Source organism: Bradyrhizobium lablabi (genome assembly GCF_001440475.1).
GTDB lineage: Bacteria > Pseudomonadota > Alphaproteobacteria > Rhizobiales > Xanthobacteraceae > Bradyrhizobium > Bradyrhizobium lablabi.
Genome location: NZ_LLYB01000041.1, coordinates 1 through 57,671, shown reverse-complemented (window position 1 = coordinate 57,671; position 57,671 = coordinate 1). Strand labels below are relative to the sequence as shown.

The 57,671-nt window shown below is 63.3% G+C and carries 44 protein-coding genes (1 of these 44 running past the window's edge); 23 read left to right on the top strand and 21 right to left on the bottom strand.

Annotation, left to right across the window (positions count from 1 at the left end; translation table 11 throughout):
• On the top strand, positions 1-285 hold the 3' portion of the coding sequence (locus CQ14_RS04495; RefSeq protein WP_057856731.1) for an FAD-dependent monooxygenase. Its footprint begins 846 nt before the window's first position; the window shows 285 of its 1,131 coding nt (coding positions 847-1,131); its start codon lies beyond the left edge, outside the window; the stop codon is at positions 283-285.
• An 8-nt stretch (positions 286-293) separates the two neighbouring features.
• Here the strand turns inward: CQ14_RS04495 and CQ14_RS04490 are convergent, their stop codons facing one another.
• Entirely contained in the window at positions 294-974 is a 681-nt protein-coding gene (locus CQ14_RS04490) for a hypothetical protein (RefSeq protein ID WP_057856730.1), read from the bottom strand.
• 112 nt (positions 975-1,086) lie between these two features.
• Complete coding sequence (locus CQ14_RS04485) at positions 1,087-1,314, bottom strand: hypothetical protein (protein WP_057856729.1); 228 nt, start codon at positions 1,312-1,314, stop codon at positions 1,087-1,089.
• 203 nt (positions 1,315-1,517) lie between these two features.
• Here CQ14_RS04485 and CQ14_RS04480 point away from each other — a divergent pair, with 203 nt between their 5' ends.
• On the top strand, positions 1,518-1,793 hold the full coding sequence (locus CQ14_RS04480; protein WP_245320187.1) for a hypothetical protein: 276 nt from the start codon (positions 1,518-1,520) through the stop codon (positions 1,791-1,793).
• Positions 1,794-1,827: 34 nt separating this feature from the next.
• Here CQ14_RS04480 and mobA read toward each other — a convergent pair whose 3' ends face one another.
• Positions 1,828-2,502, bottom strand: a complete 675-nt coding sequence (mobA, locus tag CQ14_RS04475; protein WP_057856736.1) for a molybdenum cofactor guanylyltransferase MobA — start codon at positions 2,500-2,502, stop codon at positions 1,828-1,830.
• A complete protein-coding gene (locus tag CQ14_RS04470; RefSeq protein WP_057856727.1) occupies positions 2,447-3,337 on the bottom strand; it encodes a formate dehydrogenase accessory sulfurtransferase FdhD in 891 nt (296 codons plus the stop codon). Before CQ14_RS04470 ends, mobA begins: the two co-directional genes overlap by 56 nt.
• 213 nt (positions 3,338-3,550) lie before the next feature.
• Here CQ14_RS04470 and mobB point away from each other — a divergent pair, with 213 nt between their 5' ends.
• The 9 genes from mobB to fdhF all read left to right on the top strand — a co-directional run bounded on the left by mobB (position 3,551) and on the right by fdhF (position 16,038).
• A complete protein-coding gene (gene mobB, locus CQ14_RS04465) occupies positions 3,551-4,078 on the top strand; it encodes a molybdopterin-guanine dinucleotide biosynthesis protein B (RefSeq protein ID WP_057856726.1) in 528 nt (175 codons plus the stop codon).
• Positions 4,079-4,086: 8 nt separating this feature from the next.
• Positions 4,087-5,343: a molybdopterin molybdotransferase MoeA gene (locus CQ14_RS04460; RefSeq protein WP_057856725.1), complete on the top strand. Its 1,257-nt coding sequence runs from the start codon at positions 4,087-4,089 to the stop codon at positions 5,341-5,343.
• Positions 5,344-5,384: 41 nt separating this feature from the next.
• On the top strand, positions 5,385-5,636 hold the full coding sequence (locus CQ14_RS04455) for a sulfurtransferase TusA family protein (RefSeq protein WP_057856724.1): 252 nt from the start codon (positions 5,385-5,387) through the stop codon (positions 5,634-5,636).
• Between the two features lie 94 nt (positions 5,637-5,730).
• Positions 5,731-7,167, top strand: a complete 1,437-nt coding sequence (locus tag CQ14_RS04450) for a sigma-54-dependent transcriptional regulator (protein WP_057856723.1) — start codon at positions 5,731-5,733, stop codon at positions 7,165-7,167.
• Complete coding sequence (locus tag CQ14_RS04445; RefSeq protein ID WP_057856722.1) at positions 7,160-9,184, top strand: sensor histidine kinase; 2,025 nt, start codon at positions 7,160-7,162, stop codon at positions 9,182-9,184. The genes CQ14_RS04450 and CQ14_RS04445 overlap by 8 nt, the downstream gene beginning before the upstream one ends.
• Positions 9,185-9,448: 264 nt before the next feature.
• Positions 9,449-9,604 carry a hypothetical protein gene (locus CQ14_RS43240; RefSeq protein WP_156434678.1) on the top strand — a complete coding sequence of 52 codons (156 nt, stop codon included), beginning with the start codon at positions 9,449-9,451 and terminating at the stop codon, positions 9,602-9,604.
• Positions 9,588-11,243 (top strand): OFA family MFS transporter, encoded by a 1,656-nt coding sequence (locus tag CQ14_RS04440; protein ID WP_057856721.1) that lies wholly within the window; start codon positions 9,588-9,590, stop codon positions 11,241-11,243. The genes CQ14_RS43240 and CQ14_RS04440 overlap by 17 nt, the downstream gene beginning before the upstream one ends.
• 314 nt (positions 11,244-11,557) lie before the next feature.
• A complete protein-coding gene (locus tag CQ14_RS04435) occupies positions 11,558-13,276 on the top strand; it encodes an NADH-ubiquinone oxidoreductase-F iron-sulfur binding region domain-containing protein (protein WP_057856720.1) in 1,719 nt (572 codons plus the stop codon).
• Positions 13,273-16,038, top strand: a complete 2,766-nt coding sequence (fdhF, locus tag CQ14_RS04430; RefSeq protein ID WP_057856719.1) for a formate dehydrogenase subunit alpha — start codon at positions 13,273-13,275, stop codon at positions 16,036-16,038. Before CQ14_RS04435 ends, fdhF begins: the two co-directional genes overlap by 4 nt.
• Positions 16,039-16,226: 188 nt before the next feature.
• Here the strand turns inward: fdhF and CQ14_RS04425 are convergent, their stop codons facing one another.
• The 6 genes from CQ14_RS04425 to CQ14_RS04395 form a co-directional block, all read right to left on the bottom strand.
• Positions 16,227-17,399, bottom strand: a complete 1,173-nt coding sequence (locus tag CQ14_RS04425) for a LysM peptidoglycan-binding domain-containing protein (RefSeq protein ID WP_245320186.1) — start codon at positions 17,397-17,399, stop codon at positions 16,227-16,229.
• A gap of 107 nt (positions 17,400-17,506) precedes the next feature.
• The gene (locus CQ14_RS04420; RefSeq protein WP_057856718.1) at positions 17,507-18,523 is read right to left on the bottom strand and encodes a magnesium and cobalt transport protein CorA; all 1,017 of its coding nucleotides are present in this window, start codon (positions 18,521-18,523) and stop codon (positions 17,507-17,509) included.
• 589 nt (positions 18,524-19,112) lie between these two features.
• The gene (dapA, locus tag CQ14_RS04410) at positions 19,113-20,084 is read right to left on the bottom strand and encodes a 4-hydroxy-tetrahydrodipicolinate synthase (protein WP_057856716.1); all 972 of its coding nucleotides are present in this window, start codon (positions 20,082-20,084) and stop codon (positions 19,113-19,115) included.
• A gap of 6 nt (positions 20,085-20,090) precedes the next feature.
• Positions 20,091-20,372, bottom strand: coding sequence for a hypothetical protein (locus tag CQ14_RS04405; RefSeq protein ID WP_057856715.1), 282 nt, complete (start codon positions 20,370-20,372; stop codon positions 20,091-20,093).
• A 125-nt stretch (positions 20,373-20,497) separates the two neighbouring features.
• Positions 20,498-20,767, bottom strand: coding sequence for a hypothetical protein (locus tag CQ14_RS04400; RefSeq protein WP_057856714.1), 270 nt, complete (start codon positions 20,765-20,767; stop codon positions 20,498-20,500).
• Between the two features lie 12 nt (positions 20,768-20,779).
• Complete coding sequence (locus tag CQ14_RS04395; protein ID WP_057856713.1) at positions 20,780-21,247, bottom strand: hypothetical protein; 468 nt, start codon at positions 21,245-21,247, stop codon at positions 20,780-20,782.
• 380 nt (positions 21,248-21,627) lie between these two features.
• Here CQ14_RS04395 and CQ14_RS04390 point away from each other — a divergent pair, with 380 nt between their 5' ends.
• The 7 genes from CQ14_RS04390 to CQ14_RS04360 all read left to right on the top strand — a co-directional run bounded on the left by CQ14_RS04390 (position 21,628) and on the right by CQ14_RS04360 (position 31,489).
• Entirely contained in the window at positions 21,628-21,717 is a 90-nt protein-coding gene (locus CQ14_RS04390) for a K(+)-transporting ATPase subunit F (RefSeq protein ID WP_016846764.1), read from the top strand.
• 116 nt (positions 21,718-21,833) lie between these two features.
• Entirely contained in the window at positions 21,834-23,537 is a 1,704-nt protein-coding gene (gene kdpA / locus CQ14_RS04385) for a potassium-transporting ATPase subunit KdpA (RefSeq protein WP_057856712.1), read from the top strand.
• Between the two features lie 18 nt (positions 23,538-23,555).
• The gene (gene kdpB / locus CQ14_RS04380) at positions 23,556-25,670 is read left to right on the top strand and encodes a potassium-transporting ATPase subunit KdpB (protein ID WP_057856711.1); all 2,115 of its coding nucleotides are present in this window, start codon (positions 23,556-23,558) and stop codon (positions 25,668-25,670) included.
• A gap of 110 nt (positions 25,671-25,780) precedes the next feature.
• The gene (locus CQ14_RS04375; RefSeq protein ID WP_057856710.1) at positions 25,781-26,383 is read left to right on the top strand and encodes a K(+)-transporting ATPase subunit C; all 603 of its coding nucleotides are present in this window, start codon (positions 25,781-25,783) and stop codon (positions 26,381-26,383) included.
• A 41-nt stretch (positions 26,384-26,424) separates the two neighbouring features.
• The gene (locus CQ14_RS04370) at positions 26,425-29,142 is read left to right on the top strand and encodes a sensor histidine kinase (RefSeq protein WP_057856709.1); all 2,718 of its coding nucleotides are present in this window, start codon (positions 26,425-26,427) and stop codon (positions 29,140-29,142) included.
• On the top strand, positions 29,139-29,828 hold the full coding sequence (locus CQ14_RS04365; protein WP_057856708.1) for a response regulator transcription factor: 690 nt from the start codon (positions 29,139-29,141) through the stop codon (positions 29,826-29,828). The genes CQ14_RS04370 and CQ14_RS04365 overlap by 4 nt, the downstream gene beginning before the upstream one ends.
• Positions 29,829-29,929: 101 nt before the next feature.
• Positions 29,930-31,489: a serine hydrolase domain-containing protein gene (locus CQ14_RS04360; protein WP_057856707.1), complete on the top strand. Its 1,560-nt coding sequence runs from the start codon at positions 29,930-29,932 to the stop codon at positions 31,487-31,489.
• A gap of 107 nt (positions 31,490-31,596) precedes the next feature.
• Here the strand turns inward: CQ14_RS04360 and CQ14_RS04355 are convergent, their stop codons facing one another.
• Positions 31,597-32,214 (bottom strand): glutathione S-transferase family protein, encoded by a 618-nt coding sequence (locus CQ14_RS04355; protein WP_057856706.1) that lies wholly within the window; start codon positions 32,212-32,214, stop codon positions 31,597-31,599.
• Between the two features lie 196 nt (positions 32,215-32,410).
• Here CQ14_RS04355 and CQ14_RS04350 point away from each other — a divergent pair, with 196 nt between their 5' ends.
• Positions 32,411-33,016, top strand: a complete 606-nt coding sequence (locus CQ14_RS04350; protein ID WP_057856705.1) for a pyridoxamine 5'-phosphate oxidase family protein — start codon at positions 32,411-32,413, stop codon at positions 33,014-33,016.
• A gap of 40 nt (positions 33,017-33,056) precedes the next feature.
• On the opposite strand, the gene CQ14_RS04345 is transcribed toward CQ14_RS04350, so the two are convergent.
• The 4 genes from CQ14_RS04345 to ku all read right to left on the bottom strand — a co-directional run bounded on the left by CQ14_RS04345 (position 33,057) and on the right by ku (position 37,850).
• Positions 33,057-33,671 carry a GDYXXLXY domain-containing protein gene (locus CQ14_RS04345; protein ID WP_057856704.1) on the bottom strand — a complete coding sequence of 205 codons (615 nt, stop codon included), beginning with the start codon at positions 33,669-33,671 and terminating at the stop codon, positions 33,057-33,059.
• A gap of 330 nt (positions 33,672-34,001) precedes the next feature.
• On the bottom strand, positions 34,002-34,943 hold a 942-nt coding region (locus CQ14_RS04340; protein ID WP_245320184.1), incomplete at its 3' end, for a DUF2157 domain-containing protein.
• A 173-nt stretch (positions 34,944-35,116) separates the two neighbouring features.
• Positions 35,117-36,724, bottom strand: coding sequence for an AMP-binding protein (locus CQ14_RS04335; RefSeq protein WP_057856703.1), 1,608 nt, complete (start codon positions 36,722-36,724; stop codon positions 35,117-35,119).
• A gap of 241 nt (positions 36,725-36,965) precedes the next feature.
• On the bottom strand, positions 36,966-37,850 hold the full coding sequence (ku, locus tag CQ14_RS04330; protein WP_057856702.1) for a non-homologous end joining protein Ku: 885 nt from the start codon (positions 37,848-37,850) through the stop codon (positions 36,966-36,968).
• A 97-nt stretch (positions 37,851-37,947) separates the two neighbouring features.
• On the opposite strand from ku, the gene ligD reads away from it, so the two are divergent.
• Positions 37,948-40,590, top strand: a complete 2,643-nt coding sequence (gene ligD, locus CQ14_RS04325) for a DNA ligase D (RefSeq protein ID WP_057856701.1) — start codon at positions 37,948-37,950, stop codon at positions 40,588-40,590.
• Positions 40,591-40,722: 132 nt separating this feature from the next.
• On the opposite strand, the gene CQ14_RS41870 is transcribed toward ligD, so the two are convergent.
• A complete protein-coding gene (locus CQ14_RS41870) occupies positions 40,723-40,887 on the bottom strand; it encodes a DUF3309 family protein (RefSeq protein WP_082649702.1) in 165 nt (54 codons plus the stop codon).
• Between the two features lie 163 nt (positions 40,888-41,050).
• Between CQ14_RS41870 and CQ14_RS04320 the strand changes: the two genes are divergently transcribed.
• Positions 41,051-41,362: a polyhydroxyalkanoic acid system family protein gene (locus tag CQ14_RS04320; protein ID WP_057856700.1), complete on the top strand. Its 312-nt coding sequence runs from the start codon at positions 41,051-41,053 to the stop codon at positions 41,360-41,362.
• A gap of 4 nt (positions 41,363-41,366) precedes the next feature.
• Here CQ14_RS04320 and treY read toward each other — a convergent pair whose 3' ends face one another.
• Genes treY through treS form a run of 5 tightly spaced genes read right to left on the bottom strand, consistent with a single transcriptional unit; the run spans position 41,367 to position 53,416 of the window.
• A complete protein-coding gene (treY, locus tag CQ14_RS04315) occupies positions 41,367-44,156 on the bottom strand; it encodes a malto-oligosyltrehalose synthase (RefSeq protein ID WP_057856699.1) in 2,790 nt (929 codons plus the stop codon).
• 4 nt (positions 44,157-44,160) lie between these two features.
• Positions 44,161-45,918 carry a malto-oligosyltrehalose trehalohydrolase gene (treZ, locus tag CQ14_RS04310; protein ID WP_057856698.1) on the bottom strand — a complete coding sequence of 586 codons (1,758 nt, stop codon included), beginning with the start codon at positions 45,916-45,918 and terminating at the stop codon, positions 44,161-44,163.
• Positions 45,915-47,990: a glycogen debranching protein GlgX gene (gene glgX / locus CQ14_RS04305; protein ID WP_057856697.1), complete on the bottom strand. Its 2,076-nt coding sequence runs from the start codon at positions 47,988-47,990 to the stop codon at positions 45,915-45,917. The genes treZ and glgX overlap by 4 nt, the downstream gene beginning before the upstream one ends.
• A 3-nt stretch (positions 47,991-47,993) precedes the next feature.
• Entirely contained in the window at positions 47,994-50,141 is a 2,148-nt protein-coding gene (gene glgB, locus CQ14_RS04300) for a 1,4-alpha-glucan branching protein GlgB (protein WP_057856696.1), read from the bottom strand.
• Positions 50,138-53,416, bottom strand: coding sequence for a maltose alpha-D-glucosyltransferase (treS, locus tag CQ14_RS04295; protein ID WP_057856734.1), 3,279 nt, complete (start codon positions 53,414-53,416; stop codon positions 50,138-50,140). The genes glgB and treS overlap by 4 nt, the downstream gene beginning before the upstream one ends.
• 315 nt (positions 53,417-53,731) lie before the next feature.
• On the opposite strand from treS, the gene malQ reads away from it, so the two are divergent.
• Both malQ and CQ14_RS04285 read left to right on the top strand, forming a co-directional pair.
• A complete protein-coding gene (malQ, locus tag CQ14_RS04290; protein ID WP_057856695.1) occupies positions 53,732-55,678 on the top strand; it encodes a 4-alpha-glucanotransferase in 1,947 nt (648 codons plus the stop codon).
• A gap of 78 nt (positions 55,679-55,756) precedes the next feature.
• Positions 55,757-57,556 (top strand): glycoside hydrolase family 15 protein, encoded by a 1,800-nt coding sequence (locus tag CQ14_RS04285; protein ID WP_057856694.1) that lies wholly within the window; start codon positions 55,757-55,759, stop codon positions 57,554-57,556.
• Positions 57,557-57,671: the final 115 nt, after the last annotated feature.

Here is a 57,671-nt window from a genome sequence, read left to right as displayed (position 1 = left end):
ACGGATCGCAACGTCACGCTGCTCGGCGATGCCTGCCATCCGATGACGCCCTACATGGCACAGGGCGCGGCGATGGCGATCGAGGACGCCGCCGTTCTCTCGCGGTGTCTCGATGGTGTCGATCGTAACGGTGTCGCGAATGCGTTTCGCCGCTTCGAGGCGACCCGCAAGGCGCGGACGGAACGTATCCAGGCGACCTCGCGCGCCAATACCTGGCTGAGCGGCAAGACCGATACCGACTGGGTGTATGGCTATGACGCCTGGACGGTGCCGCTGGCGGCGTAAGTTTCTCTTTAGGCCTGAACGCGCAGCAGCTCGCTGATGATCCGTGGCTTCATCCAGCCGACATTGTCGACAATCTCCCGGCGCAAGGCGTCCTGTTCTGCCTCGTATTGCTCGCGCGTGATGCCGCGGCCGCCCGTCGCGGTAACTCCGAATGCTTCCAGCGCGGCATCATGGCGACGTCTCCATTCGATCACGCGCTTGGTCATGACTTCCGTAACCGCCGGCACCGTGCCGGGATGGCCTGCCAATTCACAGGCCATCTTGGTGCGGACATCCGCGGCCAGCATGAGTACGTTCCAGTCGTCGTACCCGATGAGGTTCATCTGGGCATAGAGAAACGCACCATGCTCGCCGTCCCAGATGGTATGGTCGATGACCAGAAAGGGCACGGCACGGCAATAGCCGTAGCGCGCGGTCATGTCGCGGTTGAAGGCCTCGGTGCGTTCATCCAGCCGTTTCTTGGCCGCGGCGAAGAGAGCGATATAGTCATCTGCCGTCGGCAGGATGTTGCGCGCATCATCAGAGGCAAAGCCGACTTCGCGCAGAAAATTTCCGATCTTCGGATCGTCCCAGAGCTCTTTGGGGAAAACGCGGGTCACACCATCCGCGTCCGGTGTGGGGCGCATCGTCTCCTTGAATTCGGCAAAGCTTTGCTGGTTCGTGCCGAAAGTTGTCCTGCGTCCGAACATTGCCACGGCCTCGCGTTAAATCGCCGTGGCTACTTTATCGGCAAGTACATTAAATCGTATTTAATCGGAATCTGAAATCACGACCGATTTCGTCAATACATGAAGCCCGGCGCTACCTGCGAGGCAGGCAAAGGAAGTGGTTACGCCGTTCGGCCTCGGCGAGTGCGCGCTGTGCCGCCGGCGTCAGGATTTTTACCGTCGCCGGCATCTCGATCATCTTGTCGCCACCCGTCCAGATTCTGGCAAGCTCACGCAGCCGTGAAGCAAAGAGCACGATATCCAGGACGAAATCGATCGCCCTGACGAAAAAGGCCAGAAGACCCCATACGATCTCGCGCATCGGCAACTCTCGAGCCTGCGGAACATGGACGGTAGTCGCAACCGTCCGTGATCGGGTTCAGTCCGGCAAGGTGCCGTTCCCGCCGGCCGTGACGCGCCGCACGTCGTACTGAGTGAACCGCACGGGTACCGGCCGCGACCAAGCGGGTCGAAAGGAGCGCGACACGGCGTCAGGCGATGCGGTCGATCGCGCGGATTGATTCCATGACGCTGTTCGACCGCCTGAGTTTCCGCAAGATCGCGGCCTTCGTCGCTGCTGCCGGCACAGCGTTCTGGATCTATACGTTCCAAGCGCTCTACCCGCCCCCTGGCAGCGACGGCGGTTTTCATCTGATAGCTGTCCTTCTACTTGGCGCGATCTTCGGAATATTCTTCCTGCCGGCGTGGTTCCTCGTCGCCATCGATCGGTTGCCTAGATTAGCCACGGCGTGGGGCTTGTGCGGCCTGATCGCATTCGCGGTGATCTGGTTGGCGCCCTGACGGAATTTTTCCCGGTTATTCCAGCCCGCGAAGTTCAGGCCTTCGGGGCTGCGTCCAGCGCCGCCAGCCGGTCGGCTTCCGCGATATCATCCACCGTGTTTGCATTGAAGAAGGGATCGAGTGGCTCGGTCGGCCAGGATACGGTGGCGAGCTTGTAGCGCGCGGTCCAGCGATCGATCTTCCTGATGTCCTCGACGACAAGCGCATGGCGCAGCTCGTCGCGCAAGGCGACGCTCCATAATCCGATGACTGGATGCGACTGCCCGCCGGAAGCGGCGACCGCGAGCTGAGCATTTTCATCAATCAGCGCCTGATGCAGGCGCGAGGCCAGATCGCGCGGCAGGAACGGACAGTCCGCCGCCGCGCTCAGCACCAGCGCCACCTCAGGCCGGTTCGCCGCCATCCAGTCAAGAGCAGCCAGGATGCCGGCGAGCGGGCCGGGGAAATCGGCGACGCCGTCGGCGATCACCGGTAGCCCGAACGCAGCAAAGCGAGCGGGATCGCCGTTGGCATTGAGGATCAACCCGTCGCATTGCGGCGCAAGCCGCGTGATGACGCGATCGAGGATGGTGCGGCCGGCGATGGTGCGCATCGGCTTGTCGCCGCCGCCCATCCGCCGTGCTAGCCCGCCTGCTAAAAGTACGCCGGGAATTCTAGTCGTCACGCTCCTCGCCCTTACGCTTGTGTCGCGCGGATTCCTCCACGACATAGTCGAGGTTCTGGTCGAACACGATCCGCTCCTGTCCCGACAATGCGATGAAGCGCTTTCCGCGCGTGCGGCCGACCAATGTCAGCCCGACCTGCCGAGCCAGCTCGACACCCCACGCCGTGAAGCCGGAGCGCGAGACCAGAATGGGAATGCCCATCCGCACCGTCTTGATCACCATCTCGGAGGTCAGGCGGCCGGTGGTGTAAAGAATCTTGTCGGCGGGATCGACGCCGTGGCGATAGATCCAGCCGGCGATCTTGTCGACGGCGTTGTGGCGGCCGACATCCTCGGTGTAGCAGACCGGGGTGCCTTCCTTGCACAGCACGCAGCCATGGATCGCGCCGGCCTCCAGATAGAGCGAGGGCATGGTGTTGATCGTACGCGTCATCTCGTAGAGCCAGGAGGTGCGCAGTTCGGCCTTCGGTAGTGCGACGCTTTCCACCGCTTCGAGGAGATCGCCGAATGCGGTGCCCTGCGCGCAGCCTGACGTCTGCGTGCGCTTTTTCAGCTTGGCCTCGAAATTGGTGTGATGCTCGGTGCGCACGACGACCACCTGGAGGTCGTCGTGATATTCGACCTCGGTGACGACGTCGTCGTATTTCAGCATATTCTGGTTCAGGAGGTAGCCGAGCGCGAGATACTCCGGATAATCGCCGATCGTCATCATGGTGACGATCTCCTGCGCGTTCAAATACAGCGTCAGCGGCCGCTCCACCGGCACCCGAATTTCGACCGCAGCCCCCGTCTGGTCGGTCCCGGCAACACGCTCCGTCAGCCGCGGATCCTCGGGATTCGGCACGATCAAGGGGGCAGGGGCTTTTTCCATCTTCATCATAGGACGTAGGTTAGCATGACTTTGCCTCTGGGCTGATATAAGGACCGGAGTTAACAAGTCACGGTCTACCCGTCATGGCCGGGCTTGTCCCGGCCATCCACGTCCTTCTTTCGGCGATAGCGTCAGGACGTGGATGCCAGGGACTTGCAGGGTGAAAACGCGCTTCGCGCTTTTGCCCGGGCTTGACGGGTACTGTTGTCGCCGGAGAACGTTATGAAAGTGATAGGCCTCGCGGGATGGAGCGGCGCCGGCAAGACCACCTTGCTGACGCGGGCGATTCCGCAATTTTCAAAACAGGGGCTGCGCGTCTCCGTCATCAAGCACGCCCATCATGCCTTCGATGTCGACGTGCCGGGCAAGGATTCCTGGCGCCACCGTGAGGCCGGCGCGGCCGAAGTTTTGGTGTCGTCCGGCCGGCGCTGGGCGCTGATGCATGAGCTGCGCGGCGCGCATGAGCCGCGATTGCCGGAACTATTGGCGAAGATGTCGGCGGTCGATCTCGTCGTCGTCGAAGGCTTCAAGCGCGAGCCGCATCGCAAGATCGAGGTCCATCGCGCCGCGAATGAGAAGCCGCTGCTGTTCCCCGACGATCCCGGCATTGTCGGCATCGCGACCGATACGGCGGTTGAAACCAAGCTGCCCACTGCCCATCTCGACGATATCGAGGCCGTGGCGGCGATGATGTTGCGGTCCGCGATATCGCTCGAAGACGTGCTGGCCAAATGCGAAGCTGAGGGCTGATCAGGCACATGGCGCAATTGTCCGACGATTGCTTTGCCTTCGGCGGCCCGATGATGTCGGTCGATGACGCCGTGGGCCTCATTGCCACGCGCGTGACGCCGGTGGTGGATGTCGAGACGGTCGCGCTCGCCCGCGCCGACGGCCGCATTCTTGCGCATGAAATTCTGGCGCCGCTGCCGCTGCCGCCTTTCACCAACTCTGCCGTCGATGGTTATGCGGTTTCGAGCCGCGATTTGCCGCAGCAGGAAGAGCAGGTATTTCCGGTCACCGGCCGCGTTCAGGCCGGAGGCGCTGCATCCGCGCCGCTCAAGCCGGGGCATGCGACGCGCATCTTCACAGGCGCGCCGATGCCCGAAGGCGCTGACACCGTGTTCATGCAGGAGGACGTGCGCGTCGACGGCGACAAGGTCGTTCTCCCTGCGGGCCTCAAGGCCGGCGCCAATGTGCGTCCCGCGGGCGAGGACATCGCCAGGGGCATTGCGGCGCTGCAGGCCGGCCAGCGGCTGCGGCCACAGGATATCGCGCTTGCGGCGGCGTTCGGCCTGACCGAACTCGAGGTTGTCAGGCGCCTGCGCATCGCCGTGTTCTCCACCGGCAACGAGATCGCTTCGCCCGGCGAAGCGCGCGCCGCGTCGCAATTGTTCGATTCCAACCGCTTCATGCTGATGGCGATGTTGTCGCGGCTCGGCTGCGAGGTCAGCGATCTCGGCATCATCAGGGATGATCGCGACTCGCTGGCGCGCGCGCTGCAGGAGGTCGCCGGCAGCCATGATCTGATCCTCACCACTGGCGGCGTTTCGACCGGCGAGGAGGATCACGTCAAGGCAAGCGTCGAAAGCGTCGGCCGGCTGGTGCTGTGGCGGATGGCGATCAAGCCGGGACGGCCCGTCGCGATGGGCATCATCAACGGCACCCCCTTCATCGGATTGCCCGGCAATCCGGTGGCGAGTTTTGTCACCTTCGTTCACGTGGTGCGGCCGACCATTCTGGCGCTGTCGGGTGCGCGGCCGGAGGCGCTGCTGCCGATGCCGGTTCGCGCCGCCTTCAGCTACAAGAAGAAGATTTCGCGTCGTGAATATGTCCGCGTCAGCTTGCGCAAGGCCTCCGATGGCGTGCTTGAAGCGGAAAAGTTTCCGCGCGAGGGTGCGGGCCTGTTGTCGTCGCTGGCGGACACCGATGGCCTGGTCGAACTCGGCGAAGACGTCACGCAGGTCACGCCCGGCCAGACGGTCGGGTTCCTGTCCTATGCAAGCCTGATCAACTGAGGTCCGTTGACGATGCGGTTCCCCTTCGCCATGGTCGGCGCATGACGACGACAAAACTCGATCTCGCCGGCCTGAAATGCCCGCTGCCGGCATTGAAGACGCGCAGGGCGCTGAAGACGCTGCCGCCCGGCGACCGGCTGGAAGTGCTTTGCACCGACCCGCTGTCGGTGATCGATATCCCGAACCTCATTCGCGAGACCGGCGACAAGGTCGAAATCACCGAGCGCAGCCAGGGCCGCATCGTTTTTCTGATAGAAAAAGCAAATGGGCCGATAGAAAAGCCGAATGTCTGAGCCGTTGAGGGGGCCCGCGCCCCTCATGCCAATTGGGCGAGGTCATTAGAACGTACGATTGCCGGGTGCGTCAATCGGACCTACAAATCCGGGCATGAACCTCCCGACATCGAAGGCGAGCGCCGCGATATCCCCTGCGGCGGCCAGTGAAACTGCGGCCAAGTCAGGCAAATCGGCCGGCGGTCCCGAGTTCAGTGCGCTGGCGCAGGCCTCGATCTTGATCGTGGATGACGAGCCCGGGATGCGCAATTTTCTGGTGCGCACGCTGGGTCCGCGCTGCAAGCACGTGGAAGAGGCCGCCGACACTGACGAAGCTTCGCGCAAGCTCGACAAGAGCCGGTTCGACGTCGTCATTCTCGACAACATCATGCCGGGCAAGAACGGCGTCGACTGGCTGGCGGAGCAGCGGGCCGTCGGCTTCTTCGCCGACGCCATCCTGATCACCGCCTATGCCGATCTCGATACCGCGATCCAGGCGCTCCGCGCCGGCGCGGTCGATTTCGTGCTGAAGCCGTTCCGCTCGAACCAGATCTTGAATGCCGTAGCGCGCTGTCTCGACCGGGTCCGGCTGCAGCGCGAGAACTATGTCTTGAGGTATGCATTGCGCGCTTCATCCGACCGCACCTTCCTGCGTGACAACCTGATCGGGGAGTCGCCGGCGGCGCGCAGCGTGCGGGAAACCATCGCCCGCGTCGCCCGCCTGCCGACATCGATCCTGCTCACCGGCGAATCCGGCACCGGCAAGGAAGTCGCCGCGCGCTCGATACATTCGCTGTCCGACCGCGCCGACAAGCCGTTCGTGCCGGTGAACTGCGCCGCGATTCCCCCCGAAATGATCGAGGGCGAGCTGTTCGGCCACATCAAGGGCGCCTTCACCGGCGCCGACAGCGGCCGCGAAGGCCTGTTTCTCTATGCCCATGGTGGCACGCTGTTCCTCGATGAGATCGGCGAATTGCCGCTGCCGATGCAGAGCAAGCTGCTCCGCGTGCTGGAGGACCGCCGCGTCCGGCCCGTCGGCTCCGAGCGTGAAGTGCCGGTCGATCTGCGCTTCATCTTTGCGACCAATGCCGATCTGCAGAAGGAAGTAGAGAAGGGGCGCTTCCGCGCCGATCTCTATTACCGCCTCAACGTCATGCAGATTCATCTGCCACTGTTGAAAGATCGCGACGACGACGTGCAGGAGCTCGCGGCGATCTTCATGAGCAAGCTATCGGCGCAACTCGGCATGCCGCCGGTTCCGATCGATAGCTCGGTGCGCGCCGCACTGGCGAGTTACGACTGGCCGGGCAATGTGCGGGAGCTGCGCAATCTGATCGAGCGCACCTTGATCCTCGGCGCGTTCCCGGACGATTTCGCCGGAGCGCCGCGCAATGACGGGCAGGCCGCCAGCGCCGACAGTCTCGCGGATCTGGAGCGCCGGCACATTATTTCGGTGCTGAAGGAAACCGGTGGTAGCCGCGAGGAAGCCGCGCGGCGGCTCGGGATTTCGCGCAAGACCATCGATCGCAAACTTGCGTTATGGAATGGCTGACCCGGCAGGCAGCTTCGATGCGCCGGTGCGCGGGCAATCCGTCCGCTTCCGGCTGCTTGCCATCGCACTGCTGCCGATGCTGGTCATCCTGCCGCTTCTGCTCGGCGTTGCCATCTATCGCTGGAACGCGCGCTTCGACGCCACGCTGATTTCGAAGGTGAACGGCGATCTCACCATCGCTCACCAATATCTGGCCCGCATTCTGGAAAAAACCGGTGTTCAGATCCGCGGACTCAGCCTCTCGTTCCGCTTCCGCGAGGTGGAAGAGCGTGAAACCCTCGCCGCCGTGGTGGATCTGCTCGAACAGTCCCGCAAGGAGATCGGCCTCGACTTTCTCTATTTGGTCGACGCGGCGGGAAAGGTCGTCGCCTCGTCTGCTCCACTCAAGGGCGTGCCAAGGGCCGACTGGCCGATCATCACTGCGGCATTGTCGGGCGAGGCCACGTCGACGGGTATCGACATCTTCACCAACGACGAACTTGCGGCGATCTCGCCGGCGCTCGCCGAGCGCGCGCGTCTCGATCTGGTGCCGACGCCGAACGCGGTGCCGACCGATCGCAGTACGGAAACGAGCGGCATGGTGGTGCATGCTGCTGCCCGCGCAACGGCGCCCGGAGGAGGACCGGCCGCGCTGGTCGGCGGGATTGTGCTGAACCAGAATCTCGAATTCATCGATACGATCAACGACCTCGTCTATCGCGAGGCGAGCCTGCCCGAGGGCAGCCAGGGCACGGCGACGCTGTTTCTCGACGACGTGCGAATATCGACCAATGTCCGATTGTTCGAGGGACGGCGCGCGCTGGGGACACGGGTGTCGGCTGCAGTCCGCTCCGCGGTGCTGGGGGAAGGGCGTACCTGGCTGGACAGCGCCTTCGTCGTCAACGACTGGTACATTTCGGCCTACGAGCCGCTGGTCGACACCTACGGCAAGCGCGTCGGCATGCTCTATGTCGGCTTCCTGCAGAAGCCGTTCAACGACGCGAAGTTCGAGACGCTGCTGATCATCGCACTCGCTTTCATCGTGATCACGGCGGCAACGGTGCCGATCTTCCTGCGCTGGGCGCAGTCGATCTTCATGCCGCTGGAACGGGTCACCGCGACCATCGGCGAGGTGGAGAGCGGCAATCTCTCCGCGCGCACCAAGCTGCCGGCGTCAGGCGACGAGATCGGCCGAGTGGCGGTTCACCTGGATACGCTGCTCGACCAGATCCAGGAGCGCGATCGCCAGTTGCGGGAGTGGAATGAGGAGCTGAATACGCGGGTGCGTGAGCGAACCCGCGATCTCGAACTCGCCAATACGAAGCTCGAGGCGACCACCAAGCAGCTCATCATGTCCGAAAAACTCGCCGCCATCGGCGAGATCACCGCGGGCGTGGCGCACGAGATCAATAACCCCATCGCGGTGATGCAAGGCAATCTCGACGTCATCCGCAGCGTGATCGGCGCCGATGTCGACAAGGCCAAGGTCGAGTTCCGGCTGCTGGATGAGCAGATCCACCGCATCAGCCAGATCGTCATGAAACTTCTGCAATTCGCCCGGCCGGAGGAATATGCCGGCTATGTCGAGCGCCATGCGCCGGGGAGCGTGGTGCTGGATTGCCTGCCGCTGGTCCAGCATCTCCTGAACAAGACCGAAATCAATGTTGTGCGGGAAGATCGGGCGAGCCGCCTGGTCCTGATGAACCGCACCGAGCTGCAGCAGGTCGTGATCAACCTGATCGTCAACGCCATCCACGCCATGCCGGATGGCGGCACGCTGACGCTCCGCTCTTTCGACGCCGATCGCGATGGGAACCCGGGCATTGCGATCGAAGTGGCCGACACCGGCATCGGCATGAGTGCGGATATCATGGAGAAGGTGTTCGATCCCTTCTTCACGTCGAAACGCCGCGAGGGCACCGGCCTTGGTCTCTCCATCAGTCAGACACTGATCAAGCGCCAGCGTGGCCAGATTACGGTGGAGAGCGAGGTCGGCCGCGGGAGCACATTCCGCGCCTGGCTTCCGGAGGCCGACTGATCCTGACTGTTCGGACATTTTGTCCGGCCAGTCCGGACATTTTGTCTTGAGCGGAAGAGCGGTCACCCGCAAGTCATTGATTTCCGGCATCGTGCGATTTGGCACATGGATTGCTCACCCCTTTTCAACAAATTGAAAGGGAGGGCGACGACGAGCGGTGCGCATCGAATGAGCTGTTGCCCCGCAATCATGCCGGCAAAATCTCACCTCAATTGGCCGGCATTGCTGCGAGCATAATCAAAACATCAGGGTGGAAGTTCCCGGATGCGCGAGTGGGTTTCGCGCGTTCCGAAAATCGCATGGAACAGCAGGGTGGGGCTGTTCCACTGCATGGCTGAAGATGACGAATCGAAGACGGTAAAACAAAGCCTCGCTCAAGCGCGGGCTGCAGGGGAAAATAGCGATGACAACAATCAGTAGCGCCGGGAGCATCCCCGGTGCAGGAACGGGATTCCTTGACAAGGAACGAACGATCGCGACAGCCGGCTTCAATCGCTGGCTGGTGCCGCCGGCCGCGCTCTGCATTCATCTCTGCATAGGCATGGCCTATGGGTTCAGCGTGTTCTGGCTGCCGCTGTCGCGCGCGATCGGGCTGAGCGCGCCGAAGGCGTGCGCCGACATGACGCTGGTGCAGGAACTCTTCACCACCACCTGCGACTGGAAGGTCGCCAGCATGGGCTGGATGTACACGCTGTTCTTCGTGCTGCTCGGCATTGCCGCGGCGGTGTGGGGCGGCTGGCTCGAGCGCGTCGGGCCCCGCAAGGCCGGCTTCGTCTCGGCGATGTGCTGGTGCGGCGGGCTCTTCCTTGGTGCGATCGGCGTCTATACGCATCAGCTCTGGTTATTGTGGCTCGGCTCGGGCGTGATCGGCGGTGTCGGTCTCGGCCTCGGCTACATCTCGCCGGTGTCGACGCTGGTGAAATGGTTCCCCGACCGGCGCGGCATGGCGACCGGCATGGCGATCATGGGCTTCGGCGGCGGCGCCATGATCGGCGCGCCGCTGGCCAATCTGCTGATGAACTATTTCAAGACCCCGACCTCGGTCGGCGTCTGGGAAACCTTCGTCGCGATGGGCGTGATCTACTTCGTGTTCATGATGATCGGCGCGTTCCGCTATCGCATTCCGCCGGCAGGCTGGCGGCCCGAAGGCTGGACCCCGCCGGCAAAGGCCAATGCGATGATCTCGCAGAGCCACGTTCATCTGAAGGACGCGCACAAGACGCCGCAGTTCTGGCTGATCTGGTGGGTGCTCTGTCTCAACGTGTCGGCGGGCATCGGTGTGATCGGCATGGCCTCGCCGATGCTGCAGGAAATCTTCGCCGGCAAGCTGATCGGATTGCCTGACGTCGGCTTCAACCAACTCGACGCAACGCAGAAGGCGACGATTGCGGGCATCGCAGCCGGCTTCGCCGGACTGCTCTCGCTGTTCAACATCGGCGGCCGTTTCTTCTGGGCCTCGCTGTCGGACAAGATCGGCCGCAAGAACACCTATTACACGTTCTTCATCCTCGGCATCGCGCTCTACGCGCTGGCGCCGACATTCGCGGCGATGGGCTCAAAGCTGCTGTTCGTGCTCGGCTTCGGCATCATCCTGTCGATGTATGGCGGCGGCTTCGCGACCGTGCCGGCCTATCTCGCCGACATGTTCGGCACCCAGTTCGTCGGCGCCATCCATGGCCGGCTGCTGACGGCGTGGTCGACGGCGGGCATCATCGGCCCCGTGGTCGTGAACTACATCCGCGAATTCCAGTTGGCCGCCGGCGTGCCGCGCGACCAGCTCTACAACACCACGATGTACATCCTGTGCGCCATGCTGATCGCGGGCCTGATCTGCAACTACCTGATCAAGCCGGTCGATGCGAAGTGGCACATGAGCGATGCCGAGGTCGCCAAGCTGCAGGCGGCGACGGCGAATGCCGGGGCTTCGGGGCCGTCAGGCTCCTATGGCATCGGCTTCGGCGGGCTCGACGCCAAGGCTGCGCTGTTCTGGGCCTTCGTCGGCATTCCCCTGGCCTGGGGCGTGTGGAAGACGCTGGAAAGCGCCGTCAAGATCCTCTGATCTTTCATGGCGTCGCGGGACGGGCCTCCCGCGACGCCATTTCCATACTTGCAGCGGCGAATTCAGATCGATCGACGAGGGAACCCGGATCGATGCGCCTTCGCAATCGCAGCATAGGATGGCTTTATTGATCTCCGGACCGATTCGCGTTCTCATCCGCGCGTCGGGATAGGCAGATCCTATGTGGATCCGCCTCGAACTCGGTTAGTTCGGAAGCTCGCGACCAACCCGTCCTAAATATCTGATAAATCTCTTGGCATCTGGCATGCCACGGATTAGAGTTATTCCAGACTCTCAGGCAACGAGACCTTTCGATGGATCACGACGTACATGACGTGCAGAAAGTCCGCGCGTTCGACCACCCCGGCGCGGGACGGAAGCGGGCCAAGGCGACCCCGAAGGGCCGTCAGGTCGATCCGACCGCAGCGCACGAAATCGAACTCCTGCTCGGCGACCGGCCGCGGCGGCGCGATCTTCTGATCGAGCATCTGCACCTGATCCAGGACAAGTATCACCAGATCTCGGCCGCGCATCTCGCAGCCCTGGCCGACGAGATGAAGTTGTCCTTTGCGGAAGTGTTCGAGACCGCGACCTTCTACGCGCATTTCGACGTGGTGAAGGAGGGCGAGCCGGATATTGCGCCGCTGACCATTCGGGTCTGCGATTCCCTGACTTGCGCCATGATGGGTGCTGAGCAGCTGCTGCAGGAATTGCAGCGTGGCGCCGGGCCGGAGGTGCGCGTGGTGCGGGCGCCCTGTGTCGGACTGTGCGATGTGGCGCCGGTGGCCGAGGTCGGCCATCACTACGTTTTCAAGGCGACCGCGCCCGAAGTGCTGGCGACCGCGGCGCGCGGCGAGGTTCATCCCGAAATTCCGCCCTACGTCGACTACGACAGCTATGTGAAGGACGGCGGCTACAAGCTGTTGGGCGATCTGCGCGCCGGCCGCGTCAGCAAGGAGGATATCCTCAAGGCGCTCGACGATTCCAGCCTGCGCGGCCTCGGCGGCGCCGGCTTCCCGACCGGGCGCAAATGGCGTGCGGTGCTCGGCGAGCCCGGGCCGCGGCTGATGGCGGTGAACGGCGACGAGGGTGAACCCGGTACCTTCAAGGATCGCTTCTATCTGCTTCGTGACGTGCATCGATTCATCGAGGGCACGCTGATCGGCGCGCACATCGTCGATGCGACGGATGTCTATATCTATCTGCGCGACGAATATCCGGCGGCGCTCAAGGTGCTTCCCCTCGAACTCGCCAAGCTGCCGCCCGGCGGCCCGACGATCCACGTCCGTCGTGGCGCCGGCGCCTATATCTGCGGCGAGGAATCCTCGCTGCTGGAAAGCATCGAAGGCAAGCGCGGCCTGCCGCGGCACAAGCCGCCATACCCGTTCCAGGTCGGGCTGTTCGGCCTGCCGACGCTGATCAACAATATCGAGACGTTGTTCTGGGTGCGTGACATCGTCGAGAAGGGGCCGTCGTGGTGGAATTCGTACGGCCGCAACGGCCGCCACGGGCTTCGCAGCTATTCGGTTTCCGGCCGCGTCAAGAATCCGGGCGTGAAGCTTGCGCCTGCGGGCCTGACGGTGCGTGAACTGATCGACGAATTCTGCGGCGGCATGGCCGATGGCCACACGTTCCATGCCTATCTGCCGGGCGGCGCGTCAGGCGGCATCCTGCCGGCCTCGATGGACAATATCCCGCTCGATTTCGGCACGCTGGAAAAATACGGCTGCTTCATCGGTTCCGCCGCCGTGATCATCATGTCCGAGCAGGACAGCGTGAAGGATGCGGCGCTGAACCTGATGAAATTCTTCGAGGATGAAAGCTGCGGCCAGTGCACGCCGTGCCGGGTCGGCACCCAGAAGGCGGCGCAGTTGATGCAGCGTCCGGTCTGGGACCGCGAATTGCTCGACCAGTTGAGCCAGGCGATGCGCGATGCCTCGATCTGCGGGTTAGGGCAGGCGGCCTCGAATCCGCTGACCTCAGTGATTAAATATTTTCCGGAAGAATTCGTGCCGAGAGAGGCCGCGGAATGACGAAGATTCAATTCGAACTCGACGGCAAGCAAGTCGAGGCCAACGCGGGCGAGACCATCTGGCAAGTGGCAAAACGCCACCAGAAGGAGATCCCGCATCTCTGCTATTCGCCGGAGCCCGACTACCGGCCCGACGGCAACTGTCGCGCCTGCATGGTCGAGATCGAGGGCGAGCGCGTGCTGGCCGCCTCCTGCAAGCGCACGCCGAGCGTCGGCATGAAGGTGAAGACCGAGAGCGCGCGTGCGGTCGCGGCGCAGAAGATGGTGATGGAGCTTTTGGTCGCCGACCAGCCGGCGCGCGAGACCTCGCACGATCCCGATTCGAAATTCTGGCATTGGGCCGAAAAGGTCGAGGTCACCGAGAGCCGGTTCCCGGCGGCCGAGCGGTGGCAGAGCGACACCAGCCATCCCGCGATGAGCGTCAATCTCGACGCCTGCATCCAGTGCGGCCTGTGCGTGCGCGCCTGCCGCGAGGTGCAGGTCAATGACGTCATCGGCATGGCCTATCGCAATGCCGGCGCCAAGATCGTGTTCGACTTCGACGATCCCATGGGTGAATCGACCTGCGTGGCCTGCGGCGAATGCGTGCAGGCGTGCCCGACCGGCGCGCTGATGCCGTCGGTGATGCTGGATGAGAAGCAGACCCGCGTCACCTATGCGGACAAGAAGGTGGATTCGCTCTGCCCGTTCTGTGGCGTCGGCTGCCAGGTCACCTATCAGGTCAAGGACGAGAAGGTCATCTATGCCGAAGGCCGCGACGGCCCGGCCAACCACAACCGCCTCTGCGTCAAGGGCCGCTTCGGCTTCGACTACATCCACCATCCGCATCGCCTGACCAAGCCGCTGGTGCGGCTGCCGAACGCAAAGAAGGACGCCAACGACCAGGTCGATCCGGCCAATCCGTTCACGCATTTCCGCGAAGCGTCGTGGGAAGAGGCGCTGGATATCGCGGCCAAGGGCCTCGTGAAAATTCGCGACGAGAAGGGCGTGAAGGCGCTCGCCGGCTTCGGCTCCGCCAAAGGCTCGAACGAAGAGGCGTACCTGTTCCAGAAGCTGGTGCGCACCGGCTTCGGCTCGAACAATGTCGACCACTGCACGCGGCTGTGCCACGCCTCATCGGTGGCCGCGCTGTTCGAAGGTTTGAGTTCGGGCGCGGTGTCGGCGCCGTTCGCAGCCGCAATGGACGCCGAGGTCATCATCGTGATCGGTGCCAACCCGACGGTGAACCATCCGGTCGCCGCGACCTACATCAAGAACGCGGCGAAGAACGGCGCGAAACTCTTCGTGCTGGACCCGCGCAGGCAGGCGCTGTCGCGTCACGCGACGAAGCATTTACAGTTCAAGCCGGGCTCCGACGTCGCCATGCTCAATGCGATGATCAACACGATCATCACCGAAGGCCTGACCGACGACCAGTACATTGCGGGTTACACCGAGGGATTCCAGGACCTCGAGGATAAGATCAAGGAGTTCACGCCGGAGAAGATGGCGCCGATCTGCGGCATCGATGCCGAGACCCTGCGCGAGGTCGCCAGAACCTACGCCCGCGCAAAGTCCTCAATCATCTTCTGGGGCATGGGCATCAGCCAGCATGTCCACGGCACCGATAACGCGCGCTGCCTGATTGCGCTTGCCCTGATCACCGGCCAGGTCGGCCGTCCCGGCACCGGGTTGCATCCGCTTCGAGGTCAGAACAACGTGCAGGGCGCCTCCGACGCCGGCCTGATCCCGATGTTCCTGCCCGACTACCAGCCCGTCGGCCGCGACGACATGCGCGGCAACTTCGAGAAGCTCTGGGAACAGGACCTCGATCCCGTCCGCGGCCTCACCGTGGTCGAGATCATGAATGCGATCCACGCCGGCGAGATCAAGGGCATGTACATCGAGGGCGAGAACCCCGCGATGTCCGACCCCGATCTCCAGCATGCGCGCCATGCGCTCGCCATGCTCGATCATCTCGTGGTGCAAGATCTCTTTGTCACCGAGACCGCGTTCCACGCCGACGTCATCCTGCCGGCCTCCGCGTTCGCGGAAAAGGACGGTTCGTTCACCAACACCGATCGCCGCGTGCAGCTCGCGCGCCAGGTGATCAAGCCGCCGGGTGACGCGCGGCAGGATCTCTGGATCATCCAGGAGATCGGCAAGCGCATGGGGCTGCCGTGGAATTATTCGGGTCCCGGCGACGTCTACACCGAGATGGCGCAGCTGATGCCCTCGCTCAAGAACATCAGTTGGGAACGGTTGGTGCGCGAAGGAGCCGTCACCTATCCGGCGGATGATCCGGGCAAGCCCGGCAATGAGATCATCTTCACAACCGGCTTCCCGACCGCGAGCGGCCGCGGCAAGATCGTGCCCGCCAAAGTGATCCCGCCGGATGAGCTGCCCGACGCCGAATATCCGATGGTGCTGTCGACGGGGCGCGTGCTCGAGCACTGGCACACTGGCTCGATGACGCGGCGTGCGCAGGTGCTCGACCAGATCGAGCCCGAGGCGGTGGCGTTCATGTCGCCGAAGGACATGCGCAAGCTCAGCGTCTGGCCCGGCGATTTCATCCGCCTGGAGACCCGCCGCGGCGCCGTCGAGGTCAAGGTGCGCTCCGACCGCGACGTGCCGGAAAACATGGTGTTCATGCCGTTCTGCTACGCGGAGGCGGCGGCGAACCTGCTGACCAATCCCGCGCTCGATCCGTTCGGCAAGATCCCCGAGTTCAAGTTCTGCGCCGTGCGCGCGGAAAAGGTGGCGCTGCAGTCGGCAGCGGAGTAGGCGGTCCTTCGGAACGCTNGCGACAAAATTGCAAAGCAATTTTGCGCTGAAGCGACGAAGCAATCCATCTCTCCTCATGCGTGGAGGGATGGATTGCTTCGCTTCGCTCGCAATGACGGGAACTCGCAATGACAGGAAGTTGCGCAGTCTGGATACCCGAAGCGCTATTCGGGACCCATGACTGCGTTTTACTTCGCCGGAAGAACAAAGATCTGTCCGGGATAAATCAGGTTGGGATTGCGGATCTGTTCCCGGTTCGCCTTGTAAATCACGGAATAGCGCGTGCCCGCGCCGTATGAGAGCTGGCTGAGACGCCAGAGGCTGTCGCCGCGGGAAACCGTGGTGGTCGTGATCTTCGGCACGACCACGGTCGAGGACGGCGAGCCGCCGTCTGGCAAGACGACACCGCCCGCGGCCGCAAGCTGCGGCTGTTGCGGGGCGCCCGAGTCCGCGCGCTTGGACTGCCCCGACACGGATGCGGTCACCGCGGTGTCGGGTACGTTGAACGGCACCTCGGCGCGTGCCCGCACCGAGCCGGAGCTCGACGCTTCGTCCAGCCTGACACGGTAGTTGCCCGGCGCGACCCCTTCATTGATCGTGACCGCAAAACGCCCATCCGCGCCGGCCGTCACCGAGGTAACGAAGCTGTCGTTGAGATAAAGCCGCAAGCCCGAACCGGGGCGCGCCTGGCCGCTCACATGGAACTTGCCGCCCGGCTCGATCTCGACGGCCTCCACAACCACGGTACCGTCCGCCGGCTTTGACCCGGCCGGCTGCGACAGCACGACCGTGGGCTTGTCCGGCGTCACCAGGGCCACCATCGGCCGCTCGGTCGATTTCGGCTCCAGCGCCGTTGTTACGCGCTGCTTGGATATCATCAGTTTGCCGTCCGCCTGTCTGGCGCGCAGCGTCAGGTCGTAAGTGCCGGACGGAAGCCGCGGCGGGATCATGACGAATTGCCCGGATTGGTCCGCGACCGCGCGATCATGCACTTCGCCGTTGCGCAGCAACTCCACCGTCACGCCTGGCGCCGCCCGACCCGCGATAACAGCTTCGCCCGATGGCTCGATGCGGGCAACGTCGAAGGTCGGCACGCCGTCGCTGTTCTCCGGCGATGGTGGCGCTCCGATCAGCGCGTCCACGACGGCGTTGGCTTCCGCCTTCGCCGTTGCCAGCGGGGTTGGACTCGGCCCTCGCCCGTCCGATGCGGGCCCTGAGATTGCCGGCGCATTTGCTGCGGCGGTGGTATCAGCCGGCGCCTCGCGGCGGAGATAGAAGACGGTGGCGGCAGCTGCCACGCCACAGGCCGCAACAAGGGCAATGATGGGGATGATGGTTCGGGGCGCCGATATGGCAGTCATGGTGATCGTCCGTCTGCCGGATCGTTGGCTCATCGGTATTCTATACCGTCTTGAGCAAGGTGGGTACCCGTTTGCGCCCGGGAAAATACGGCATTCGGCCCGTCAGCCTACAACCAGCCGGCGCGGCGGAAGCGCCAGAACAATCCTGCGCATACGAGCAGTATGGTGCCAATCACGCCGAAATAGCCGTATTCCCACTCCAGCTCCGGCATATGTTTGAAGTTCATGCCGTAGATGCCGGCGATCGCGGTGGGGACCGCGATGATGGCGAGCCATGACGCCAGCTTCTTGGACACCGCGGTTTCCTGCGCCTGGCCGACCAGCAGGCTCGCCTCGAAGGCAAACGCCAGCACCTCGCGAAGCGAATCGATTCGCTCCTGCACGGTGCGGACATGATCGGTGACGTCGCGGAACAGCGGCCGCATCGCCGGCCGCACCATCGGCAGATTGTCGTGCTCGAGCCGGCGGCAGACCTCCACCAGCGGGCCGACCGCATTGCGCAGGCGCAGCAGGTCGCGACGCAGCATATACAGCCGCTCGATCTGCGCCCGCGTCATCGCGCTGGCGAGGACCTGTTCCTCCATCGCTTCGACTTCTTCCTGGATGGTCTCGATCACAGGCGAGTAATTGTCGACGATGAAATCGAGGATGGCATAGAGAATGTAGTCCTCGCCGCGGGCAAGCGCGCGCGGGCAACTCTCGCAGCGCTCGCGAACCGCCTTGTAGGACGTCGAGGCGCCGTGGCGCACCGAGACGATATATCCCTCGCCGACGAACAAATGCGTCTCGCCGAATGCGATGCTGTTGCCGTCGAGCTGCGCGGTCCGCGCCACGATGAACAGCGCGTCGCCATACTGCTCGATCTTCGGCCGCTGATGCGCATGGTCGGCATCCTCGATCGCCAGGTCATGCAACTCGAACTGCCGCTGCACCCGGCTGAGCACCGCCATATCAGGCTCGCGCAGGCCGATCCAGACCACATGGTCGGGCTTGCTGCGCCAGCTCGAGGCTTCGTCGATGGCGATATCGGCGACGCGCCGTCCTTCGACATAGACGCCGGCCGCGACCACGCCGTCGGAGGTGACCGGCTCGGTCTTCGCAACGCCTGACGATGCGACGTTCATGGCTTCCACCCCAAATGATTGTTGCCGAGCCGTGCTTCGCGGCGGCGTTTTCGAAAACAGGCTAGCACCACGGAATCCGTCGTCAATGCGATCGGATCGACGATGTTCCCGCAAATCCTTTCGATCATGCGCCGATCTTTATGCCGTACCTATGTGAAAGGATCGCCGCGCCTCTCGAAATCATATGCGTATCTCCGCATGTTCGATCAGGCGCACACCTCGCGCCACATCGGGAGTATGGACATGACTCTTTTCCATTCGCATCACGACCGGTGGCATGGTGCGGCTAGCGCCTCTCCGCCGGCCGTGTGCTCCGCTGCCTGCGGACCACACTGAAGACGATCCACCGAGCAATCGCCGCTGCAAAGATCCGGCGTCTGCGCAACGAATTGCGGCTGCACGCGGCGACCCGCGTGAACCGCGCGCTTCCTCGCCAACCCGACGCAGATGTGCATGGTGACCGGCTTCCGCGCCAGCCGCTGCACCTCGGCGAAAAATGGGATTTCTGACATGCGACAACCTTCATCCATATCGGCCGCGCTGTTGCGCGCTCTGGCTCGCTTGCTGACATGGTTCGGCAACGAGCCGATCAGGGCCTATCGCCCGGAGGCCCATTACATGCGCGGTCCTGGACCGGCATGGCGGGCGAAGCACCGCGAGGGCTGACCAGGTCTTCGTCGGAAAGGCGGGCAATAGCGGCCTCGAGCAAAGACTTGGCCGTTGCGTCCAACGGCACGAGCGGCAGGCGCGTATCGGGCCGGATCAGGCCGATCAGCGCCAGCGCACATTTCAGAGCGGCTGGATGATCGGCAGCCAGCAATTCGGCGATCGGTTGCAGTCGGTCGGCCAAGTGCAGCGCGGATTGAAGCGCACCCTGCCTGATCTCTGTGTGGAGCGCCCGGCACAATACCGGAACGATGTTGGCTACCGCCGATACACAGCCATGGCCGCCGGCGGCCATGTAGGCCGACGCAGTGGCATCATCGCCGGTCAACAGACGGAAGAGCGGCGGCAGCCGCGGCCGCAGGCGGGCAGGGCGCGCGATATTGCCGGAGCCGTCCAGTAACCCGATGAACTGCGCTGACTCGGCGAGCCTCGGCAGCGTCGCGTCGGACAGTTCGCGGACGGTCCGCGCCGGAATGTCGTGCAGGATCACCGGCAGCGCGGTGGAGGCGGCGATGGCGCGGAAATGCGCGGCCATGCCCTCCTGCATCGGCTTGTTGTAGTAGGGCACCACCGACAGCACGGCGTCCGCGCCGGCGCGCATCGTCAATTCGATCGCCCGATCGGTTGAATTGGATCCGGCGCCCGCAATGATGCGGGCGCGGCCCTGCGCGGTCTCGACAGCGCAGCAAATGAGACGGAGCATTTCCGCCGCCGTCAAGGTCGACATCTCGCCGGCGGTCTCGCCGACGACGATCGTCGAGGCGCCGGCATCGATCCGGCGTTCGCACAACGCCGCGAACGCATCGAGATCGAGTTCGTCATCCTCGTCGAACGGGGTTGGAAGATCGGCGATGTAGCCGACGAGCCAGCTTGCCGGATTTGCCAGCGAGATCATGGGAGATCAGAGGGCTCGGCCGAGCTCGGTAGGACTGCCGGTGGCCGATCGGCTGGCGGGACGATGGCTGTCGTGCATGTCGAGTTCGATCTCGCGTGACAGTTCGATGATGGTTTCCGGCTGACGGCCGTTCTCGAACAGCGCGTATTTCAGGGCCTGGGCGCGGTTGACGAACAGGCCGCCATAGAGGCCGTTCTGCTCCTGGGCGACCCACTGGCCACGCCGGTTGCGACCGATGAAGACGATGGTTGACGCGGAGGTGCACGATGGAGGTTCGACGAGTTTCACGTTGGTATTCCTTTGCAAGACGGGTAGCGCCTTTGAATTTCCTTGCGGCTGGATATGAATTCGAGCGGAGTGCGCGGGCGATCTCATAAGGATCGCATAGGATCGCGATAGCTTTCGATGAACGGTCAGCCGAGGGCTTGGGTGAGCGCGCATGGCGCGCCATAGGCGGCCATCTCGTCCCAGTGGTTTAGATCGTCGTCGAGGAACCGCTCGCGCCGGAGGCCGGCGATCAAGGCGCAGAGGACGGTGGCCATCCAGAACAGCGCGTGCAGGCTTTGATTCAAGGCGGTACTGCTGAAACCGGCGAAAGCGATCAGGATAAGCAGCCGCAATCCAAACCGGATCAGGACCCGGCCCGATTGCAGCCAGCTCGGCAGGTTCGACCAAAGTTGCACGAGGGCCGCGCTTCAGGCGAAATTGTCGCTGTAGATCGGCTGGTAGAAATTGTCCGCGTGCAGCGGCGCGTTTGGCACGCTGGTCCGGCTCGCCGGCGCACTGACGCGCTGGGCCTCGACGAACGCGCTCAGGATCGCCAGCGCCAGGTCGGCGTGGCGAGCTTTGACCGGCTGATCGAGCCAGTCAAGCAGTTCGCGCTGCTGCGACAGGGCGCAGTACCATTCACCATCGTCATAGGCGATGCGACGGATCTGCCATTGCGGCAGCTCCAGATCGATCAGCGCCAGCGCCGCGTCGGTCCAGGCTTGCGACTGGATCAGCCGCTCGATGCGGGCGGTTCTGGCGTTTCCTTCCATGGAGGGAAAGCGCCGGCAGGTTTCGCTGATGATGTCAGACAAGAATTCGGCCGTGACGCAAAAGGCATCGCGAAGCCGGTCGCTGAGCGTGGCGGGGAGGGTTTGCTCGAGGAGAATTGACATGGCCGTATCTCTCTTTTGGCGCGGCTGTTGCAATGGCCGCACCGGGGAAATAGGCCAGATTGCCATTTGAAAACGAGAGGAGGCGAGGGGCGAAGATATAGGGATTTGATAAACGCGATTCTTCCCTTCTCCCACACAAGGGGAGAAGGAAGGGGAAATCTTTATGAGATTCCTATAACGTCGCTATTCCTCCCGTCTCGAAAACCTATGCGTCCGGTGGCACCTCACAGCCATCCAATACGCTGGCCATTCGCTCGGCCGGCTCTCGTCGCATAGGAACATCCCATGATGGACATTTTCATGCTGGCGCTCGGCTTCGGTTTCTTCGTGGCAGGCATCGGTTACGCCTACGCCTGTGAACGGCTTTAGAGGAGCGGGTCATGATCTTCGATTACTCGCTTGCCGGCCTCGTCTCGCTCGGCCTGTTATTCTACCTGACCTACGCGCTGCTGCGACCGGAACGATTCTGAGCGCGCCATGATCACGCTGGTGGAAGTCATACTGGCGTTTGTCGTCACATCGGCGCTCCTGCTCGCGCTCGTGCATCTGCTGCTGCCCGCAAGAAGATCCTGAAGGGTTTCGGACAATGACTGTCATCGGCTGGTTCCAAATTATCCTGTACTGCGCGATCGTGGTCGCGCTCGTCAAACCGCTCGGCTGGTACATGACGCGCGTGTTCAACGGCGAGGCCACCTTCCTGTCACCGGTGCTGCGTCCCGTGGAGCGCGGCCTTTACTGGATCTCGGGCGTCGACGAGAAGCGCGAACAGCACTGGCTGACCTATACGGTCTCGATGCTGCTGTTTCATGTCGGCGGCTTCCTGATCATCTATGGTTTGATGCGGCTGCAGGCCCTGTTGCCGTTCAACCCGGCAGGGCAATCCGCGGTCGCGCAAGACCTCTCGTTCAACACCGCGATCTCCTTCATCACCAACACCAACTGGCAGAACTACGGCGGCGAAAGCACGCTGTCGTACCTGGTGCAGATGCTGGGGTTGACACATCAGAACTTCCTGTCGGCGGCAACCGGCATTGCTCTAGCGGTCGCGCTGATCCGCGGCTTCTCGCGATCCTCGATGCGCACCATCGGCAATTTCTGGGTCGATGTGACGCGCTGCACCCTCTATGTGCTGCTGCCGATCTGTATCGTCTACACGCTGTTCCTGGTCTGGCAGGGCATGCCGCAGACGCTCGGCGATTATGTCGAAGCGACGACGCTGGAAGGCGCCAAGCAAACCATCGCGGTCGGCCCCGTCGCTTCGCAGGTCGCGATCAAGATGCTCGGCACCAATGGTGGCGGCTTCTTCAACGCCAATGCGGCGCACCCCTTCGAGAATCCGACCGCGCTGTCGAACTTCGTGCAGATGATCTCGATCTTCGCGCTCGGCGCCGCGCTCACCAACGTGTTCGGCCGCATGGTCGGCAACGAACGGCAGGGCTGGGCGATCCTGGCCGTCATGGGCGTGCTGTTCCTCGCCGGCGTTGCGGTCACTTACTGGGCCGAAGCCAACGGCACCTCGACGCTTGCCTCGCTCGGCCTGACCGGCGGCAACATGGAGGGCAAGGAGGTCCGCTTCGGCATCGTCGCCTCCTCGCTGTTTGCGGTCATCACCACCGCTGCGTCGTGCGGTGCGGTCAACGCCATGCATGACAGCTTTACCGCGCTCGGCGGCATGATCCCGTTGATCAACATGCAGCTTGGCGAAATCATCGTCGGCGGCGTCGGCGCCGGTCTCTACGGCATGCTGCTGTTCGTCGTGCTGGCGATCTTCGTCGCAGGCCTGATGGTTGGCCGAACGCCGGAATATGTCGGCAAGAAGATCGAGGCGCGCGAGGTCAAGATGGCCATGCTCGCCATTCTGGTCCTGCCGCTGATGTATCTCGGCTGGACGGCGGTCGCCGTGGTGCTGCCCTCGGCAGTGGCGTCGATGGCCAATGCCGGGCCGCACGGTTTCACCGAAGTGCTCTATGCCTTCACCTCGGCGACCGGAAATAACGGTTCGGCCTTCGGTGGCCTGACCGGCAATACCTTCTTCTACAATCTCACGCTCGCCAGCTCGATGTTCGTCGGTCGCTTCTTCATGATCGTTCCGGCGATGGCATTGGCGGGATCGCTCGCTTCCAAGAAATCGATTCCGCCTTCGGCCGGCACGCTGCCGACTACCGGTGGCCTGTTCGTCGGCCTCGTCGTCGGCGTGATCCTGATCATCGGCGGCTTGACCTTCTTCCCGGCGCTCGCGCTCGGCCCGATCGTCGAGCACCTCGCCATGAACGCCAGCACGTTGTTCTGATCTTTCGGAGTAACATCCATGGAAACCATGAAACTGCAGAAAAAAGCGACGGCGTCGGCGATGCTCGATCCGAAAATCGTCGTGCCCGCGATCCGTGCGGCATTTGCAAAACTCGATCCGCGGCTGATGATCAAGAATCCCGTGATGTTCGTGGTCGAGATCGTTGCCGCGCTCACCACCGTCATCTTCCTGCGCAATCTGGTGACGGGCGGAGAGGGGCTCGCCTTCACCTTCCAGATCATCCTGTGGCTGTGGTTCACGGTGCTGTTCGCCAATTTCGCCGAGGCCGTTGCCGAAGGCCGCGGCAAGGCACAGGCGGAATCGCTGAAGAAGACCCGTACCGAAAGCAAGGCCAAGCTGCTGGAAGGCTCCGACCGATCCTATCGGCTGGTGTCCGGCACCAGCCTGAAGGTGGGCGATATCGTCCTGGTCGAGGCAGGTGACAATATCCCGTCCGACGGCGAAGTGATCGAGGGCGTGGCGTCCGTGAACGAGGCCGCAATAACAGGCGAATCCGCGCCCGTGATCCGCGAATCCGGTGGCGACCGCTCGGCGGTGACCGGCGGCACGCAGGTGTTGTCCGACTGGATCCGCGTCCGCATCACGGCAGCGCAAGGCTCGACCTTCATCGACCGCATGATCAAGCTGGTGGAGGGTGCCGAGCGGCAGAAAACGCCGAACGAGATCGCGCTCAACATCCTGCTCGCGGGCCTCACCATCATCTTCGTGTTCGCGACGGTGACGATCCCGAGCTATGCGGCCTATGCCGGCGGCTCGATCTCGGTGGTGGTGCTGGTCGCGCTGTTCGTCACGCTGATCCCGACCACCATCGGTGCCCTCTTGTCGGCGATCGGTATCGCCGGCATGGATCGCCTAGTGCGCTTCAACGTGCTCGCAATGTCCGGCCGAGCCGTTGAGGCCGCCGGCGATGTCGACACGCTGCTCTTGGACAAGACCGGTACCATCACGCTCGGCAACCGGCAGGCGACGGCGTTCCGTCCGGTGCGTGGAGTGACTGAACAGGAATTGGCCGATGCTGCGCAGCTTGCCTCGCTGGCCGACGAAACGCCCGAGGGACGTTCGATCGTCGTGCTGGCGAAGGAGAAATACGGCATTCGCGGCCGCGACATGAACGAGCTCGCCGCGACCTTCATTCCGTTCGCAGCGCAGACGCGCATGAGCGGTATCGATGCCGGCTCTTCCTCCGTCCGCAAGGGCGCGGTGGATGCGATTCTCAATTACGTCGATGGCGGCGGCATTCGGGCGGTCGCCTCCGGCAACGCGGTTCGTGCGCTGCAGGTGGGCGCGATGTCCGAAGCAGGACGCGAAATCCAGGCTATTGCCGACGAAATTTCCAAGGCCGGCGGTACGCCGCTGGCGGTTGCCAAGGATGGCAAGCTGCTCGGCGTCATCCACCTCAAGGATATCGTCAAGGGCGGGATTCGCGAGCGCTTTGCGGAACTGCGCCGCATGGGCATCCGCACCGTGATGATCACGGGCGATAATCCGATGACGGCCGCTGCGATCGCCGCCGAAGCCGGCGTCGACGATTTCCTGGCGCAGGCAACCCCTGAGGACAAGCTGAAGCTGATCCGCGACGAGCAGGCCAAGGGCAAGCTGGTGGCGATGTGTGGCGACGGCACCAACGACGCGCCGGCCCTTGCCCAAGCTGACGTCGGCGTCGCCATGAACACCGGCACGCAGGCCGCGCGCGAGGCCGGCAATATGGTCGACCTCGACTCCAACCCGACCAAGCTGATCGAGGTGGTCGAGATCGGCAAACAGCTCCTGATGACGCGGGGCGCGCTGACCACGTTCTCGATCGCCAATGACGTCGCCAAGTATTTTGCGATCATTCCGGCGATGTTCCTGGCGTTCTATCCGCAGCTCGAAGTGCTCAACATCATGCACCTCGCCAGCCCGCAAAGTGCGATCCTCTCAGCGATCATCTTCAACGCGCTGATCATCATCGCGCTGATCCCGCTGGCGCTGAAAGGCGTTGCCTATCGCGCGGTCGGGGCAGGCGCGCTGTTGCGCCGCAACCTGCTGATCTACGGCCTCGGCGGCATCATCGTTCCCTTCATCGGCATCAAGGCCATCGACCTCGCGGTCGCGGCCTTGGGGCTGGCTTGACGCCTTAACCGTCATTGCGAGCGCAGCGAAGCAATCCATATCGCCGCAAACACAGAATGGATTGCTTCGTCGCTTCGCTCCTCGCAATGACGAACTAATGGAGACCACCAATGCTCAGAGAAATCCGCCCCGCCATCCTCATCCTGCTCCTGCTCACCGCGATCACCGGCCTTGCCTATCCGCTCGCCATGACCGCCATCGCCGGCGCGATCTTTCCGAAGCAGGCGCAGGGCAGCCTGATCGAGAAGGATGGCAAGGTGATCGGCTCCGCCCTGATCGGGCAGGAGTTCAAGGACGACAAATATTTCCACGGCCGCCCCTCCGCCACCTCGGCGCCGGACCCGGCCGATTCGACCAAGACGGTCTCCGCGCCCTATAACGCGGCCAATTCCGGCGGCTCCAACCTGGGCCCGACCAGCAAGGTGCTGGCTGACCGGATCAAGGAAGACGTCGCGAAGCTCCGGGGCGAAAACCCGTCCGTGTCCGTGCCGGTCGATCTCGTCACGACGTCCGGCAGCGGGCTCGATCCCGATATCTCGCCCGAGGGCGCGCTATTCCAGGTGCTGCGGGTCGCCAAGGCCCGTAACCTGCCGGAAGCACGTGTCCGTGAACTGGTCGCGGAGCACACCCAGGGCCGCATGGCAGGATTGCTCGGCGAACCGCGAGTTAACGTATTGGCGTTGAATCTGGCATTGGACGAGGCTTCCAAATGAGACCAGCTAGGCTCACCGGCGGGTGAGGACTATATTGCCGCATGGTCCAAACCCGCCGCGACCCCGAACAACGTCCTTCGCCGGAGGCCTTGCTGGAGGCAGCCCGGCGCGAGGACAGCCGCGCGGGCCGGCTGAAGATTTTCGTCGGCGCGGCGCCGGGCGTCGGCAAGACCTACGAGATGCTGCAAAGCGCCCATGCCAAAAAGAAGGCGGGCGCCGATGTCGTGGTCGGGATCGTCGAAACCCATGGCCGGGCGGAAACCGAAGCGCTGCTGAAAGGCCTCGAAGTGCTGCCGCGCCGGCGGCTTGCGTATAAGGAGCAGACGCTCGAGGAGATGGACCTCGATGCGTTGATCGCGCGTCGGCCGCAGATTGCTCTCGTTGATGAGCTGGCCCACACCAACGCGCCGGGCAGCCGCCATCCCAAGCGTTATCTCGATGTCGAGGAACTGCTGTCGCACGGCATCGACGTCTATACCGCCGTCAACATCCAGCACATCGAAAGCCTCAACGACGTGGTTGCGCAGATCACGCATGTGCGGGTGCGTGAGACGGTACCGGACAAGGTGTTCGACCGCGCCGACGCCATCGAGCTGATCGACCTCACACCTGACGACCTGATCCAGCGTCTCAAGGAGGGCAAGGTTTATGTCCCCAAGCAGGCCGAGCGGGCGCTGGAGCATTATTTCTCGCCGGGCAACCTGACCGCGCTGCGTGAATTGGCGCTGCGCCGCACCGCCGAGCGCGTCGACGAGCAGTTGCTCACCCATATGCAGGCCAACGCCATCGCCGGTCCCTGGGCGGCCGGCGAGCGGATACTGGTTTGCGTCAGCGAGGATCCGCGCGCGGCCGGCCTCGTGCGCCACACCAGGCGGCTGGCAGACCGGCTGCATGCGCCGTGGACTGCGATCAGCATCGAGACCCGGCGCAGCCTGCAGCTGACCGACGAGCAGCGCGACCGGCTGGCCGACACCATGCGGCTGGCCGAAGCGCTCGGCGGCGAAGCGTTGACCATTCCCGGCGTCGGCCGCCGCATCGCCGACGACGTCATCCATTTTGCACATGCCAACAACGTCACGCAGATCATCATCGGCAAGTCGACCCGGTCATGGTGGTTTGAACTGACGCGCGGTTCTGTCGTGCACGATCTGGTGCGCCGATCCGGCAATATCAGCGTCCACGTCATTGCCGGGGACGAGGAGGGCGTTGCGAAAGCGGCGGTGCAGACCGCGGCGCGGCAGGAGCCGTTCGAGGCGCGGCCCTATCTGATGGCGCTCCTGTTCGTTGCGATCGGTCTTGCCGCCGCCACACTGATCAAGCCCCTGTTCGGTGGTATCGAGAACGTCGATCTGGTGTTCCTCACCGCCGTGGTCGCCGTTGCCGCCCGGTTCGGCCTATGGCCGTCGCTGCTGGCGAGCGTCGCGGCATCGCTGTGCTACAACTTCTTCTTCCTGCCGCCGGTCTATGCTTTCACCATCACCGACCCGGTCAACGTTACAGCATTCTTCTTCTTCATGCTGATCGCGCTTCTGGTCTCCAACGTCGCGGCGCGAGTCCGTTCGCAGGCCGATACGGCGATCGGTCGGGTGCGCACCACCGAATCGCTCTACGCGTTCAGCCGCAAGCTCGCGGGCACCGCCACGCTCGACGATGTGTTGTGGGCGACCGCCTATCAAACCGCTTTGATGCTGAAGGTTCGCGTGGTCTTGCTGCTGCCGGAGGACGGCGTGTTAACCGTGAAGTCCGGCTATCCGCCGGAGGACCAGCTCGATCAGGCCGACCTCGCTGCCGCCAACTGGGCCTGGAACAATGATCGTCCGGCCGGGCGCGGTTCGGACACGCTGCCGGGTGCGAAGCGATTGTTCCAGCCGATGCGCACCGGACGCGGCGCGATCGGCGTCATCGGCATCGACGACGACCGCACCGGACCATTGCTGACGCCGGATCAGCGCCGCCTGCTGGATGCGCTGGTCGATCAGGGAGCGCTCGCGATCGAGCGTGTGCTGCTGGTCGAGGACATGGATCGCGTCAAGCGCTCGGTGGAATCCGACCGGCTGCGCGGCGCGCTGTTGACCTCGATCTCGCATGATCTGAAAACGCCGCTGGCCTCCGTGCTCGGCGCCGCCTCAACCCTGCGCGATCTCGGCTCCGGCCTCGACGATGCGCAGAAGAACGAACTGCTTGCGACCATGATCGACGAATCCGAGCGGCTCAACCGCTTCATCGCCAACCTGCTCGACATGACCAAGCTGGAATCCGGGGCCGTCGTGCCGAACACCGCCCGGCACGACGTCGGCGAGATCGTCGGCAGCGCGCTGCGGCGGGCCGGGAAGATTCTCGTGCATCACAAGGTGTCGCTGGAGCTCAGCCCCAATCTGCCAATGCTGGAGATCGACGCCGTGCTGTTCGAACAGGTGCTGTTCAATCTGCTCGACAACGCCGCCAAATATGCGCCGGCCAGCACCACAATCTCGGTCAGGGGAACGCGCGATCAGGGCGTCGTCTCGCTGCAGATCCTCGACGAAGGCAGCGGCATTCCGCCTGCGGAGCTCGATAGCGTGTTCGACAAATTCTACCGCGCCGAGAAGGGCGATCACGTCCGTCCCGGCACCGGCCTTGGGCTTGCGATCTCCCGTGGCTTCGTCGAGGCGATGCACGGCACGATCTCGGCCGCCAACCGCAGCGACCGCAGCGGGGCGGTGATATCAATTCGGCTGCCGGTCCCGGCCACCGACAGCGCGCTGGATACCGCCGCATGAATGCGCCCGCGATCAAGGTCCTGGTCATCGACGACGAGCCGCCGATCCGCAAGCTGCTGCGGATGGGGCTGAGCACGCAAGGCTATGACATCCTGGAAGCCTCGAACGGCAAGCTGGCGCTGGAGAAGCTCGCCGAGAACCCGGCGCTGATCATCCTCGATCTGGGCCTGCCGGACATCCAGGGCCACGAATTGCTGCGTATGATCCGTGGCCGCAACGAAAGCGTGCCGATCGTGGTGCTGTCGAGCCGGGGCGACGAGGCCGGCAAGGTGCAGGCGCTCGATCTCGGCGCCGACGATTACCTGACAAAACCGTTCGGGATGGATGAGCTGCTGGCGCGGATGCGCGCGGCGCTGCGGCATCAATTGCAGGTGCAGGGCGAGCGGCCGGTGTTTCGCGCGGGCGATCTCTCGGTCGATCTGGTCCGCCGTATCGTCAAGGTCGGCGAGCGCGAGGTGAAGCTGTCGCCCAAGGAATACGAATTGCTGCGCGTCCTGGTGCAGCATGCCGGCAAGGTGCTGACCCATCGCTTCCTGCTGAAAGAGCTGTGGGACGAACTGACGGACGCGCAATATCTGCGCGTCTATGTCCGCCAGCTCCGGCAGAAGATCGAGGCCGACCCCGAGCGTCCGCAGTTCGTGCTGACGGAGACGGGGATCGGGTATCGATTAAGAGCGCCGGATTGAGGGGGCGCATGAAAACAATCTTGCGTAGCGTCAAAGGAAACGCTCTACTGAGGAAAGTTTTCAGGCCAAGACGATAGTGCGATCATAGGGGGAGAACCACGATGATGCGTCTGCGTCACGCGACAGCCGTAGTGTTTTTCGCCGGGCTTCAATGTTTCATCACCTCCGGTTCGATTGCGGGCACGGCGGATAATCAGGTTCAGGAAGCGGCATGGCCCACAAAGGCCTGGCCGGTCTCAACCCCCGAAGAGCAGGGAATGCAGTCCGGTACGCTGGCCCGGCTCGTGGAAACCGTGGGCGGCTACAAGCAGGACAGCCTGCTGATCGTCAGGCACGGGAAGGTCGTGCTTGATGCCTACTATGCGCCGTATCAGCCCGACATTACCCACGACCTGCGATCGGTAACCAAGAGCGTTGTCAGCACATTGACGGCCATTGAAATCAAGCAAGGCCTGCTCGACAGCGTTGACCATCCAATTATGGATTTGTTCGCCGACAAGCGAATTCCCAACGTCGACGAAGCCAAGAAGGCGATTACCGTTCAGCATTTGCTGGACATGACCTCGGGCATCGAGTGGCAGGAGAAATCCTATACGCCCGATGAGACCCTCATGCGGATGTATCAGGCGCCGGATCGAACTGCATTCGTGCTAAGCCAGCCGATGTCGGATAGTCCGGGCGCCAAATTCTATTACAACAGCGGCAATCCATACGTGCTGTCCGCGCTCATCAACCGGAAAACCGGACAGAACGCACTGGATTTTGCGAAGAAGGAGCTGTTCGGGCCGCTTGGCGTCACCAGCGCCCGCTGGGGCCGGCCCGATGCCCAGGGAGTCATCGACGGCGAAGCCGGACTGTCGCTTTCGCCGCACGACATGGCCCGGTTTGGCTATCTCTACCTCCGTAATGGAATGTGGGAGGGCAAGCAGATCATTCCGTCATCGTGGGTCGATCAGGCCAGGGAAGGAAAGGTCAAGGCGACTTTCGGATTTCACTACGCAAATCTGTGGTGGTCGCTGCCCGAAAAGGGCGCCTACATGGCGCGTGGTCGTCATTCCCAACTGATCCTCGTCCTGCCGAAGCTGGATATCGTTGCCGTCATGACCGGCATTCTGCGCGATGATCAGTTTTATCCAACGATCAGGCTGATCGATGATATCGCCGGCGCGGTCAAATCGGACCAGCCGCTGCCACCCGACGCCGTCGCGCAATCCCTGCTCGCAGCATCGGTTCGCGAAGCTGCCATTGAGCGCCCGTCACCGCTCGGCAAGACCCCCGAGCTGGCGAAACAGATATCGGGCAAGACCTATCAAGTGGGCAGCAATACGCTGAGAGTAAACACATTCGCGCTGAACCTCGTCGGTCCGGATCCGTTCTGGGAAATCACCACCTATGCTGGAGCGGTAGACCAGCCTGCGGGACACTTTTCGGGGCTTCTGGGCCTTGACGGGATTTTTCGAAGGAGCCCGCCGGTCAATTACGGGATCAATGCATCCAAGGGCCGCTGGCTCGACGAACGTACATTTGCATTGGAGCGCCGAATACTCGGACGCAGCGAAACGCAGCTCTGGATTCTCGCTTTCGATGGCAACAAGGTCGAAATCGCCTTTGAAAATACCGATGGCACCAAGGCAACGCTGTATGGCGAAGTGAAGGAGTGAGAGGCGGCCGCTCTGTGGCCTGAACCATCCTCCATCGTCGAAATCACTTTCGCCGAAGCTGTCATCGGCTACCGGCTGCGCGCGCCGGATTGATCAGATCGTGGCGGCTACTTGCGGCGAGCCTGCTCGCGCACGCGCACAAAGGCAGGTCTTGCCAGGCAGGCGTTCAGCCATCGTGTCAGGTTCGGGTAAGCGGAAAAATCCAGTCGCGCCATCTTGCCCCATACGAGGATGCTCGCGACGTTGAGGTCGGCGACCGTAAAGCCGTTCCCCGCCAAATAATCGCATCCGGCCAAGGCGTCGTTCAGCACGCCCAGAGGCTTCTTCAGCAGCAATTCGTTCCGCTCCGCCGCGGATGCATCGCGCGCAAACTCTGCCAGCAGCGCGCGGTGCTCCAGAAGATTGAGCAGCAGATGTTCAACCTCCAGCATCGCCCAGAAGCTCCACTGCGCGGCGAGACCGAGCACTTCCGGGCTGGTGCAGTGCATCGGCCCGTCATATTTTTGCGCGAGGTAGAGATTGACCGCCATCGACTCCCAGAGCACCAGATCGCCGTCAACCAGCGTCGGAATCCGGGCATTCGGGTTCAGTCGTAGATATTCTGCGGTTTGCAGATCGTCTGCACGCGTCGTTTTTTCTACCAGCTGATACGGCCTGCCGACTTCCTCAAGCATCCACAGGCACCGCATCGCGCGCGATTTCGAGTTTCCGTAAAGCTGCAACATCGGTGGAACTCCCCGTAGTGCGGATGATGAACTTACCCGTTTTCAACTGACAGCGATAGCTCGCGAAACGATCCGTATTGTATCTGTCGCGCGGGTCAGCTTTGCCGCATGCGGTCTCACGATAAAATGGTAAGCTCACCGTCGGGATGTGACCACCGGGTACACGCGCCCGGATGAATCGGAAGGATGCAACGCCATGGCCGAGAGCGTCATGTATCACGAAGGTAACCGGCAATTGCAGGATCGGTTCGACAGCCGCCGGATTTCGGACCGGCTGGAAGAGAAACTGATGCGCAAGGAATTCACCGCTGACGACAAGCAGTACATCGAAAGCCTGCCGTATTTCTTTCTTGCAACGGCGGACGCCGAGGGCCGGCCCGATTGCTCGTTCAAGGGCGGGGCGCCCGGCTTTGTGCGCATCACCGGGCCTTCCGAACTCGCATTCCCAGACTATGACGGCAACGGCATGTTCAAGAGCCTCGGCAACATCGTCGTCAATGCCGATGTCGGCCTGCTGTTCATTGCGATGCACGACAAGCCGAAACGTTTGCGGGTCAACGGCAGCGCCAGCGTGAGCGATAACGATCCGCTGCTGGCGGAGACCGTCGGCGCGCAGCTCATCGTGCGCGTGACCGCGCGGGCGATCTTTCCGAATTGCCCGCGCTATATTCCGACGATGGGCGCGATCGAGCCATCGATCTATGTGCCGCAGGCCGGACAGGAAGCGCCGGAGCCGGCTTGGAAAGGTTTTGCGGATTTCAAGGATTGCATCCATCCGCGGCAGCCGACATTCAAGGGCTAGCGGCGACTGCGCGTGAAATCGTGAGGTCGCGGAAGCGGAGCTAGAACCACGGCTCCTCATAGACCGGCTTGCCGTCGATCAAGAGGCGCTTGATGGCGGCGCGTCCCGACGGCAGGACTGCCGCGACGACCAGCAGCTTGCGTTGGTTGCGAACATCTTCGAGCTTCCGGCCTTCACCCTCGGGAACGAAATAGCTTTCGAGGTTGTAGCGAATCGTGAGTTTTTCGCAGAATGCGTCTGACTTCGAGCCGCAGCTGGCGCCATAGGTGACGCGGCCGCGAATCAACACCTCGGGGCTCGCAACCGGTACAGGGGCGGCATGGACCGAGACGGGCTCATGGACGCCATCGCGATTGGGCGTGAGCTTGACGTACACCGGCGGATGGCGTTCGCCGGAGGGCTGGTTCTGAAGCGGCCCCGCCGGCAGTTGCGTAATGTCGTAGCCCAGGACGACGTAGTCGCCGCGCAGAAAATCCCTGGGATCAACGGGGCGGGTTTGCAAGGTCACTTCCGTGCCTTCACGCAGAACCTGAACCCGATCGATGATCATCACGGCTAGCAGCGCGATCTGAACCAGCGCGGCGACGCCGAACAACACGAATTTGGGAATGCGCGACCAGCGTGCAGCGAGGGATGCAGCGGGGCCTGTAATCATTCGCGAGCCCTCGGCACGAAGCGATTGAGGACCAAGGCAAGGGCAACAGCGACAGCGCCGGCCGCGGCGAGGAATATCGAGCGATTCAACAGCGAGCCCTTCACCGCCCACGTGATGGCTGCAATGACTCCCGCGATGCCGAGCCAGCCGGCGACGATCCGCGGGCGGGTGGCGTCCAGCATGCCGGAAACGACAAGGCAGAGCATGGCGCAGAGCAGGGCGGCATAGGCAAGCCACGGATCACCCGATTGCTGCGGCGTCCATGCGGCCGCGGCAGCGAGGACGAGCCCGATTGCGCCTGCGGCGAATGCCGTGCTGATCCGGCCCGCNCCGGCCCGCCGTTACGGCGGCGGCAACGGCGAAGATCACGCCGGTGACGCCGCATGAGATGATCCAAAGCGGCTGGTTTGCCAACCCGGTGTGGCCGCGGAAGACTTCGTTGGCCATGACCGCTTCCATGATCGCGACGCCCGCCAGCGCAAGAGCGCCGTAGGTCGACAGGACGGATCCTGCACGGGCCGCGCGCTCCCAGGCCCAAGCGGCAAGCGCCAACCCGCCGCCGAACAGCAAAGCCGCACCATTGGCGAGCATGAACGACGGCCGAAAATGAAGCTGAGGCTGAAGCGAAGAAGCGACCCACCACGGAATTGCCGCGACCGCGACGAGATGCGCCGCCATGCGCGAGTTCCAGGCCAGGGCGAGGCTAGCAGCCACAAGCCAGAACGCCGCAAATCCAAAATGCGGGACGTCGATTTCGAAACTGCGCATCCAGCTCCAGATGATTGCGGCGGCGAGCGCCACCGCAAGCGCGCCGCGCGAGCCGGTCAACACCGCCGCCGCGAGCGCACCCATCGCCCACAGCAGCATGCCACCGGCAAAGTCGCCGCCCAAATGATACATCTGGCCAACCAGCGCGATCGCGGCGCCGAAGATGAGCGCGCCGACGGCGGCGCAGAGATCAGCGAGCACCGGCTGGCCGGCGCGGGCGAACCAGGCGCCGAGGCCATCGGCGATGAGAACGCCGGCAAACAACATGGCCAAACGCAACAGCCGCGCCAGCTCAATCCAATGCGCCGCGACGAAAGCCAGGAATGCAGCCGCGATCAGCAGGCCGCCGACGATTGCAACCACCACCGCGATGTTGATGCCGGGAGCGAGCGGGGGAAGGGCGGCGCGGATGGCTGTTAGAGAAGCAGGCGTAATCACGCCATCGGCTTCCCATCGCGCAAGGTCCGCTTCCAGGCGCTGCCGATAGGCTCGGTCGAACATCATAATGACCTATCGGCTCGTACGCCGTGCGACGACGTAAGGGCGGGGCAGGCGGCAGGTGATGCTTGGGCGTGGTGCCTCAAGTACCAAGATCGCGTTCAGGCACGGCATTGATGGTCCCTAGTGCCAGACCAAACTATCATCGTTGCGGTTGTATTGGAATGGCACCTCGATCTTCAGATCGCTGTCATCTCGCCCTTGGTGCAGGCTTCCCGCAGCTTGAACTTCTGGATCTTGCCCGATCCGGTCAGCGGGAAGGCGTCGACGACGTACCAGTGTTTCGGCGTCTTGTGCGGGGCGAGCGCGGCGCGCATGTAGTCGATCATCTCGTCCTTGTCGATGATGGCCCCCGGTGCCGGGCGAATGAAGGCTGCGACCTCTTCTCCCCATTTTTCGTGCGGCAGGCCGATCACGGCGACTTCGCCGACCTTGGGGTGCTTGAACAGCAGCTCTTCCAGCTCGCGCGGATAGATGTTCTCGCCGCCGCGGATGATCATGTCCTTGAGCCGGCCTTCCACCGTGCAATAGCCACGCGCATCCATCGCGCAGAGATCGCCGGTATGCAGCCAGCCGTCAGCATCGATCGCGGCGGCGGTTGCGTCGGGCATTTCGAAATAGCCGATCATCACGTGATAGCCGCGGGTGCAGAACTCGCCGATCGCTCCGATCGGAACGGTCTCGCCGGTATTGGGGTCGATGATCTTGGTTTCCATATTGGGCAACGGCAGGCCGATCGTGTTGGCCTTGTCCTCGACGCTGTCGGTGGTGCGGGTTTGCGCAGCGACCGGCGAGCACTCGGTCTGGCCGAACACGATCGTGAAGGGCGCGCCGAGCTTTTCTTCCAATAGCCGCACCAGCGAGGCCGGTACCGTGGATCCGCCGGAGCAGATCGCCTTGACTGCCGAAAGATCGGTCGCCGCGAAGGTCGGGTGCTCGAGCATTGCCACCAGCATGGTCGGCACGCCGAGCATCGCATTGCCGCGATAGGTTCCGAGCATTTCCAGTACGAGGCCGGGCTCGAAGGCCTCGACCAACACCTGGGTTGCCGCCTTCGATACCGCGCCGATCACGCAGCAGACGCAGCCGCCGGTGTGAAACAACGGCATCGTGGTGACAAAGACGTCGCCGGCATCGACGCCCATCCGGTCGGCGGTGTCGGCGCCGTTGTTGAGCAGTCCGCGATGGCGGAGCAGGGCGCCCTTCGGAAAGCCGGTGGTGCCCGAGGTGTACTGGATCATGACGGGGTCGTCGGGAGTAACGTCTGGCAGCGTGATACGCTCATCGTCGCCTGCCGCGATGAAGGCATCCCAGTCGTCGAAACATATGATCTCGCGCAGCTCGGGGCAGTTCGCAGCCACCGACTGCACCGTCTCCAGCATCGGATTGCCGCGAAAACCGTTGACGACGAAGACGCCGGCCGAGCGCGACTGTTTCAGCACATACTCCACTTCACGCGCGCGAAAGGCCGGGTTGACCGTGACGAGCACCATGCCCGCGAGCCCGGCGCCGAATTCGAGCATCATCCATTCCGGAATATTCTGCGCCCAGACCGCGATGCGCTCGCCTTGCTTGAAGCGGGACAGCAGCGCGCGGGCGGTCCGCTGCGCCTCCCGATAGAATTCCGCGTAGGTCCATTGCCGCCGCAGCGCCGGATCAGGCACGCCCGCAATCAGGGCCAGGCGATCGGGCGCCGCCTCGGCCGCCTTGCGGAGGAGATCGCCGAACGTCATTTCGCGTACCGCAGGCGTGGTTGGTCCAGCGACGTGCGACGTTGTCAGTGCCATCAAATCCTCCCCGGTCCGGCGCCGTTGTTGTCGGTGGCGTCAGTTCCCAGGGGGAAAATGCCTTTTGGTGCTGGGTAATGCAAGCGGGATAGGAAGTCGCTGAAGGGATCGAAGTGTTCGGAGCAAGCCGAGACACTAACCCCGTCATTGCGAGCGAAGCGAAGCAATCCATCGCTCCACATGCGCGGAGGGATGGATTGCTTCGTCGCTGGCGCTCCTCGCAATGACGGTTATACCTGCGCTAGCTCGCCTTGCGGTGCCGGGCCGCGGACCGTTGCGCTCGCTTTGTCGTCCGGCGCGCCGGCGCCCGCCGCGCGGTCGAGCCATGCCCGCGCCGTTTCGCGGCCGCCTTGCCCTTCAGGCTCGCCTTCAGCGCATCCATCAGGTTGATGACGTTGTCGGGCTTCTCCTCGGGCTCGGGTAGCTTGATTGTCTTGCCGGAAGCCTTGCGTCGCACCAGCGCCTTCAGCGCATCCTCATACTCGTCCTTGAATTTCGACGGATCGAAATGGGCGGCCTTGGTCTGCAGGATGTGGCCCGCGAGTTCGACCATGTCCTTGGTGATCTTCGGGGTCTTGATGTCCTCGAAGAAGTCGTCCTCGTCGCGCAGCTCGTAGGGATAGCGCAGCGTGGTGCCGAGCAGTCCCTTGCCGAGCGGCTCGATCGCCATCACGTGCTCGCGGTTGGTCAGCACGATGCGCGCCAGCGCCACCCGGTCCTCATCCTTCATGGCGTCGCGGATCACCGCGAAGGCGTCCACCGCGGCCTTGCCGTCGGGGGCAAGGTAGTACGGATGATTGTAATAGCGCTTGTCGATCTCGTCCCGCGGGACAAAGCTGTCGATCTCGATGGTGTGATTGCTCTCGATCTGGACGGCTTCGAGTTCCTCCTTTTCGATCTCGACATACTGGCCCTTTTTCAGCTCATAGCCGCGGCCTTTCTGGTCGCTCTCGACGACGTCGCCGGTCTCGGCGTCGATCATCTGCTGCTTCAGGCGGTTGCCCGTCTCCTTGTTGATCATGTGAAAACGGGTTTTCTCGACCGATGTCGAGGCCGGGTACAGTACGACGGGGCACGACACCAAGGAGAGTTTCAGCGAGCCTTTCCAGTAGGCGCGGGGGGCCATTGCAATCTCCGGGCGCGGGTTGGGTTTGGGAACTTCAACGGTTAGTATGGGTTTTCGTTCCTGCGTGGCAGGGCGGTCCTGATGGTCGAGGTTGGCCGTGGCGTTGAAGAAACTCAGCACATACCGCAAGAAGCGCGATTTCGGCAAAACGGCGGAGCCGTCCGGCGACGTCAAGGTCGCGCCCGCCGTACATCGACGTTTTGTGATCCAGAAGCACGATGCGACAAGACTGCATTACGACCTGCGGCTGGAGTTCGACGGCGTCTTCAAGTCCTGGGCGGTGACGCGCGGCCCCTCGCTCGATCCGCACGACAAGCGGCTTGCCGTGGAGGTCGAGGATCATCCGCTCGATTACGGCGACTTCGAAGGCACCATTCCTGACAGTGAATATGGCGGCGGCACCGTGCAGCTATGGGACCGTGGCACCTGGGAAGCCGACGATCCCGATCGCGGCTTCAAGAAGGGCGACCTGAAATTCACCTTGCACGGCGACAAATTGCACGGAAGCTGGGTGCTGGTGCGAATGAAGGGCGACCGCTACGGCGGCAAGCGCACCAACTGGCTTCTGATCAAGCACCGCGACGAATACGCACGCGAAGGCGAGGCCAACGACATCCTCGAAGAGGATCGTTCCGTCGCTTCGGGGCGATCGATGGCGCAGATTGCCGAAGGCAAGGGCAAGGCGCCAAAGCCGTTCATGCTGGCCAAGGGCAAGACCAAAGCCGACGCGGTCTGGCATTCGAACCGTGGCGATGCGGCGGAGGCGCGCGCCAGGGGCAGAACGGCGGCCTTGCGATCCAGTCTCGAAACAAGATCCCGCGCACCGGCGCAGGGCGCAAAACCGAAGAAGGTTTCCGAGATGCCGGATTTCGTCGCGCCGCAACTCTGCGCCTCGGTTGAGCGACCGCCGAACGCGGACGGCTGGTGTCACGAAGTCAAGTTCGACGGCTACCGCGTGCAATTGCGAATCGAGGATGGTGATGCCGCGTTGCTGACCCGGAAAGGGCTGGACTGGGCCGATAAGTTCGGCGCCATCGCGCGAGCGGCCAGGGCGTTGCCCGATGCGTTGATCGACGGCGAAATCGTCGCGCTTGACCACAGCGGCGTGCCAAGTTTTTCCGCTTTGCAGGCGGCGATAGCGGACGACAAGACCAGCGACCTGATCTTCTTTGCCTTCGATCTGCTGTTTGCCGGGGGGGAGGATTTGCGTCAATTGCCGCTGCGTGAGCGCAAGGAACGGCTGAAGCGACTGCTGGAGCGGCGAAACGGGAAGGAAAGACTGATCCGTTACGTCGATCATTTCGAGGAGCGCGGCGATGCCGTGCTGGAGTCGGCCAGGAAACTGTCGCTCGAAGGTATCGTCTCCAAGAAGCTGGCTGCGCCGTACCATTCGGGACGTTCCGAGAGCTGGACCAAGGCAAAAATCCGCGGCGGACAGGAGGTTGTGCTCGGCGGCTGGAAGACAACCAACGGCAAATTCCGTTCGCTGATGGCAGGCGTCTATCGCGATGACCATCTCGCCTTTGTCGGCCTGGTCGGTACCGGCTTCAGCCAGGATACGGTCCGCCGCATCCTACCGGCGCTGAAGGCGGCGGCATCGGACAAGAGCCCGTTCGGCGGCAAGGATGCGCCGAAGAAGACACGCGATGTGCACTGGCTGAAGCCCGAACTGATTGCCGAGGTTGAGTTCGCCGGCTGGACCGATGGGGGCAACATCCGGCAGGCCGCGTTCAAGGGCCTGCGTCAGGACAAGCCGGCAACGGAAGTACGCGCGGAGAGGCCTGCCATGACCCAAGTTGTAACGCCCGTGGCGCGATCGCCGAAATCGTCGGCCAAATCTTCTGAGGTGCTGGGCGTTGTGATTTCCAAGCCCGACAAGGCGCTGTGGCCTGACGGCGGCGACGGCGAAGGCGTCACCAAGCTCGACCTTGCACAGTATTTCGAGGCGGTAGGCGAATGGATGATCGGCCATATCAGGGGGAGGCCATGCTCGGTGCTGCGTGCGCCCGATGGCATAAAGGGTGAGACTTTCTTTCAGCGCCACGCCATGCCGGGCGGTTCGAAGCTCCTTGAGCTGGTGAAGGTTTCTGGCGACCGCAAGCCCTATCTGCAGATCGACCGGATCGAAGGACTGGCCGCGGTGGCGCAACTCGGCGGGCTGGAGCTGCATCCCTGGAATTGCGCGCCCGATGCTTACGACACACCGGGCCGGCTGGTGTTCGATCTCGATCCGGCGCCCAATGTCGAATTCCTGGATGTCATCGAGGCGGCGAAAGATATGCGCCAGCGGCTGGCCGCCGTAGGGCTCGAAAGTTTCTGCAAGACCACCGGCGGCAAGGGGCTACACGTGGTGACGCCGCTGCTCCATGGCGCAAGGGACAAGGTGACGTGGAAGGAAGCCAAGGCGTTCGCGCAAGGCATCTGCCAGTGGATGGCCAACGACGATCCCGAGCGCTACCTGCTCAACATGTCGAAGAAGCTGCGCAAGGGAAAGATCTTCCTCGATTACTTGCGCAACGACCGGATGTCGACCGCGGTCGCCGCGCTGTCGCCGCGCGCCCGCGAGGGCGCTACCGTCTCGATGCCGCTGACCTGGACGCAGGTGCGCGGTGATCTCGATCCGAAGAAGTACACGGTCCGTACCGTGCCCTCGCTGCTGGTGAAGACGAAAGCGTGGGAGGGTTACGATGACGCGGCTGCTTCGATCAAGGCCGCGATGAAGAAGCTGGCTTCAATGTAGGGTGAGCAACGCGACTTGTCTCGCCGTGGCTCAGTGCGCGAAGGCGGAAGCGTGCTCACCAATATCAGTGCAACAAGAAAGGTGGGCACGGCGCTTTCGCGCTTTTGCCCACCCTACGATTCTGTGCGTTATCTACAGCTTCCCAAGCAACAACAGGATCAACAGAATCACGATCACGAGGCCCAATCCGCCGCCACCGTAATATCCAGTGCCATAGAATGGACCGCCGCCGACGCCGCTGAATCCGCCGAGCAAGGCGATGATGAGAATGATCAGGATGATGGTGCCGATAGACATAAGTCTCTCCTCAGCCCAAGCGGGCGTTCTGCATGTTCTGCCCTTCACGGGGACCAACAACCGGGAGTCATCTAAGTTCCGTTTTGCACCGCCATAATGGGCGCGGCTCTTCCATTCGAAGCGTGTGCGATTACATGCAGTTAGATGAGAGAGGGATTTTGCGATGACCAAACCGCTGGTGGTTTCCATCCCGCATAGTCTGGGGCGCGAAGAGGCGATGCGCCGTCTCAAGACGGGGCTATCGCGCGCCGCGTCCAGCGTGCCGATGCTGAGCGTCGATGAGGAGCGTTGGGAAGACAACCGCATGATCTTCCGCGTGCGCGCCCTCGGGCAGGGCGCGGCGGGCCATGTCGACGTCGCCGACGATCATGTGCAGGTCGAGGTGGTGCTGCCATGGCTGTTGCAGCGCTTTGCGGAGGCCGCACAGGCCGCGATCCGCAGCCGGGGCCAGTTGTTGCTTACCAAGAAAAACTGATGCCCTAGCCACGGCGGCGCCGTGGAGACGGTTTTGCGGCGCCGGTGAACCTGGCTTTCAGCGCCGCGACCGGCAGATGTGTCAGCAGGTCTGACAGGCGCAATTGCGCAGCGTCGGCATCGGCAAAACCTTCCACCGCATAGCCGCCGACGTTCAGCGCGGCGTCGTATTTCTCCGGAGCGGGCCAATGCCTGCCGCCGTCGGTAAACGGTGCAAACCATCGCGTCACGACGGCGATTGCGGCTGCGGGACCTCGCCACCGGGCGAAGGCGATGAAATGGTCGCGATGCGGGCCGCTCACTTCCAAAGGCTCGTAGTCGCCGTCCGTGAATACATCGGCGAGTTCAGTCCGCAGCTTGATCAGATGCCGCGTCCACGCCAGCTTCAAATGCCCGTTCGGCCAATTTGGCGTCAGCCGGTCCCAATCCCATTTCTCCAGCGCGCCGAGCCGGCCCGTGCGTTCGGCAAAGTCGACCGGCCGCCGATTATCGGGGTCGACCAGTGAAAAATCCCAGAGCTCGGTGCCCTGATAAAAATCCGGTACGCCCGGCATCGCAGCTTTCAGCGTGATCTGGCTGAGCGAGTTCAGTGCACCCAGCAGCGACAAGCGCTGCGCAAGCGATTGCAGGGAATTCAGAAATTCACCCGAGCGCGACGGATCGAGAATTTTCGCGATGAAATCTTTTACACCGCCCTCGTAGGCCGTGTGAGGATTGAGCCAGCTCGTTTCCTGCTTGCCTTCGCGCGCCGCCTTCAGCGCATATTCCTGCATCCGCTCGGTAAGCGAAACATCGTCCGGCTGCCATGCTCCCAGCAATGCCTGATACAGCATGTATTCTGATGTCGCCGACGGCGCGCGCAACTCGCCGTCGACCAGAAGATGCGGCGCGTTGAGCAATTTCCATCGCGCCACGGTGCTGGTCCATTCGCCTGACATTTCGGCCAGCGCCATGATCCGCGCACGGGCGTCCTCGCCGCGCTTGGTGTCATGCGTCGCGGTCGCCGTCATCCCATGCGGCCATTCCCTGGCGCGGGTCCGCATCATGTCGTGAAATTCGCCGGCCGAAAGCGCTCTTGCGGCAGGGTCGCCACCGACCTCGTTGAGGGCGAGCAGCCGATGGTAGCGGTAGAATGTCGTGTCCTCCAGCGACTTCGCCATCATCGGTCCGGTGAACTGCTGCACCTTCAAGGCGAAGCGCCTGACGCGCGGCGCGCTGTGGTGCGCCCGTCCGGGGTTGATCAGATCCATTGTCAGGGCGTCGCGGAGAAAGTCGAAGATGCCGTCGTCGGCGGCAAACCAGTCGGCGCGCGCCCGTTCGATCGCGCCTGCTATCAACTGACGGTCATGCGCGGATGGCCCCGACGATGTCAGGTAGGTGCGATAGACCGGAAAGTGCAGCACGTAGAGTTCGAGCGCCTGCCGCAGACTGTCGGCGGAATAGTCGCGGGTGGAGTAATGCCCGCTGGCAATCCGCGCCAACAGCCGCGTCAGCACTGTGAACTCGCTAGCTAGCAGCGTTTCCAGTACGCGGCGTTTGGCTTCCCGCAGGATCGGTTCGAGTTTGGGCGACTGGTTGCTGATCTGCCGCCAGATCTCGTCAAGCGGCTCCAGGCCGCTTCCGTCGACCAGCACCTGGGTGATCGCGTTCATCCATTCATAGCCGGTGGTGCCATGAACCCCGGCGAAGGATGGCAGCTTCTCGTGCTCGCCGAGAATCTTCTCGATCACCACGTAGAACGGCCGGGTCTGCCCGCCATGTGCTTCGCGGACCAGCCGGCGCAGGCGCTGAAAATACTGCACGGGGTCGCGTAGGCCGTCGATGTGGTCGAGCCGCAATCCTCCGAGCTTTCCCTCGGCAATCAGCTTTTTGACCAGGCGGTGGATCGCTTCGAACGTGCCGGCGTCCTCGACGCGCAGGCCCGCCAGCGTGTTGATGTCGAAGAAGCGTCGATAGTTGATGTCGCTGGAAGCGAGCCGCCAGTGGCCGAGCTTGTAGTGCTGGCGTTCGAGCAGATGATGCAGCGCCAGCGTTGCAGCGCCGCGATCCGGCCCGGCGCGATAGGCCGCAAGCCCGCGTACGATAGTCTCGGCGGCTCCCGCGATGCCTTTCAATTCGGCCTTGAAGTCTGGTGCTTCCTTGCGGCTGGGACGCCGCGGCCCCTGATAGCGCAGCGCCAGCGCGAGCATCGCCTTGCCGGACGCGCTTTCTTCTGCATCCGCTTCCTTGAGGATCATGCGCAGGATTTCGCCGTAACGTTCCGGCGCGATCGGCAGCCGATGCTCGAAGTACCATGCCGAGAAACTGCCTTCGCTCGCGTCATAGCGCAGCTCGATCTCGCCGCTTTCCAGCGCCTGGCCATACGAGGAGCCGATGATCGGCAGCAGCACGCCGCCGCGCGCGCGGTAGGGCAGTTGCTCCCAGTCGATGTCGAAGGATATCGCGTGCGGCGAGGCGGGTCCCCACTCCAGCACGTCGAGCCACCAGGGATTGTCGTCAAAATGCACGCCGACATGGTTGGGCACGAAGTCGAGGATCAGCCCGAGATCGTGTTGCCGCAGCACCGCGCTCAGCCGCTCGAAGCCGGCTTCGCCGCCGAGTTCGGGATTGAAGTGGGCGTGGTCGGTGACGTCGTAGCCATGGGTGCTGCCCTTGCGGGCGCGCATGAAGGGCGAGGCATAGAGATGGGTGATGCCAAGGGCCTTCAGGTAAGGCACCACCGAAGCGGCAGCGCCGAAATCGAAATCCGCCGACAATTGCAGGCGGTAGGTCGCGATCGGGATCGCCGGAGGCATTTTCCTATCCGATGCGCCAGAGCACCGTCCATGGCGGGACGCTGTCGCCCAACTCGCTGCCCCAGATCAGGGTTCCCGGAGGTTTACCGGGCGCATGGCTGACGACCTTTTCCGACAGGTTGGCGACAAGGCGAAGCGCCGTGCCGTCGCCCATGCGCCATTCGGCCGTCAGTAGCCCGTTGCCTGCTGCTTCAGCCTTTCCGAAGGCTGCGCCGGCCAGACGCGGCACGATCTCCTGCCGCCGAATCCGCAACAGTTCTCGCACCATGGCCAGGCGTTTCTGCCCGGCCGGCGCGTTGCGGCCGTCCCAGTCGAGGATGGCGGAATCGCGGGTTGAGGCCGCAAGCGCGTCGGGGACCTCGTCGCCATATTCCGCATAGGCCCAGGCCAATTCGACGCGGCGGCCTTTCCGTACCGCGTCGGCGAGTTCGCCGCCAAAATCGCAGAAGAACGGGAAGGGAACCGTTGAGCCCCATTCCTCACCCATGAACAGCATGGGAATGTGAGGCGCGATCAGCAGGACCTGCAGCGCCGCCTCGATCATCCGCGGGTCGGCGTTGCCTTCGAGCCGGTCGCCGAGTGCGCGATTGCCGATCTGGTCGTGGTTCTGCACGAAGTTGATGAAGGCGGTCGGTGCCAGATGGCCGCTCGGCTCGCCGCGCTTGCCGTGGCGGAATGCCGATATCTCGCCCTGATAGACGAAGCCCGACGACAGCGCGCGGGCGATGTCCGTCCTCGGCGCACGCTGATAGTCGCCGTAATATCCTTGCTTCTCGCCGGTCATCAGCACGCGCCAGGCGTGGTGATAATCGTCATTCCACTGTGCGCGATATTTGCCGCGCGGCGGATCTTCCGAGGCATCCAGAATGCTGGCGCGGTTGTCGCCGTTCTCCAACACGAGATGAATGTGCCGGCCGGTCTCGGTTGCGAGTTTGCCGGCGGCGGCGCTGATATCGTGCAGCAGCGACAGCCCGCCCGGCTCGACGATGGAATTGACGGCATCGAGCCGCAGCCCGTCGAAGCGATAATCGCGCAGCCAGTGCAGCGCGTTTTCGATCGCAAAGGCGCGCACGGCTTCCACGCGGTAATCGATCGCGCTGCCCCACGGCGTGTGCGCGTCCGTGAAGAAGGAAGGCGCATAGCGGCCGAGATAATTTCCTTCAGGGCCGAAATGATTATAGACGACGTCGAGCATCATCATCAGCCCGCGCTGATGCGCTTCGTCGATCAGCGCCTTGAGATCGTCGGGCCGCCCATAGGCGCTATCGGGCGCATACCACAGCACGCCGTCATAGCCCCAGTTGCGTGTGCCGGCGAAATCCGCCAGCGGCATCAATTCCAGCGCGGTGATGCCGGTCTCGACGAGATGATCCAGCCGGTCGATCATCGCGCGATAGCTGCCTTCCTTGGTGAAGGTGCCGACATGGGCCTCGACGATCACGGCCTCCTGCCATGGCCGGCCACGCCAGTTCGCGGCCCGCCACGGATAGGCTGCATGGTCGATGATCTCGCTCGGGCCAAAGACGTCATCGGGTTGAAACTCCGATGCCGGGTCCGGCACGTCGATCCCGTCATCGATGCGGAATTTGTAGCGCGCGCCGGCCTTGACGCCGGCAATGTCGGCGGTGAACCAGCCGTCCTCGCCGCGCCGCATCGCGTGAGGTTGCTCGAGCACCACCTCGACGCGTTTCGCCGCCGGCGCCCACAGCCGAAACCGCGTGCCGTAATTGGTCAGATGCGGGCCGAACTGCCGGTCATTCATGTCGCGCCTGCAAAGGCAAGCACCGACCTCGGCGGCGCGCTGGTCTCTGTGCCGGGAGCGAATTCGGCGAAGCTCTGCGCGGCTTCGGTCGTGTTCAGCACCTGCTGCCAGTTCTTGGTTTCGGACATCTGCGGCAATTTGAAACCGATCTCTTCAGGCGCGGCGTTCAGCACGATAAAGATCGGCGGCTGGCCTTGTTCCAAGGGCCCCAGCACGTAGGCGAGGAATCGTCCTTCCGGAAAATTCCAGTCACCTTCCTGCATTTCCTCGGCCGCCGGCGTCAGCCACAGCACGCCGTAGGTGCCATCCTTGCGCCGCCCGGAAAGCCAGCGCTGGTAGCGCAGTTGCGGGAAGCGCCGGCGCAGCGCCGTCATATGACTGACGAAATCGGTGAGGTCGTCGCCCACCTTGCCGAGATTATCCCAATTGACCCAGCCGATCTCATTGTCCTGGCAATAGGCGTTGTTGTTGCCGTGCTGCGAATTGCCGACCTCGTCGCCGGCGAGCAGCAAAGGCGTGCCTTGCGCGAGGAACAGGCAGGCGAGCTGGTTCTTGCGGAGCTGCCGGCGCAGCGCGGTTATCGCGGGGTCGGTGGTCGGGCCCTCATGGCCGCAATTGTTGCTGTTGTTGTCGTTGGAGCCGTCGCGATTGTCCTCGCCGTTGGCTTCGTTGTGCTTCTCGTTGTAGCTGAACAGGTCGGCCAGCGTGAAACCGTCATGGACGGTGATGTGATTGATGCTGGCTCGCGCCGCGCGATTGTCGTGACGGAACAGGTCGGATGAGGCGGTCATCCGACTCGATACTTCGCCGATCAGGCTGCCTTCGCCGCTCCAGTAACGCCGCATCGCGCCGCGATAGCGGTCGTTCCATTCCGACCATTGCGAGGGGAACGCGCCGACCTGATAGCCGCCGAGGCCAAGGTCCCACGGCTCGGCGACGAGCTTGACGGTGGCCAGCACCGGGTCCTGCCGCACGGCCGTGAGGAAGGAGGAATTGCGATCAAAGCCGTTCGGCCCGCGCGCCAGCGTGGTGGCGAGGTCGAAGCGGAAGCCGTCGACATGGCAGACCTCGACCCAGTAGCGCAGCGAATCCATCACCATCTGCAGCACGCGCGGATGGGTGAGGTTGACGGAGCTGCCGCAGCCGGTGAAGTCGTCATAGTAGCGCGGATGCTCTTTATTGAGCCAGTAATAGGACGCGTTGTCGATGCCGCGGAAGCACAGGGTCGGGCCGAGATGATTGCCCTCGGCGGTGTGGTTGTAGACGACGTCGAGCATCACCTCGATGCCGGCGTCGTGTAGCCGCGCCACCGTGGTGCGGAAGGCGTCAAGCGCGTTGTCCTGCGCATAGCGTGGCTCCGGCGCGAAGAATGCCAGCGTGTTGTAGCCCCAGTAGTTCGCCAGCTTCCGTTCCACCAATACCCGGTCGTCGATCAGCCCGTGGATCGGCAACAGCTCAATGGTGGTGACACCAAGTCGCTTGAGATGGTCGATCATCGCCGGCGAGCACAGCCCGCCATAGGTGCCGCGCCAGGCCGGCGCCACGTCGTTGCGCTTTTGCGTCAGGCCCTTGACATGGGCCTCGTAGATGATGGTGTCTTCCCAGGCGATGTTCGGCCGGATCTCGCGGCGGCCCCAGTTGAAGGTCTCGTCGACCACGACTGCCTTCGGCATGCCGCGCGCATTGTCCCGGCGGTCGAAGGAGAGATCCTCGCGTGCGCTCCCCGTGCGATAGCCGAAATGCGCGTCGCTCCACACCAGGCGGCCGGCGAGCCGCTTGGCATAGGGATCGAGCAGCAGCTTGTTGGCATTGAAGCGGTGGCCGCGCTCGGGCGCGTAGGGGCCGTGGACGCGGTAGCCGTAGAGCTGCCCGGGCGAGACGTCGTTGAGATAGCCGTGCCAGACGTCCTCGTTGCGCTCCGGCAGTTCGATCCGCTCGAGTTCGCGGCGGCCCTGGGCGTCGAACAGGCAAAGCTCGACCTTCTCCGCATTGGCCGAGAACAACGCAAAGTTGGTGCCCCTTCCGTCCCAGCTTGCACCTAAGCGGGCGGGACTTCCCGCGGACAATCGCATGCGTCAGCTTTCCGGTACGAGAAAGATCGCGGCCAACGGCGGAATGGTGAGGCTGAGTTCGGGGATGCTGCCATCCAGGGTGTGGACTTCGCCGACATTGCCGACATTGCTGCCACCATAATGCGCGGCGTCGGAATTGAGCACTTCCTTCCATTTGCCGGCGAACGGCACCCGGACGCGGTAATTCTGATAGACGTTCGGCGAGAAGTTGACGACCACGAGACAGCGCGCATGCGCGTCGAAACCCTTGCGCAGCCAGGCAAAGATATTGTTGCCGGAATCATGGGTGATGACCCATTCGAATCCCGCCTGGTTGCAATCCATCTCGTGCAGCGCCGGCACGGCGCGGTAGAGACGGTTGAGATCGCGGATCAGGTTCTGGATGCCGGCGTGCCGGTGTTGTCCCAGCAAGTGCCAGTCCAGCGATTGATCGTGATTCCACTCGCGCTCCTGGCCGAACTCGCAGCCCATGAACAGGAGCTTCTTGCCGGGATGGCCGAACATGAAGCTGTAATAGGCGCGCAAATTGGCAAACCGCTGCCACTCGTCGCCCGGCATGCGGCCGAGGATCGAGCGTTTGCCGTGCACGACTTCATCATGCGACAGCGGCAGGATGAAATTCTCCGAAAACGCATAATGCAGGCCGAACAGCACGTCGCCGTGATGGTGCTTCCGGTACACCGGATCCTTGCCGATATATTTCAGCGTGTCGTGCATCCAGCCCATGTTCCACTTGAAGCCGAACCCGAGCCCGCCATATTCGACCGGCTGCGAGACCTGGGGCCAGGCGGTGGATTCTTCCGCAGCCGTGGTGGCTTCCGGAAAATGCCCGAACACTTCGATGTTGAAGCGGCGCAGGAATTCGATGGCTTCGAGGTTTTCCCGGCCGCCATGCCGGTTCGGAATCCACTCGCCCGCAGGCCGGCTGTAGTCGAGATACAGCATCGAGGCGACGGCATCGACGCGCAGGCCGTCGACGCCATAGCGATCGAGCCAGAACAGCGCGTTGGAAACCAGGAAATTGACCACTTCGGTGCGGCCGTAATTGTAGATCAGCGTACCCCAGTCGAGGTGGCGACCCTGCATCGGGTTGGCATGCTCGTAGAGCGCGGTGCCGTCGAAATAGCCGAGCCCGTGCGGATCGTCCGGGAAATGTCCGGGCACCCAGTCGAGCCAGACGCCAAGTCCCTCGCGATGGCAGGCATCGACGAGGGCGGAAAAATCCTCCGGCGTGCCGAACCGGCTGGTCGGCGCATACAGGCCGGTCGGCTGATAGCCCCATGAGCCGTCGAACGGATGCTCGCTGACGGGAAGGAATTCGATATGGGTAAAGCCCATATCCTTTGCATAGGCCGGAAGCTGCTCGGCAAGATCGCGATAGCTCAGCCATTCGTTGCCGTTCTTGCGCCGCCACGAGCCGAGATGCACCTCGTAGATCGAGATCGGCGCTTCCAGCGCGTTGATGCCCGACGGCGCGGAGCGTGGATGCGGAATTTTGCTTTCGTCGACGACGATCGAGGCCGTCGACGGCCGGATCTCCGCCGCGAACGCCACCGGATCGGATTTCAGCGGCAGACGCCGTCCGTCCGAGTCGGTGATGTCGAACTTGTAGCGGTCGCCGGCGCGGGCATGGGGCACGAACAATTCCCAGTAGCCGACGCCGCGCACCCGCATCGGATGCCGCCTGGCATTCCAGTAATTGAAATCGCCGACCACGCTGACGGCTTTGGCGTTCGGGGCCAGCACGACGAAGGCGACGCCCTCGACGCCATCCAGCCGCATCGGATGCGCGCCGAGCTTGTCGTAGATCCGCCGGTGGGTGCCTTCGCCCAGCAGGTAGAGGTCGAAGTCGCTGAGTACCGGCGGGAATCGGTAGGGGTCGTCGAGATCGACGACGTTTTCGCCGAAGCGGGCGCGGAGCTGGTAACGCTTCGAGCCGTTCGGCAATGCGCCCGCGAACAGCCCGGCATCGTGAATTCGCTGCAGCGGCGCGGTCTCGCCATGCTCGCCGATCGCCTCCACGTTGGAGGCTTCGGGGATGAACGCGCGCACCACGCTGCGGCCGCCTTCGCTGTGCAGACCGAGATAGCGGAACGGATCGGAATGCTTGCCTTCGATGATCGCATAGGCCTCGGCGGATAGCTTGGTCATGCGGCCTCGAATGGTGGTTGCGACAACGTTCGGATGATTCCGGTCAGAGGCATGCGTAGCCAGTCCGGTCGATACAACAGCTCGTGTTCGATTTCGTTCAAGGCTTTCTCGAGCAGGAAGAAGTTCAGTATGCCTTCGGCGGCCCTGGGATCGTTCGGCCACAGCCGCTGATCGGTCATGGCGTCGCTGTAGGCGGCGAAAAATGCGACGGTTGCCCGGTCGCGCCACTCGCTAAGCGCCGCACCGAGCTTGCCATGCTCATCGTGGGCTACTTTGAGCGCGCGCTCAAGGGCGGCAGTTGCCGAATAATCGATCGAGCGAAGCAGGCTGGCGACATCGCGGGCCGCGGGCACCTTGCGCCGGCGTTCGGCAATGGTACGCCGCGGCGTGCCTTCGAAGTCGACGATGAAGATGTCGTCCTTGACGATCAGCAACTGGCTGAGATTGAGGTCGCCATGGCAGCGGATGTTGGCGGCGTCGAACTCTCGCGGCAGCAGCGTTTCGAGGCGATCGCGCAGGGCCGGCTGTAACGCCAGCACCTGGTCGGCCAGCGCCCGGTCGGCGGCGTCCTTCAGCGTTTCGCGCCGCTGCCTGAGCAGATCGAAGACGCGTCCGGCGCAGAGCGCCAAATCGTCGATCCAGCGCTGCACGTCGTCGCGGCCGGTCGGCTCCGGCGCGAATTCGGCCAGCTCGCTATTGCTGGCGAGCGCGACATGCAACTCGGCTACGCGCCGCCCGGCCTGCGCGATGTAACGCAGATAGGGGATTTCTTCCTCGCGCTCGCCGGGGTGGATGCTCTCCGCCAGCAGCCGCTGCTCCTCGACGAAGCGATCGAGATAGGCGGCGCTCACGGTCCAGAGGTCGCCCTGATTGGCGACGAAGGCGTGAACGACACCGACCGCGCTCTTCTCGTTGCCCTCGACCAGCTCGGCGCTGCCGAGTAGTGCCGGCGTGTTGGGAAAATTGGCGACGTCGGTGAGGAAGCGCCCCATCTCGATCTCGGGATTGGGGCCGGCCTGAAGCGTCCGGTAGATCTTGACGACGTAATCGTTGTCCACCAGGGCGGTGCTGCGAGGTAGATCGGACTCGACGGTGCGGATGTGCTCGGGCTGCCGGATCGGCTTGTCGCCGAAGCGGCCGGTCGGCCGGAATTCGAGTTGCAGGCCCTGTTCGCTCTCGTCGACCGTCAGCGATTGCTGCAGGTTGCGCAAGAACAGCGAGATGAAGATCTGGTCGGTGGCGACGTCGAGCAGGGTACCCTCGCGGGCGCCTTGCCGGACGGCGGCCAGCGCATGCGGATTGTAGCGCTCGCGGTCGAAGCGCACCCATTCGATCTGCATCGGCAGCACGTAGCGCGTCGTGATGCCGCGCTCCGTGGTTTCGAAGAAGGCGAGCCACGGCCGGTTGTCGCCGATGTCGCAGAACGGAATGGCGGAGATCAACGCCGGACGGATCGCTTTCTCCGACCGCTCCGGATACCAGCGGCTGCGCGCCAGATGTCCCGGAAGCACGTCGCGCTCGAACACGCCGCGTTCGCGCGCCAGCGACACCCAGGTCGCGTTCAACGGCACCACCAGCGTTTCGAACTCGGGCACGGCGCGCTGCGGCACCGGCGCCGACTTGTCGCGCTCCTGCAGCTCGAACCAGTAGAAGCCGTAAGGCGCCAGCGTGATCATGTAAGGCAACTCGCCGATCGCCGGGAATCGGGTGCGGCCGAGCATTTCCAGCGGGATGCGGTCCTTGAAGGCGGAGAGATCCAGCTCGGTCGCCTGCGCCGATCGCGACAGGTTGGCGACGCAGAGAATGACCTGGTCCTGGTACTGGCGCACATAGCACAGCACCGCGCGGTTCTCGGGGCGAATGAAGGTCATGGTGCCGCGGCCGAAAGCAAGCGTCGACTTGCGGACCGCGATCAGCCGCTTGGTGGCGGAGAGCAGCGACGACAGGCTGCGCGACTGCGCCTCGACATTGACCGATTCGTAGCCATAGACCGGGTCCATGATGGTCGGTGCGTAGAGCCGTGCGGGGTCGGCGCGGGAGAAACCGCCATTGCGGTCCGGCGTCCATTGCATCGGCGTGCGGACGCCGTTGCGGTCGCCGAGATAGATGTTGTCGCCCATGCCGATCTCGTCGCCGTAATAGATGATCGGCGTGCCCGGGAATGAGAACAGCAGCGAGTTCATCAGCTCGATCTTGCGCCGGTCGTTGTCCATCAGCGGCGCCAGCCGCCGGCGGATGCCGACATTGATGCGGGCGCGGGGATCGTTGGCGTAGGTCGACCACAGGTAATCGCGCTCGACGTCGGTGACCATTTCCAGCGTCAGCTCGTCATGGTTGCGCAGGAACAGCGCCCATTGGCAGTTGCCCGGAATATCCGGCGTCTGGCGCAGGATGTCGGTGATGGGGAAGCGATCTTCCTGCGCGATCGCCATGTAGATGCGCGGCATCAGCGGGAAGTGATAGGCCATGTGGCATTCGTCGCCGCGGCCGAAATATTCCTGCACGTCTTCCGGCCATTGATTGGCCTCAGCCAGCAGCACCTTGCCCTTTGCATAGGCATCGAGTTCGCCGCGCAGCCGTTTGATGATGGTATGCGTCTCCGGCAGGTTCTCGTTGTTGGTGCCGTCGCGCTCGCAGAGATAGGGAATGGCGTCGAGGCGGAAGCCGTCCACGCCGGTATCGAGCCAGCGCTTCATCACCTGCACCAGCGCGCTGACCACGCGCGGGTTGTCGAAATTGAGGTCCGGCTGGTGCGAGAAGAACCGGTGCCAGTAGAACTGGCCGGCTTCCGGGTCCCAGGTCCAGTTCGATTTCTCGGTATCGGTGAAGATGATCCGCGTGCCCAGATATTTCTGGTCGGTGTCGCTCCAGACATACCAGTTGCGGGCGGATGAATTCGGGTCCGAGCGGCGGGCGCGCTTGAACCAGTCGTGCTGATCGGAGGTGTGGTTGATGACGAGCTCGGTGATGACCCGCAAGCCCCGCTTCTTGGCTTCCTGGATGAAGCGCTTGAAATCCTTCATCGTTCCGAAATCGGGATTGATGTCGCCATAGTCGGCGATGTCGTAGCCGTCGTCGCGGCCGGGCGAGGGGTAAAACGGCAACAGCCACAGCGTGGTGACGCCGAGATCCTGCAGGTATCCCAGCTTCTCGGTCAGCCCGGCAAAGTCGCCGATACCGTCATTGTTGCTGTCGGCGAAGGCCTTGACGTGGAGCTGGTAGATGATCGCATCCTTGTACCAGAGCTCGTCGGCCACGGGGTCGGTGGCTGGCATCTCCTTTGCTTCGAGCGACAGGTTGCCGTCCTTATCCAGCGGATAGGCGCCATCGATAGGGAGAGAGACGCCGGAATGAGAGCTTTCGGCGGTTTGCGCTTTTTTGTTCACGGTGATGCCATTGCCATGGAAATGACGTCCCCGTTTCGTTTTCAGAAAGGGAGACGTTCCGGACATAGATAAAAAGCCGCTGGGCTCGCTTTGGTTCCAGCGGAACCGTTGGTGAGTCCGAGCGTTAGACACCGTCTATCTCCTTCCCGTAATTGGACAATTTCGCGACGTCGGTTTGATGTTTGCGTGCAAAGTACGTGCCGAATGGACCTTTTTGCTCAAGCCAAAGCCCTGGGGATTCAAACCGAGTTCCTGGACGGTCAGGGTCACCGCCGTGTGACGGACGCCGCCGCGCTCAAAATAATCCTGGATGCCCTGCCACCGCAGGCGCCGGGGTCGCTGGTCGGTCACCCCGTGGTGGTCCGGTCCGGGCGGCCGTCGCGGACCGAACTCCCGAACGCCAGGCTCCCGGTGGAGTGGAAAATCGTTGCGGATTCGGGAGTTATCGCCAAAGGCGGGAGCTCGGATCACGCTATCGATTGGCCGAAGGACCTGCCGCTCGGCATCTACCGGCTGCAGGTGAAGGATGCCGCGACGACGGAGGACGTGCCGCTGATTTCGGCGCCGGAACGGGCGTTTGGCGGGGAGTTCGACCGTTGCTGGCTGCTCGCGGTGCAGCTTTATAGCGTCCGCTCGGCTCGCAATTGGGGGATGGGCGACTTCACCGACCTCGCCAGCCTGATCGAACTTGCCGATCAGCTCGGCGCCGACGGCGTCGGCCTCAATCCGCTGCACGCCTTGTTCGACGATCGTCCGGGCGATTGCAGCCCGTATTCGCCGAACAGCCGGCTGTTTCTCAATGCGCTTTATATCGACGTTGAAAAGCTTCCCGAATTTCAGCCCGATGCCGAAATGCGCGATGCGCTGGCGTCGTTGCGGGCAGGCGATGTCGTCGATTACGTCGGTGTTGCCGCCTTGAAGTGGCCCGCGCTTCGCTCAGCCTTTGCTGCCTTCAAGTCCAACGCCAAGCCGGGGCGCCAACAGGATTTCGACAAATTCCGTAGCGAGCGCGGCACCTTGCTGTCGCACTTTGCCTGCTTCGAGGTGCTCCGGCACAAATTCGGCAAGCCATGGTGGGAATGGCCGGAAGACTGGCGGCAGCCGGACGATATCAGATGCGCCGCGTTGCGTGGAGGCGCGGACGCCGGTGAAATCGAATTCGTCGAATTCGTGCAATGGACCGCGGACCGGCAGCTCGGTGCGGCCAACGATCTGGCCAAAAAGCTCGGCATGAAGGTCGGGCTCTATCTCGACGTCGCGGTCGGTGTGCAGGCCGACGGGTTCGACGCCTGGAACGAGCAGGTCGCAATATCCCGCCATCTCGGCGTCGGCGCGCCGCCCGATCCGCTCAACACCGCCGGCCAGAGCTGGGGCCTTGCCGGCTTCAACGCAGTCGGGCTCGAGCAGCAGTCGTTTGCGCCGTATCGCGACATGCTGCGCGCCTCAATGCGGCATGCCGGCGCGATCCGGCTCGATCATGTGCTGGGGCTGAAGCGGCTCTATCTGGTGCCGCAAGGCTTCACTGCACGCGACGGCGTCTATGTGCAGATGCCGTTCGAGGCGCTGCTGGCAGTGACCGCGCAGGAAAGCATGGCCCAACGCTGCGTCGTGATCGGTGAAGACCTCGGCACCGTGCCGGAAGGGTTTCGCGACCAGATCGCCGATTGGGGCATCTGGTCATATCTCGTGATGATGTTCGAGCGCGACGACCACGGGTCGTTCCGCAACATCGATCATTATTTGACCAACGCGCTCGTCACCTTCAACACCCATGATCTCTCGACCTATGCCGGCTGGCGCTCGTTCGGCGATCTCAAGCTGAAGCGCTCGCTCGGGATCGACCCCGGCGAGAGCGACGAGGCGCGCTGGCACGCGCTTGCCATGCTGGACGACGTGCTGCGGCATCACGCCATCGATCGCAATGATCTCTATTCGGTCGCGAATTTCCTGGCGCGAACCAAATCGCGGCTGCTTGCGGTCTCGCTGGAGGATCTGCTCGGGGTGATCGACCAGCCCAACATTCCCGGCACCGTCAACGAGCATCCGAACTGGCGGCGGCGGCTTCCGGTGACAATTGAGGAAATGACATCCACGGTCGACGTCGCCGCGCTCAAGGCGGCAACCCATGAGCGGTCGCGCGCCGCGACCTGAAGAGATCATGCACGAGCAGGAAGGTAGAGCGGGATGATAGCTGGAACAAATGCCATCCCGCTCCGGCGGTGAATCACCGTGCCGTGCCCGATCGAAGATTATGGGCTGATCGGCGATTGCGAAACCGCGGCGCTGGTCGGCCGTGACGGGTCGATCGATTGGCTGTGCTGGCCGGCGTTCGATTCCGATGCCTGCTTTGCGGCTGTTCTCGGCACGCACAAGCACGGCCGCTGGCTGATCGCGCCGGCGGGGGAGGTCACCGGCACCTCGCGCCGCTATTGGGGCGACACCCTGATCCTGGAGACACGGTTCGAGACGGCTGATGGCGCGGTCGATCTGATCGACTTCATGCCGCCGCGCGGCAACGCCTCCGACGTGGTGCGGCTGGTGCGCGGCGTTCGCGGGCGGGTCAGGATGCACATGCAACTGGTGATCCGCTTCGGCTTCGGCATCGACATTCCCTGGGTCAAGAAGAGCGAGGATGGCTCCGCGCTGCTCGCAATCTGCGGGCAGGATATGACGGTGTTGCGCACCCCGGTGGAAACCCGCGGCGAGGACCTGACCACGGTCGCCGATTTCGAGGTCGGCGAGGGCGAAACCGTTCCCTTCGTGCTCACCTACGGCCCCTCGCATCTGCCCGTGCCCAAGCCGATCGACCCTGCCTACGCCTTGCAGGATACCGAAACGTTCTGGACCGAATGGTGCAGCCGTTGCACCTTTGAAGGCGAATACCGCCATCTCGTGATGCGCTCCCTGATCACGCTGAAGGCGCAGACCTATGCGCCGACCGGCGGCATTGTCGCCGCGCCAACGACGTCGCTGCCGGAGAAGCTCGGGGGCACCCGAAACTGGGATTATCGCTTCTGCTGGCTGCGCGACGCCACCTTCACGCTACTGGCGCTGATGAATTCGGGCTATACCGAGGAAGCGTCCGCCTGGCACCGCTGGCTGTTGCGGGCGGCGGCGGGTTCTCCCGCCAACATGCAGATCATGTACGGCATCATGGGGCAGCGGCGCCTCCTGGAATGGGAGGCCACCTGGCTGCCCGGCTATGAGGGTGCAAAGCCGGTGCGGGTTGGCAACGCCGCGCATGCGCAGTTGCAGCTCGATGTTTACGGCGAACTGATCGACGCTTTTCACCAGTGGCGCGTAGCCAAGCTCGAAATGGATGAAAGCAGTTGGGCGATGGAATGCGCCGTGCTGCAGCACCTCGCCGCGCAATGGGACCAGCCCGATCACGGCATCTGGGAGCGCCGCGGCCCGGGCAAGCATTATGTCTCGTCCAAGGTGATGACCTGGGTGGCGTTCGACCGCGGTATCAAGAGCGCGGAAACATTCGGCTTCAAGGCGCCGCTTGTGAAGTGGCGGGTGCTGCGCGACGCCATCCATCGCGACGTCTGCGCGAGGGGATTTGATCCCGAACTGAACGCCTTCGTCGAGTATTACGGCTCGAAGATGCTGGATGCCTCCATCCTGTTGTTGCCGTCGGTCGGCTTCCTGCCGCCTGAAGATCCCCGCGTGCGCGGCACGCTTGCCGCGGTCGAACAGCATCTGATGCGCGACGGGTTTGTGCTGCGGCACGATCCCCGTGAAGTGGAGAAACAGCCGGCCGAAGGCGCGTTCCTCGCGTGCACGCTGTGGCTCGCCGACGCCTACGTGCTGGCGGGGGAGTTGGACAAGGCGCAGGAACTGTTTGCCCGCGTGGTCGCGATCGCCAACGACCTCGGCCTTTTGGCCGAGGAGTACGATAGCGCAGCCCGCCGCCAGACCGGCAATTTCCCGCAAGCGCTGACGCACATCGCGCTGATCAACACCGCGCATAATCTCTGCGCGGCAAAGACGCCGACCGAGAAGCCGGCGGTGCAGCGCTCGAAGTAGCGGGGTGTCTCGGTCATTTCGGGTCGCCTCATATTAAGTCGTCGTCACCCGCGAAAGCGAGGGCTTTGCATAAGTCGCGCGCGAATGATTCTCTTTAGAGGAGGAGATTCGCTGG

Bases quoted from the DNA above. Each gene is read 5' to 3' on its own strand.
- CQ14_RS04490 (WP_057856730.1), bottom strand. From the start codon at position 974: ATGTTCGGACGCAGGACAACTTTCGGCACGAACCAGCAAAGCTTTGCC.
- CQ14_RS04485 (WP_057856729.1), bottom strand. From the start codon at position 1,314: ATGCGCGAGATCGTATGGGGTCTTCTGGCCTTTTTCGTCAGGGCGATC.
- CQ14_RS04480 (WP_245320187.1), top strand. From the start codon at position 1,518: ATGACGCTGTTCGACCGCCTGAGTTTCCGCAAGATCGCGGCCTTCGTC.
- mobA (WP_057856736.1), bottom strand. From the start codon at position 2,502: ATGTCGTGGAGGAATCCGCGCGACACAAGCGTAAGGGCGAGGAGCGTG.
- CQ14_RS04470 (WP_057856727.1), bottom strand. From the start codon at position 3,337: ATGATGAAGATGGAAAAAGCCCCTGCCCCCTTGATCGTGCCGAATCCC.
- mobB (WP_057856726.1), top strand. From the start codon at position 3,551: ATGAAAGTGATAGGCCTCGCGGGATGGAGCGGCGCCGGCAAGACCACC.
- CQ14_RS04460 (WP_057856725.1), top strand. From the start codon at position 4,087: ATGGCGCAATTGTCCGACGATTGCTTTGCCTTCGGCGGCCCGATGATG.
- CQ14_RS04455 (WP_057856724.1), top strand. From the start codon at position 5,385: ATGACGACGACAAAACTCGATCTCGCCGGCCTGAAATGCCCGCTGCCG.
- CQ14_RS04450 (WP_057856723.1), top strand. From the start codon at position 5,731: ATGAACCTCCCGACATCGAAGGCGAGCGCCGCGATATCCCCTGCGGCG.
- CQ14_RS04445 (WP_057856722.1), top strand. From the start codon at position 7,160: ATGGCTGACCCGGCAGGCAGCTTCGATGCGCCGGTGCGCGGGCAATCC.
- CQ14_RS43240 (WP_156434678.1), top strand. From the start codon at position 9,449: ATGCGCGAGTGGGTTTCGCGCGTTCCGAAAATCGCATGGAACAGCAGG.
- CQ14_RS04440 (WP_057856721.1), top strand. From the start codon at position 9,588: ATGACAACAATCAGTAGCGCCGGGAGCATCCCCGGTGCAGGAACGGGA.
- CQ14_RS04435 (WP_057856720.1), top strand. From the start codon at position 11,558: ATGGATCACGACGTACATGACGTGCAGAAAGTCCGCGCGTTCGACCAC.
- fdhF (WP_057856719.1), top strand. From the start codon at position 13,273: ATGACGAAGATTCAATTCGAACTCGACGGCAAGCAAGTCGAGGCCAAC.
- CQ14_RS04425 (WP_245320186.1), bottom strand. From the start codon at position 17,399: ATGACTGCCATATCGGCGCCCCGAACCATCATCCCCATCATTGCCCTT.
- CQ14_RS04420 (WP_057856718.1), bottom strand. From the start codon at position 18,523: ATGAACGTCGCATCGTCAGGCGTTGCGAAGACCGAGCCGGTCACCTCC.
- dapA (WP_057856716.1), bottom strand. From the start codon at position 20,084: ATGATCTCGCTGGCAAATCCGGCAAGCTGGCTCGTCGGCTACATCGCC.
- CQ14_RS04395 (WP_057856713.1), bottom strand. From the start codon at position 21,247: ATGTCAATTCTCCTCGAGCAAACCCTCCCCGCCACGCTCAGCGACCGG.
- CQ14_RS04390 (WP_016846764.1), top strand. From the start codon at position 21,628: ATGATCTTCGATTACTCGCTTGCCGGCCTCGTCTCGCTCGGCCTGTTA.
- kdpA (WP_057856712.1), top strand. From the start codon at position 21,834: ATGACTGTCATCGGCTGGTTCCAAATTATCCTGTACTGCGCGATCGTG.
- kdpB (WP_057856711.1), top strand. From the start codon at position 23,556: ATGGAAACCATGAAACTGCAGAAAAAAGCGACGGCGTCGGCGATGCTC.
- CQ14_RS04375 (WP_057856710.1), top strand. From the start codon at position 25,781: ATGCTCAGAGAAATCCGCCCCGCCATCCTCATCCTGCTCCTGCTCACC.
- CQ14_RS04370 (WP_057856709.1), top strand. From the start codon at position 26,425: ATGGTCCAAACCCGCCGCGACCCCGAACAACGTCCTTCGCCGGAGGCC.
- CQ14_RS04365 (WP_057856708.1), top strand. From the start codon at position 29,139: ATGAATGCGCCCGCGATCAAGGTCCTGGTCATCGACGACGAGCCGCCG.
- CQ14_RS04360 (WP_057856707.1), top strand. From the start codon at position 29,930: ATGATGCGTCTGCGTCACGCGACAGCCGTAGTGTTTTTCGCCGGGCTT.
- CQ14_RS04355 (WP_057856706.1), bottom strand. From the start codon at position 32,214: ATGTTGCAGCTTTACGGAAACTCGAAATCGCGCGCGATGCGGTGCCTG.
- CQ14_RS04350 (WP_057856705.1), top strand. From the start codon at position 32,411: ATGGCCGAGAGCGTCATGTATCACGAAGGTAACCGGCAATTGCAGGAT.
- CQ14_RS04345 (WP_057856704.1), bottom strand. From the start codon at position 33,671: ATGATTACAGGCCCCGCTGCATCCCTCGCTGCACGCTGGTCGCGCATT.
- CQ14_RS04335 (WP_057856703.1), bottom strand. From the start codon at position 36,724: ATGGCACTGACAACGTCGCACGTCGCTGGACCAACCACGCCTGCGGTA.
- ku (WP_057856702.1), bottom strand. From the start codon at position 37,850: ATGGCCCCCCGCGCCTACTGGAAAGGCTCGCTGAAACTCTCCTTGGTG.
- CQ14_RS41870 (WP_082649702.1), bottom strand. From the start codon at position 40,887: ATGTCTATCGGCACCATCATCCTGATCATTCTCATCATCGCCTTGCTC.
- CQ14_RS04320 (WP_057856700.1), top strand. From the start codon at position 41,051: ATGACCAAACCGCTGGTGGTTTCCATCCCGCATAGTCTGGGGCGCGAA.
- treY (WP_057856699.1), bottom strand. From the start codon at position 44,156: ATGCCTCCGGCGATCCCGATCGCGACCTACCGCCTGCAATTGTCGGCG.
- treZ (WP_057856698.1), bottom strand. From the start codon at position 45,918: ATGAATGACCGGCAGTTCGGCCCGCATCTGACCAATTACGGCACGCGG.
- glgX (WP_057856697.1), bottom strand. From the start codon at position 47,990: ATGCGATTGTCCGCGGGAAGTCCCGCCCGCTTAGGTGCAAGCTGGGAC.
- glgB (WP_057856696.1), bottom strand. From the start codon at position 50,141: ATGACCAAGCTATCCGCCGAGGCCTATGCGATCATCGAAGGCAAGCAT.
- treS (WP_057856734.1), bottom strand. From the start codon at position 53,416: ATGCCAGCCACCGACCCCGTGGCCGACGAGCTCTGGTACAAGGATGCG.
- malQ (WP_057856695.1), top strand. From the start codon at position 53,732: ATGGACCTTTTTGCTCAAGCCAAAGCCCTGGGGATTCAAACCGAGTTC.